The sequence below is a fragment of the Moheibacter sp. genome, from assembly GCF_049672845.1.
Lineage (GTDB): Bacteria > Bacteroidota > Bacteroidia > Flavobacteriales > Weeksellaceae > Moheibacter.
The window spans coordinates 57282-114952 of sequence record NZ_JBATWT010000024.1 but is presented as its reverse complement, the minus strand read 5'-3'; the positions used below and the strand labels follow the sequence as shown (position 1 = coordinate 114952).

General features: G+C 38.2%; 60 protein-coding genes (2 of these 60 cut by a window edge). 44 read left to right on the top strand and 16 right to left on the bottom strand.

The window, feature by feature from the left end:
* Nucleotides 1–1999, bottom strand: partial view of an adenosylcobalamin-dependent ribonucleoside-diphosphate reductase gene (locus tag WBF63_RS11060; RefSeq protein ID WP_424369783.1) — the 5' portion only. The gene continues 545 nt to the left of window position 1, outside the view; the window shows 1999 of its 2544 coding nt (coding positions 1–1999); the start codon lies at nt 1997–1999; the stop codon falls past the left edge of the window.
* A gap of 506 nt (nt 2000–2505) precedes the next feature.
* Nucleotides 2506–2907: a hypothetical protein gene (locus WBF63_RS11055; RefSeq protein WP_424369782.1), complete on the bottom strand. Its 402-nt coding sequence runs from the start codon at nt 2905–2907 to the stop codon at nt 2506–2508.
* A gap of 291 nt (nt 2908–3198) precedes the next feature.
* Between WBF63_RS11055 and WBF63_RS11050 the strand changes: the two genes are divergently transcribed.
* The gene (locus WBF63_RS11050; RefSeq protein ID WP_424369781.1) at nt 3199–4245 is read left to right on the top strand and encodes a DUF4407 domain-containing protein; all 1047 of its coding nucleotides are present in this window, start codon (nt 3199–3201) and stop codon (nt 4243–4245) included.
* Nucleotides 4246–4299: 54 nt separating this feature from the next.
* Nucleotides 4300–4632 (top strand): phosphoribosyl-ATP diphosphatase, encoded by a 333-nt coding sequence (gene hisE, locus WBF63_RS11045; protein ID WP_424369780.1) that lies wholly within the window; start codon nt 4300–4302, stop codon nt 4630–4632.
* Here the strand turns inward: hisE and WBF63_RS11040 are convergent, their stop codons facing one another.
* From WBF63_RS11040 to WBF63_RS11025, 4 genes are all read right to left on the bottom strand, one after another.
* The gene (locus WBF63_RS11040) at nt 4633–5211 is read right to left on the bottom strand and encodes a phosphatase PAP2 family protein (RefSeq protein ID WP_424369779.1); all 579 of its coding nucleotides are present in this window, start codon (nt 5209–5211) and stop codon (nt 4633–4635) included.
* Nucleotides 5211–5540: a Sec-independent protein translocase subunit TatA/TatB gene (locus WBF63_RS11035; protein WP_424369778.1), complete on the bottom strand. Its 330-nt coding sequence runs from the start codon at nt 5538–5540 to the stop codon at nt 5211–5213. Before WBF63_RS11035 ends, WBF63_RS11040 begins: the two co-directional genes overlap by 1 nt.
* Nucleotides 5541–5647: 107 nt before the next feature.
* Nucleotides 5648–6541, bottom strand: coding sequence for a PstS family phosphate ABC transporter substrate-binding protein (locus tag WBF63_RS11030; protein ID WP_424369777.1), 894 nt, complete (start codon nt 6539–6541; stop codon nt 5648–5650).
* Nucleotides 6525–6716, bottom strand: a complete 192-nt coding sequence (locus WBF63_RS11025; protein ID WP_424369776.1) for a C4-dicarboxylate ABC transporter — start codon at nt 6714–6716, stop codon at nt 6525–6527. Before WBF63_RS11025 ends, WBF63_RS11030 begins: the two co-directional genes overlap by 17 nt.
* Before the next feature lie 102 nt (nt 6717–6818).
* Here WBF63_RS11025 and WBF63_RS11020 point away from each other — a divergent pair, with 102 nt between their 5' ends.
* Complete coding sequence (locus WBF63_RS11020) at nt 6819–7283, top strand: 5' nucleotidase, NT5C type (protein WP_424369775.1); 465 nt, start codon at nt 6819–6821, stop codon at nt 7281–7283.
* A complete protein-coding gene (locus WBF63_RS11015) occupies nt 7284–7586 on the top strand; it encodes a hypothetical protein (protein WP_424369774.1) in 303 nt (100 codons plus the stop codon).
* Nucleotides 7587–7635: 49 nt separating this feature from the next.
* Here WBF63_RS11015 and WBF63_RS11010 read toward each other — a convergent pair whose 3' ends face one another.
* Complete coding sequence (locus tag WBF63_RS11010; RefSeq protein WP_424369773.1) at nt 7636–8544, bottom strand: hypothetical protein; 909 nt, start codon at nt 8542–8544, stop codon at nt 7636–7638.
* 204 nt (nt 8545–8748) lie between these two features.
* Here WBF63_RS11010 and dnaB point away from each other — a divergent pair, with 204 nt between their 5' ends.
* From dnaB to WBF63_RS10930, 16 genes are all read left to right on the top strand, one after another.
* On the top strand, nt 8749–10326 hold the full coding sequence (gene dnaB, locus WBF63_RS11005) for a replicative DNA helicase (protein ID WP_424369772.1): 1578 nt from the start codon (nt 8749–8751) through the stop codon (nt 10324–10326).
* A gap of 106 nt (nt 10327–10432) precedes the next feature.
* Nucleotides 10433–11605, top strand: a complete 1173-nt coding sequence (locus WBF63_RS11000) for a proline dehydrogenase family protein (RefSeq protein WP_424369771.1) — start codon at nt 10433–10435, stop codon at nt 11603–11605.
* Nucleotides 11606–11673: 68 nt separating this feature from the next.
* Nucleotides 11674–14133, top strand: coding sequence for a replication restart helicase PriA (priA, locus tag WBF63_RS10995; RefSeq protein ID WP_424369770.1), 2460 nt, complete (start codon nt 11674–11676; stop codon nt 14131–14133).
* Nucleotides 14134–14271: 138 nt separating this feature from the next.
* A complete protein-coding gene (locus WBF63_RS10990) occupies nt 14272–15009 on the top strand; it encodes an ABC transporter ATP-binding protein (protein WP_424369769.1) in 738 nt (245 codons plus the stop codon).
* Nucleotides 15002–16234: an ABC transporter permease gene (locus WBF63_RS10985; RefSeq protein ID WP_424369768.1), complete on the top strand. Its 1233-nt coding sequence runs from the start codon at nt 15002–15004 to the stop codon at nt 16232–16234. Before WBF63_RS10990 ends, WBF63_RS10985 begins: the two co-directional genes overlap by 8 nt.
* A 69-nt stretch (nt 16235–16303) precedes the next feature.
* Nucleotides 16304–17548 (top strand): ABC transporter permease, encoded by a 1245-nt coding sequence (locus WBF63_RS10980; RefSeq protein ID WP_424369767.1) that lies wholly within the window; start codon nt 16304–16306, stop codon nt 17546–17548.
* A 91-nt stretch (nt 17549–17639) separates the two neighbouring features.
* Nucleotides 17640–18782, top strand: coding sequence for an efflux RND transporter periplasmic adaptor subunit (locus WBF63_RS10975; RefSeq protein ID WP_424369766.1), 1143 nt, complete (start codon nt 17640–17642; stop codon nt 18780–18782).
* Nucleotides 18783–18964: 182 nt separating this feature from the next.
* Complete coding sequence (locus WBF63_RS10970; RefSeq protein ID WP_424369765.1) at nt 18965–19333, top strand: hypothetical protein; 369 nt, start codon at nt 18965–18967, stop codon at nt 19331–19333.
* Nucleotides 19334–19341: 8 nt separating this feature from the next.
* Nucleotides 19342–23130, top strand: a complete 3789-nt coding sequence (locus WBF63_RS10965; protein ID WP_424369764.1) for a T9SS type B sorting domain-containing protein — start codon at nt 19342–19344, stop codon at nt 23128–23130.
* A gap of 87 nt (nt 23131–23217) precedes the next feature.
* The gene (locus tag WBF63_RS10960; protein ID WP_424369763.1) at nt 23218–26130 is read left to right on the top strand and encodes a T9SS type B sorting domain-containing protein; all 2913 of its coding nucleotides are present in this window, start codon (nt 23218–23220) and stop codon (nt 26128–26130) included.
* An 8-nt stretch (nt 26131–26138) separates the two neighbouring features.
* Nucleotides 26139–27101 carry a PorP/SprF family type IX secretion system membrane protein gene (locus WBF63_RS10955; RefSeq protein ID WP_424369762.1) on the top strand — a complete coding sequence of 321 codons (963 nt, stop codon included), beginning with the start codon at nt 26139–26141 and terminating at the stop codon, nt 27099–27101.
* A 221-nt stretch (nt 27102–27322) separates the two neighbouring features.
* Nucleotides 27323–27667 carry a PadR family transcriptional regulator gene (locus WBF63_RS10950; RefSeq protein WP_424369761.1) on the top strand — a complete coding sequence of 115 codons (345 nt, stop codon included), beginning with the start codon at nt 27323–27325 and terminating at the stop codon, nt 27665–27667.
* Nucleotides 27660–29369 (top strand): PspC domain-containing protein, encoded by a 1710-nt coding sequence (locus WBF63_RS10945; RefSeq protein ID WP_424369760.1) that lies wholly within the window; start codon nt 27660–27662, stop codon nt 29367–29369. Before WBF63_RS10950 ends, WBF63_RS10945 begins: the two co-directional genes overlap by 8 nt.
* Nucleotides 29370–29500: 131 nt before the next feature.
* Nucleotides 29501–30061: a 1-acyl-sn-glycerol-3-phosphate acyltransferase gene (locus WBF63_RS10940; RefSeq protein WP_424369759.1), complete on the top strand. Its 561-nt coding sequence runs from the start codon at nt 29501–29503 to the stop codon at nt 30059–30061.
* Nucleotides 30061–30483: a PaaI family thioesterase gene (locus tag WBF63_RS10935; RefSeq protein ID WP_424369758.1), complete on the top strand. Its 423-nt coding sequence runs from the start codon at nt 30061–30063 to the stop codon at nt 30481–30483. The genes WBF63_RS10940 and WBF63_RS10935 overlap by 1 nt, the downstream gene beginning before the upstream one ends.
* 92 nt (nt 30484–30575) lie before the next feature.
* Nucleotides 30576–31583 carry a chorismate-binding protein gene (locus WBF63_RS10930; protein WP_424369757.1) on the top strand — a complete coding sequence of 336 codons (1008 nt, stop codon included), beginning with the start codon at nt 30576–30578 and terminating at the stop codon, nt 31581–31583.
* A 14-nt stretch (nt 31584–31597) separates the two neighbouring features.
* Here WBF63_RS10930 and WBF63_RS10925 read toward each other — a convergent pair whose 3' ends face one another.
* The 5 genes from WBF63_RS10925 to WBF63_RS10905 form a co-directional block, all read right to left on the bottom strand.
* Nucleotides 31598–32488: a Ppx/GppA phosphatase family protein gene (locus WBF63_RS10925; RefSeq protein WP_424369756.1), complete on the bottom strand. Its 891-nt coding sequence runs from the start codon at nt 32486–32488 to the stop codon at nt 31598–31600.
* Nucleotides 32489–34585 carry a polyphosphate kinase 1 gene (ppk1, locus tag WBF63_RS10920; RefSeq protein ID WP_424369755.1) on the bottom strand — a complete coding sequence of 699 codons (2097 nt, stop codon included), beginning with the start codon at nt 34583–34585 and terminating at the stop codon, nt 32489–32491.
* Nucleotides 34585–35067 (bottom strand): SixA phosphatase family protein, encoded by a 483-nt coding sequence (locus WBF63_RS10915; RefSeq protein WP_424369754.1) that lies wholly within the window; start codon nt 35065–35067, stop codon nt 34585–34587. The genes ppk1 and WBF63_RS10915 overlap by 1 nt, the downstream gene beginning before the upstream one ends.
* Before the next feature lie 2 nt (nt 35068–35069).
* Nucleotides 35070–36263, bottom strand: a complete 1194-nt coding sequence (locus tag WBF63_RS10910) for a DegT/DnrJ/EryC1/StrS family aminotransferase (protein WP_424369753.1) — start codon at nt 36261–36263, stop codon at nt 35070–35072.
* Between the two features lie 671 nt (nt 36264–36934).
* Nucleotides 36935–38737: a hypothetical protein gene (locus tag WBF63_RS10905; protein ID WP_424369752.1), complete on the bottom strand. Its 1803-nt coding sequence runs from the start codon at nt 38735–38737 to the stop codon at nt 36935–36937.
* A gap of 373 nt (nt 38738–39110) precedes the next feature.
* Between WBF63_RS10905 and rpsL the strand changes: the two genes are divergently transcribed.
* The 19 genes from rpsL to rpsN all read left to right on the top strand — a co-directional run bounded on the left by rpsL (nt 39111) and on the right by rpsN (nt 50024).
* Nucleotides 39111–39494 carry a 30S ribosomal protein S12 gene (gene rpsL, locus WBF63_RS10900; protein WP_182043640.1) on the top strand — a complete coding sequence of 128 codons (384 nt, stop codon included), beginning with the start codon at nt 39111–39113 and terminating at the stop codon, nt 39492–39494.
* Between the two features lie 12 nt (nt 39495–39506).
* Nucleotides 39507–39983 (top strand): 30S ribosomal protein S7, encoded by a 477-nt coding sequence (gene rpsG / locus WBF63_RS10895; protein ID WP_424369751.1) that lies wholly within the window; start codon nt 39507–39509, stop codon nt 39981–39983.
* Nucleotides 39984–39988: 5 nt separating this feature from the next.
* The gene (gene fusA / locus WBF63_RS10890) at nt 39989–42115 is read left to right on the top strand and encodes an elongation factor G (protein WP_424369750.1); all 2127 of its coding nucleotides are present in this window, start codon (nt 39989–39991) and stop codon (nt 42113–42115) included.
* Between the two features lie 11 nt (nt 42116–42126).
* Nucleotides 42127–42432: a 30S ribosomal protein S10 gene (gene rpsJ, locus WBF63_RS10885; protein WP_182043643.1), complete on the top strand. Its 306-nt coding sequence runs from the start codon at nt 42127–42129 to the stop codon at nt 42430–42432.
* Nucleotides 42433–42746: 314 nt separating this feature from the next.
* The gene (locus tag WBF63_RS10880) at nt 42747–43523 is read left to right on the top strand and encodes a hypothetical protein (protein ID WP_424369749.1); all 777 of its coding nucleotides are present in this window, start codon (nt 42747–42749) and stop codon (nt 43521–43523) included.
* A gap of 214 nt (nt 43524–43737) precedes the next feature.
* The gene (gene rplC, locus WBF63_RS10875; protein ID WP_424369748.1) at nt 43738–44364 is read left to right on the top strand and encodes a 50S ribosomal protein L3; all 627 of its coding nucleotides are present in this window, start codon (nt 43738–43740) and stop codon (nt 44362–44364) included.
* A complete protein-coding gene (gene rplD, locus WBF63_RS10870) occupies nt 44355–44984 on the top strand; it encodes a 50S ribosomal protein L4 (protein WP_424369747.1) in 630 nt (209 codons plus the stop codon). Before rplC ends, rplD begins: the two co-directional genes overlap by 10 nt.
* 11 nt (nt 44985–44995) lie before the next feature.
* The gene (gene rplW / locus WBF63_RS10865) at nt 44996–45280 is read left to right on the top strand and encodes a 50S ribosomal protein L23 (protein ID WP_424369746.1); all 285 of its coding nucleotides are present in this window, start codon (nt 44996–44998) and stop codon (nt 45278–45280) included.
* Between the two features lie 25 nt (nt 45281–45305).
* On the top strand, nt 45306–46127 hold the full coding sequence (rplB, locus tag WBF63_RS10860; RefSeq protein ID WP_424369745.1) for a 50S ribosomal protein L2: 822 nt from the start codon (nt 45306–45308) through the stop codon (nt 46125–46127).
* A gap of 3 nt (nt 46128–46130) precedes the next feature.
* On the top strand, nt 46131–46409 hold the full coding sequence (rpsS, locus tag WBF63_RS10855) for a 30S ribosomal protein S19 (protein ID WP_424369744.1): 279 nt from the start codon (nt 46131–46133) through the stop codon (nt 46407–46409).
* A gap of 7 nt (nt 46410–46416) precedes the next feature.
* Nucleotides 46417–46839, top strand: coding sequence for a 50S ribosomal protein L22 (gene rplV / locus WBF63_RS10850; protein WP_424369743.1), 423 nt, complete (start codon nt 46417–46419; stop codon nt 46837–46839).
* Between the two features lies 1 nt (nt 46840).
* Nucleotides 46841–47566: a 30S ribosomal protein S3 gene (rpsC, locus tag WBF63_RS10845; RefSeq protein WP_424369742.1), complete on the top strand. Its 726-nt coding sequence runs from the start codon at nt 46841–46843 to the stop codon at nt 47564–47566.
* 28 nt (nt 47567–47594) lie between these two features.
* Complete coding sequence (rplP, locus tag WBF63_RS10840) at nt 47595–48014, top strand: 50S ribosomal protein L16 (RefSeq protein ID WP_424369741.1); 420 nt, start codon at nt 47595–47597, stop codon at nt 48012–48014.
* A 16-nt stretch (nt 48015–48030) separates the two neighbouring features.
* Complete coding sequence (rpmC, locus tag WBF63_RS10835) at nt 48031–48225, top strand: 50S ribosomal protein L29 (RefSeq protein WP_424369740.1); 195 nt, start codon at nt 48031–48033, stop codon at nt 48223–48225.
* A gap of 12 nt (nt 48226–48237) precedes the next feature.
* Nucleotides 48238–48492, top strand: coding sequence for a 30S ribosomal protein S17 (rpsQ, locus tag WBF63_RS10830; protein ID WP_424369739.1), 255 nt, complete (start codon nt 48238–48240; stop codon nt 48490–48492).
* A 1-nt stretch (nt 48493) separates the two neighbouring features.
* Nucleotides 48494–48862: a 50S ribosomal protein L14 gene (gene rplN, locus WBF63_RS10825; protein ID WP_424369738.1), complete on the top strand. Its 369-nt coding sequence runs from the start codon at nt 48494–48496 to the stop codon at nt 48860–48862.
* Nucleotides 48863–48874: 12 nt separating this feature from the next.
* Nucleotides 48875–49186 carry a 50S ribosomal protein L24 gene (gene rplX / locus WBF63_RS10820; RefSeq protein WP_424369737.1) on the top strand — a complete coding sequence of 104 codons (312 nt, stop codon included), beginning with the start codon at nt 48875–48877 and terminating at the stop codon, nt 49184–49186.
* A gap of 2 nt (nt 49187–49188) precedes the next feature.
* Entirely contained in the window at nt 49189–49755 is a 567-nt protein-coding gene (rplE, locus tag WBF63_RS10815; RefSeq protein ID WP_424369736.1) for a 50S ribosomal protein L5, read from the top strand.
* Nucleotides 49755–50024: a 30S ribosomal protein S14 gene (gene rpsN / locus WBF63_RS10810; protein ID WP_194738719.1), complete on the top strand. Its 270-nt coding sequence runs from the start codon at nt 49755–49757 to the stop codon at nt 50022–50024. The genes rplE and rpsN overlap by 1 nt, the downstream gene beginning before the upstream one ends.
* A gap of 114 nt (nt 50025–50138) precedes the next feature.
* On the opposite strand, the gene WBF63_RS10805 is transcribed toward rpsN, so the two are convergent.
* From WBF63_RS10805 to WBF63_RS10790, 4 genes are all read right to left on the bottom strand, one after another.
* Nucleotides 50139–50990: a hypothetical protein gene (locus WBF63_RS10805; protein ID WP_424369735.1), complete on the bottom strand. Its 852-nt coding sequence runs from the start codon at nt 50988–50990 to the stop codon at nt 50139–50141.
* Complete coding sequence (locus WBF63_RS10800; protein WP_424369734.1) at nt 50991–51686, bottom strand: hypothetical protein; 696 nt, start codon at nt 51684–51686, stop codon at nt 50991–50993.
* Between the two features lie 193 nt (nt 51687–51879).
* Entirely contained in the window at nt 51880–53988 is a 2109-nt protein-coding gene (locus tag WBF63_RS10795; protein ID WP_424369733.1) for a S9 family peptidase, read from the bottom strand.
* 8 nt (nt 53989–53996) lie between these two features.
* Complete coding sequence (locus WBF63_RS10790; RefSeq protein WP_424369732.1) at nt 53997–54770, bottom strand: hypothetical protein; 774 nt, start codon at nt 54768–54770, stop codon at nt 53997–53999.
* Nucleotides 54771–54941: 171 nt separating this feature from the next.
* On the opposite strand from WBF63_RS10790, the gene fsa reads away from it, so the two are divergent.
* The 5 genes from fsa to rpsE form a co-directional block, all read left to right on the top strand.
* Nucleotides 54942–55598: a fructose-6-phosphate aldolase gene (fsa, locus tag WBF63_RS10785; RefSeq protein ID WP_424369731.1), complete on the top strand. Its 657-nt coding sequence runs from the start codon at nt 54942–54944 to the stop codon at nt 55596–55598.
* Between the two features lie 321 nt (nt 55599–55919).
* Nucleotides 55920–56318, top strand: coding sequence for a 30S ribosomal protein S8 (rpsH, locus tag WBF63_RS10780; RefSeq protein WP_424369730.1), 399 nt, complete (start codon nt 55920–55922; stop codon nt 56316–56318).
* 19 nt (nt 56319–56337) lie between these two features.
* Entirely contained in the window at nt 56338–56883 is a 546-nt protein-coding gene (gene rplF / locus WBF63_RS10775) for a 50S ribosomal protein L6 (protein ID WP_424369729.1), read from the top strand.
* A gap of 16 nt (nt 56884–56899) precedes the next feature.
* Nucleotides 56900–57247 carry a 50S ribosomal protein L18 gene (gene rplR, locus WBF63_RS10770; RefSeq protein ID WP_424369728.1) on the top strand — a complete coding sequence of 116 codons (348 nt, stop codon included), beginning with the start codon at nt 56900–56902 and terminating at the stop codon, nt 57245–57247.
* Between the two features lie 12 nt (nt 57248–57259).
* On the top strand, nt 57260–57671 hold the 5' portion of the coding sequence (gene rpsE, locus WBF63_RS10765; protein WP_424369727.1) for a 30S ribosomal protein S5. Its footprint extends 113 nt past the window's final position; the window shows 412 of its 525 coding nt (coding positions 1–412); its start codon is at nt 57260–57262; its stop codon lies beyond the right edge, outside the window.

The window sequence follows — 57671 nt, the reverse complement described above, 5'->3', positions numbered from 1 at the left end:
ATGCCGAAGGCAATAATCCGGTTTTTTCTTCTTTTTTCTCATCATTTGAAATCAAAACACCCGACCGTGAACCGTCCCGATAAACCGTTACGCCTTTGCAACCCACTTCCCATGCTTTGATGTAGAGTTCGTTTACCAATTCTTCGGTTGCTTCATTCGGAATATTGATGGTTACCGAAATCGAATGGTCCACCCATTTCTGAATAGCACCCTGCATTTCTACTTTGCTCAGCCAGTCCACATCGTTGGAAGTGGCTTTGTAGTAAGGCGAGAACTCTATGATTTTATTGATTTCTTCTTGCGAATAATTTTTAGTGGTGTCGATGTCATTGGCTTCCATCCATTGTTTGAATCGATGATGGAAAACCAAATATTCTTCCCAGGAATCCCCAACTTCGTCCACAAAGTCCACACGTACATCTTTGTCGTTTGGATTTACCTTGCGACGTCTTTTATAGACCGGAAGGAATACCGGTTCAATTCCCGAAGTGGTTTGTGACATCAATGAAGTACTTCCGGTAGGAGCAATTGTTAACAAAGCAATATTTCTACGACCAAATTTTTGTAAATCTTCGTAAAGTTCAGGGTCGGCTTCTTTTATTCTTAAAATAAAAGGATTTTTAGCTTCTCTTTTCGCATCAAAAATACTGAATGCATCTCTTTCTTTGGCCATTTCTACAGACGAACGATAAGCTGCAAGCGCCAAAGTTTTATGAACCAAAGTTGAGAATTCATTTCCTTCTTTACTTCCGTATCGAATGTTCAGAGCAGCCAACATATCGCCTTCGGCGGTAATTCCCACGCCGGTTCTTCTGCCTTCGATGGTTTTTTGGCGAATTTTTATCCAAAGATTTCTTTCGGTTGCTTTGACTTCTTCCGTTTCCGGATCGGAATCAATTTTGGCCAGAATTGCATCGATTTTTTCAATTTCCAGGTCGATGATATCGTCCATCATTCGTTGGGCATATCCGACGTGTTCTTTGAATAAATCAAAATTGAATTTTGCTTTTTTGGTAAAAGGATCTTCCACATAGGAAAAAAGATTGACCGCCAAAAGACGGCAGGAATCATAAGGACAAAGCGGAATTTCTCCACAAGGATTGGTGGAAATGGTTTCGTAACCCAAATCGGCATAGCAGTCCGGCAGGGATTCGTTGAGGATTGTGTCCCAAAAAAGCACGCCGGGTTCCGCCGATTTCCAGGCATTGTGAATAATTTTTTGCCATAGATCACGGGCTTTGATTTCCTTTTTATATTTTGGGTTTTCACTGTAAATCGGAAATTTCTGGGTATAAGTTTTATCGTTCCGAACTGCTTTCATGAATTCATCATCAATTCGCACCGAAATATTGGCTCCCGTAATTTTTCCTTGTTCTAATTTAGCGTTCACAAAATCTTCCGAATCGGGATGGTTGATGGAAACTGAGAGCATCAAAGCACCCCGTCTTCCATCCTGAGCCACTTCACGTGTGGAATTGGAATAACGCTCCATAAACGGAACCAATCCGGTGGAAGTGAGGGCAGAATTTTTAACGGCAGAGCCTTTCGGGCGAATGTATGACAAATCATGTCCTACGCCACCTCGTCTTTTCATCAGTTGGACCTGTTCTTCGTCAATTTTCATAATGCTCCCATAGGAATCACTACTTCTACCATTTCCGATGACAAAGCAATTGGAAAGCGAAGCGATCTGGAAATGATTTCCGATTCCGGTCATAGGGCTTCCTTGCGGAATGATATAGCGGAATTTTTTGATGAGGTCAAAAACCTTTTGTTCCGACATCGGATTGGGATATTTTGCTTCAATTCGGGCGATTTCTTTTGCAATTCTTTTGTGCATATCGTCCGGATTTTCTTCATAAATATTTCCGTCAGAATCCTTTAAGGCATATTTACTCACCCAAACTTTAGCAGCAAGATCGTCTCCGTCAAAATAGTTCAATGAAGATTGGTAGGCTTCCTCATACGAGAAAGTCTTATTTTTTGTCAATGTTTCCATTTGTAAGTATAAGATTTTATGAATTGATAAATATACAATGGGTATTTTTATTTTCAAAAAGTTTGCAAATTTATTTTATTAATACAATGATTATCAGTTATTTGTAAATTTTATATTTATAAAAAGTTTGCAAATTTTGAAAATTTAAATTTTATAATTCAATAAATTATTTTCATCCTTTCATAGGATATTTTAATATCTGAATAGATTGATACTTATGGGATTATCTAAGTTTTCCGATAGAAAATTTCAAATGGTTTTGGTTGAAATTATTCTACGAAATGGAAGAATTGTAACCTCGCTGCCGCAGGATTACATCGTGTGGTAAAATTAATTTAAAATTTTATCTAAATATTAAAAATTCCTACTCATTTGATTTTGGTTTAATTGGGAGGTGTTAATTTAAGAAAATTTTAGATGCCACACGATACGCTGATGCTAATCGTGCGGCAGCGGGGGTATAAATGACAAAACCCCGAGCAATGCTCGGGGTTTTGTGTTTTCAATTATGGTAATAACAACCTATATGTATCTTTTTTATCTAACTGATAAATATATACTTTCTCTTTTTTAATACTTTTATTTACAACAACTTCAATAGGTTTTCTTTTCATATTTAACCCTTCTCCTCTAATTCTTTTAGAGTTAGTTAATATTGTTCCCGCAGGATGGTTATACACAACTACATAATCTTTATCATCAGGTAAATCTTCTATCCCTGTTATTCTTAAACCAATAATATCTAAATCTCCTATAACATATCCAAAGCTATCATGTAAATACATCCTCTCAAAATCAGATTGGTTTTCGATCACATAATCAAACTCTCCTATATATTTATAATCGGCTTTTTTGTCGCACGAGAATATTAAAAAATTAACCATTATCAATAAAATTATCTTTTTCATAAGCCAGGTTACATTTCTCCGGGCTTCTTCAATCCCGGATTTGTTTGAGGGTCATACATACCTTTAAACCCCCTCGCTGCCGCACGATTACATCGTGTGTTTTTTTTTGTTTCTTTTGCATCGTATGAATTCAATTTTTAAATTGAATAATTTCTATAAACAATTATGACTTAGTATGAATCATTTTAATTTTTTCATTCATAATGAATCCAATAAATCTAAAATTATTTAATAAATCACTGATATTTGGCATGATATTTTATACTAATTGGCAAAACAAAGTACCTTCTTATGAATTGGTTTGAAAAATTTTTGCTGATTTGTTCCGGGAGTCATATCAAATTACTTGAAAAATCTCCTACTGAAATTAATAAACACACCGGAATTGGCGGTGTGATTTTATTTACGGCTATTCTGGCTTCATTGTCTTCCGGGTATGCCTTGTATTCGGTTTTTGATAACTATTGGGCTGCGATCGGATTCGGTTTGCTTTGGGGGCTGATGATTTTTAATCTCGACCGGTTCATCGTGGCTTCCATGCGAAAATCGGGTAATTTTTTCCGACAGTTTTTTGCGGCTACGCCACGGATCATCCTCGCAGCTTTGCTGGGGGTTGTGATTTCAAAACCTTTGGAATTGAGGATATTTGAAAAGGAAATCGATAAACAATTAAACGTCATCATCAATCGGAATAAAACCGCTTTGCAGGATTCGGTGAACATCCGCTATGCTCAATTAACAGGGAGTTTCTCCAACGAACGAAATGAAATTTATGCAAGAATCAATTCACTCAGGGAAGAATACAATTTGGCCTCTTCCGAATTGGAAAAAGAAGTCGTTGGAACCGCTACGGAAACCACCACAGGTAAAGTAGGTTATGGACCAAACGCCAAACGAAAAGAAGAATTAAAAAATGCAAAAAAGGAAGAATTGGATGCTTACATGGCACAGATGCAACCCCGACTTTCTGAATTAGACAAAGAAATTGATGCGTTGAGTGAAAACAAACAGAAAGAACTTGATGCGGCCAGACCGACAGAAGAAGGTTACACCGGATTTGCCGCGCGAATGCAGGCTTTGAATGAATTGACCAAAAACAATGAGATTTTAGGAATTGCTTCCTTATTTATAATGGGTGTTTTTATTTCACTCGAAATGGCTCCGGTTTTGGTCAAATTGATTTCACCCAAAGGACCTTATGATTATTTGTTGGACAAACATGAATATTCGTTTAAAATATTCGGATGGGAATCAAAAGAAAAAATGAATACATCCTCAAATGAAAGGGTTTTAATCCATAAAAAAAGAAGTGACAGAAGAATTCGGGAAGAAATCTAAAAATTCCTTTTTTCAATTAAATTTTTTGATAAATTTACGATTCAGAAAATATAGATGGAAACACCTAAAAATCCTGAAACCGTAAAAGATTTTCCTTTCTTAAAGAAAATGGAAGATAAACTTGAAAAAGGAAAACGGCCAGATGCTCCTGAAGGAAAAATCAAGCGTTACTATCAGCGCGGAACCTCTCAGATTGCCAAAAAAATGGGGGAAGAATCAGTAGAAATGGTTATCGCTTCAGAGCAGGGGAGTGATGAAAATTTTCTGGAAGAAGCGGCCGATGTTTTCTTTTATTATTTAATGGCGATTCATGCACGTGGTTTCAAACTTAGGGATGTGCTTAAAATCCTAAAAAGACGATACAAGAAAAAGCAGAAAAAACACTGATTATTTTTCGAAATAATTCGCGTAACGAATGATCAGATATTGATACAATCTATAAAAAGTCCAGCCCAGAATTAATCCCATTACTCCACCACAAATCACGTCCAGTGGAAAGTGTACACCCAAATAAATTCGGCTGTAAGCTATCAATACGGCCCATACCAATAAGAGTGGAAGCATCCATTTGTACATCTTTTTAAATACCAGTCCCAACAGCAATGCAATAGCCAAATGATTTGATGCATGGGCTGAAGTAAATCCATATAATCCGCGTCTTTCACAACCAACTCCCCGCATAATTCCTTCAAATTCTGGTGTGAAACAAGGTCGTGGTCTTTGGAAACCATCTTTGAAAAGATTGGTAATCTGATCTGTAAACAGCACCATCAACAATGTGAGAATTAAAATAAGGAACGTTTTTTTTAATCCGAAATTTTTAAACAACAAATAAAGTAAAAAGATATACAAGGGAATCCAATAAGATCTTTCTGAAAGAAATGTCCAAAATCCGTCCCAAGTTGACGAACCAAGGGTATTTAAAAACAAAAATAAGTCTTTATCTAACTGAATGATTTCGTCCACTAATTACGTTTTATTGGACCAATAACATCGTCCAGCGTTTCTTCAATTTCTTTTTTGGGGTCGGGTAAAGCGGTAACAGATTCTGTGATTTCGTCTTTAGATTTTTGTATGGTTTCCTGAATATCTTTTACCGGATTGATGTCATCCATGGGTGTCATGATTTCCCTTTTGATATCGTCTGTGGCTTTTTTCATCGCACGTAATCCTTCTCCGAGCCCTCTTGCAACTTCGGGAATTTTTTTAGGTCCGAAGATGATTACTGACAAAATCAAAATGACTGTCAATTCTTCGAAACTTATGAAAGCAGGTAATACGACCGAAAAACTCATTCGGCAAAGATAATTAACTTCTGTTTAAAATACCTAAAAATGCAGAATTGCATTATGTTTTAACAAATAGTAGAAACAAAAGATGGTGTTTTTTTGATTTTATTAAGTTATTCGACGCTTTCAGAATTGATTTGCACTTCACGGTCATATAGAAAGTTAGGTTGAAGTCCTTCTCTTTTTACAATCAACTGTCCCTGATTGGAACCGGCAAATCTTGAAAATCCACTGCCAATACCAAATCCAGGTTCGCGAACAATAAAGTAAACGCCTTTGAAAAACGGATAATTTAATGCCAAAATATTTGGAACTTCTGGTGCCTGAGCGACACCGTTTTTATCTACAACCTTCAAAATTTTAATTTTTTGAAGCAATGATTTAACTTCCGGATTATCCTTTTCACTGATTTCGTTCATCCCAATTACACCGACCGATTTTGGCGATTTTTGAACGAATTCAATAACTTTTTGCGCGTTTTCTTCCGCCTGAATTGATCTTCCCTGAGGGATTTCGAGTTTCAAAACATTTCGAACCGTATTGAAATTCCCGGAATTTCCATCATCAAAAATTATCTGACTGTTTCCTTCCAGAATTCCGTTTTTGATTTGATCCATTGTAATAGAATCTAGAGGATTTTCAATTGAAGTAATGAAAACCGCCGCGTCGTACGCCAGAAGCGTGGATCTTGGCGTAACATCTGTTTGTTGTGCGATATATTTAGCTTGTTGTTCGCTCAATGGTTGATTTATAAAAGCCGCAGCGGCAATGGTATCTTGCAGGTCTTTCAAAACCTGATTTTCCGGTTTGTAAATAATTTCAAATTTTACTTCCGGATATTTCATTGTATAAATCTGTGTAAGCGCTTCCAGCAAACTTTTATTGGAAGGATCGGCGTAAATGGTCATTTCTCCTCGCTGATGAGAAGCTTCTTCTTTTGGATTTCCACAAGAGAAAAAGAAGAAACTCAGAAACCCAAATAAAATTCCACTAAAGATTTTGCTCACGAATGGCTTTGATTGCCCGATAAATTCTGAAAATACCATAAATTATAAATAAGATACCCAGCGCTTTGGCAGCGAGTGGGCTTAAATCCATTAAAAACCAATTTCTTATGATGACAAATCCGCCTATGACAGCATAGAGGATTCCCATTACGATGTTAATGTAGTTTCTGATCATTTCCCACAAAGGTAATTAAAATATAATTTTTCAAATTGATTTTTTAACGACGCATAATGACGTTTTGAAAGATTAGATTTGTTAAGTAATTAAAACAAAGACATGAATAAAAAGAAAAGATTATTTATTGATTTAGACGGCGTGATTGTCGATCTGATTGCACAAGTTGAAGTAGAATTCGCTCAAATTGAATCTGGAACTTATAAAGAAGCAACCGACCTGATTGACTTTTCAGAAACGGTTTTTCTGGACGCTGAACCTATAAAAGATGCGCTTAAATCCGTTGCCGAACTAGAAAAATATTTTGAAGTTTATATCCTTTCGACTGCGCCCTGGAAAAATACATTGGCTTGGATGCAGAAAAGAATTTGGGTGGAAAAACACCTTCCTTCTATGTACAAACGCTTGATTCTGACTCACAACAAAGAACTATTGAACGGTGATTTCCTGATTGACGACAGACTCCATAACGGTGCCGATGAATTTGAAGGCGAACACCTCCATATTTTTACTCCGAAATTCCCGGACTGGAAATCTGTAACTGATTATTTAATTCAAAACCAATAAATGATGACACGAAATTTTGAAAACATTCCACTTGATGACGATACGCAAATATTGTTGTCTTCCCAAATGAAATTCGGAGAACTTGACTGCGTATTTCAGATTTGGACTTATGATGCTATCCAGGGAAATTCCTTGATTTTCTATGCCGATGACCTTCAGGATAAATCGGATGAAGAATTAAAAACAATGATTCTGACGGAATCTGAAATTGTTTCGAATAAATCTCAAAAACTTACCATTTCCAAAAATGATGAAGAACATCCTTTTGTGTTTGTGAATTTTGATTTTAAAACAATCCGATAAAAAAAGAAGCCCTACATTTGCAGAGCTTCCCTTACAATTAACCAAATTATTATTGCAATTGAAACTGAACTGGAATCGTGAAATTCATATTGACAACGGTTCCGTCACTGAGTTCGGCAGGCTGTAAATATTTTCCTCTTTTTGACAATCGGTCTGAAATTCTTTTCAAAGCTTCTTGTGCTTCTTTGCTGAATTTTTCATTTCCGCCGTTTAGTGCTTTTACATCCACTATTTTCCCGGATTTATCCACAACGAAATGAAGTTTAGCTTTGGCAATTCCGATGTTGTTGGCAGCGGCAGTTTCGCCGAAATCATCCAACTGAATACCAAGTTCTTCCTGTAATTTCATCGCCATACATTGTTCTAAATCTTTTTTCGTTTTACCGGCATTTTCACAACCGGGAAAAACCGCCATTTTGGTCACGTCACGCACCGTGAAAATTTTTTCCGGAGTAGGAGCGCTCGGCGCATCAGTAGTTCCATCGCTGGTATTTACTGTTCCATTTACTTCTCCACCAGATTTGATAGTTCCTTCACTTCCGACCGTTCCAATATTTGGCATTGTAACTTTACCCAAATCACGGTTGATGGTCAAAGGTTGCTCTACGTCAGGTTTTTCAGTCGGATTGGGTGTGATTTGACTGTCCGTTTTATCGGGTGTAGTAGCCGCCGGAATAACTTTGGGGGTCGCAGGTTTTTCTGGCAACGGAGGTTTTTCATCCACAATCTTTTTAAAATGATGTACGGTAGGAATTGGCATTTCATCTTCCACTATCGTTTCGTTGTTTTTATTGGTAAAAGAAAAGATTGCAACTAAAACTCCAATTATAGAAAGTCCGATCAATAAAGACTTCAAAAGGTTTTCACCTTCACCGGTTCTGAGTACATAAGCGCCATAGGCTTTGTTACGATTTTCAAATAGGTAATCGTTCCAAGATAAATGTTGATTTTTTTTCATTTCCATCTTTTTTTATTGTTAAACACAAACCGGTACCGTTGAGGACTAAACACTTTGCTGAATCCATTATCATGATATTTGTCATATTTCAAATTCAATGCCGTGTTAATCAAATCTTAAAAATTTAACAATTTGAGATGTTCAAAACTTTATTTTACCTAAATAAGGTTCAGTTGACTCACAATTTATACCTTAGCAAGTCCTATGGAAAATTTGGATGTAACTACGAAATATAAGGCTAAGCCACAGAGTGTCATAAGTTTAGATCGCGGAAAACTTCCGCCTCAAGCTGTAGATTTGGAAGAAGCAGTCATCGGAGCGATGATGATTGACAAGAAAGGGATCGATGAGGTCATCGATGTACTTTTGCCTGAAATGTTTTATAAAATTCAGCATCAAACCATTTATGCTGCAATTAGAAAACTGTTCAATAATACCCAACCGATTGACTTACTGACTGTTTCGAATGAACTACGGAACGAAGGTAAACTTGATTTGGTAGGTGGAGATTATTATTTGATTCAGCTTACCCAAAAAGTTTCTTCGGCGGCACACATAGAATACCATTCACGTGTAATTATTGAGAAATATATATTACGTCAGCTGATTGAAATTTCATCAAATATCATTGATAAATCTTACGACGAGACGACCGATGTTTTTGATCTGCTTGATTTTTCGGAAAGCAAACTTTTTGAAATCACTGAAGGCGGAATCAAAAGAAGTTTTTCGGATTCCAATACGCTTGTACATGAAGCGATTGAAAAGATCAAAGCCATGTCAGAAAAAGAAGGAATGAGCGGAGTTCCTTCCGGATTTACACAAATTGACAAAATTACTTCCGGATGGCAGGATTCAGATCTAGTGATTCTTGCGGCTCGTCCTGGGATGGGAAAGACTGCTTTTGTGCTTTCCATGGCAAGAAATATGTCGGTGGATATGAAGATCCCAACTGCTATTTTTTCTCTTGAGATGTCTAGTGTTCAATTGATCACACGTATGATTTCCAGTGAAACAGGAATTTCTTCCGAAAAATTGCGAAAAGCCACTTTGGAAAACCACGAATGGAAACAATTATACAATAAAGTAAAAGGACTTGAAGACGCGCCTTTGTTCATTGACGATACGCCGGCTTTGTCCATTTTTGACCTGCGTGCAAAAGCGAGACGACTGGTTTCCCAACACGATGTTAAACTTATCATCATCGACTATTTGCAGTTGATGACATTGGGTGGCGGAAAGTCAACCGGGAATCGTGAACAGGAAATTTCAACAATTTCCCGAAACTTAAAAGCCATCGCAAAAGAACTCAATATTCCGGTGATTGCGCTTTCTCAGCTTTCACGTTCGGTTGAAACCCGTGGCGGAAACAAACGTCCTCTGCTTTCAGACCTTAGGGAATCGGGTGCGATTGAGCAGGATGCGGACATCGTTTCCTTTATTTATCGTCCGGAATACTACAAATTGGATGTTTGGGATGACGAACAGGGAACGCCTTGTGCCGGTCAGGCCGAATTCATTATTGCAAAACATAGAAACGGTGCTTTGGAAAATGTTCGACTGAGATTTGTAAATGAACAAGCAAAATTTACCGATTTGGAAGAAGATTTAGGATTCAGCGGATTTGAATTCCAAAGTTCGATGAACAAAGAAGACTCGGGAAGCATGGAAATCGGAAGCTCCATTAATTTACCAGTCGGAAACCCAGAAGATTCTTTTGGGGCAATGGATGATTTTAGTTCTGATTTTGATGATGAGGACGATGACAATATGCCTTTTTAATCTCCTGCTTCTAATATTTTTAAATCAAAAGACTGCATTCCTTAGTTAAATTACTAATTAAGGAAAGTTTTTATTGCTAAATTTGACGAACCAAAACAATACGTAAATGCCGCTATTTGACGACGCCCAAACAGCTTTTGAGTCCAAATCAGATAAAGATTTGAAAAAAGCGCATATGCTTTTTAAGCTGATTGCAAATCCTACTTTGACCAAAATGGGAACCTGGATGTTCAAAATTCCTTTTGCTACCAATATTCCTTTGGTGAAACCCATCATTCGCAATACCATTTACAAACAGTTTGTAGGTGGCGAAACGACGACGGAATGCTTGAATGTTGCTAAAGAACTTTACAAATACGGCGTAAGTTCCATTATGGATTATTCGGTAGAAGGTCAAGAGTCCGAAGCGGAATTTGACAGTGTGAAAGATGAAATTTTACGTCTGATTAAAATCGCAAAAGACAATCCAAATGAACTTCCTTTTGTGGTTTTTAAGCCAACCGGATTTGGACGAAAAGATATCTATGAAAAAGTCGGGAAAAACCTTCCAATGACCGATGAAGAAAAGCAAAAATGGCAAGCCATACGAAATCGTTTTGATGAAGTCTGCAAATCAGGATTTGAAAAGGATGTGACCATTATGATCGATGCCGAAGAAAGCTGGATGCAGGACGCGGCCGATGATCTTGCCGATGAGATGATGCAGAAATACAACAAAGAAAGATGCATCGTTTGCAATACGCTTCAAATGTACCGCCACGACCGATTGGATTATCTGAAAAGAATGTTTGAAAAAGCCGAAAAGGAAAATTATCTTTTAGGTTTTAAAGTAGTTCGGGGCGCTTATATGGAAAAAGAGCGGGAGAGAGCTGAAGCTGAAAATTACCCTTCACCAATTCAACCCGACAAGGCTTCAACCGATCGGGATTATAATCTGGCACTGGAATTCATCGTGGAAAATAACTATAGAATTTCACTTTTTGCCGGTACTCATAACGAATACAGCAGTGAATTACTGACCGAACTGATGCGCAAATACAATATTCCGAGCAATATCCACAAAATCTGGTTTGGACAATTGTACGGAATGAGCGACAACATCAGTTTCAAACTGGGAAATATGGGCTACAATATCGCCAAATACCTACCGTACGGACCGATCAAAGAAGTAATGCCGTATCTCATTCGTCGTGCGCAGGAAAATACTTCCGTTGCCGGACAAACCGGACGAGAGCTTTCATTGATTGAGAAAGAAATCAAAAGAAGAAAACAAGCTTAATCTTCATTTAGACTATGGGGCAACGACTTTGTACAATTCCACAATTGTACTAACTTGCCCTTTCAATTATGGCAGACCAATTCTTTGCAGAAATCATTCTTCCACTGGCTTTGCCGGGAACTTTCACTTATGAAATTTCGCCCGCCGATTTGCCTTACCTGAAAATCGGGCAAAGGGTATCCGTTCCTTTTGGAACCAATAAACTCTACACCGGAATTGTGTATTCCATTCATCAAAACAAACCCGAATTATTCAAAACCAAAGAAATCGACACGATTCTCGACAGCGAACCTTTGGTGACCCAAATTCAGATTAAATTTTGGGAATGGATGGCGGATTATTACATGAGCTCGTTGGGTGAAGTCTATCGGAATGCTTTTCCCACGGCACTAAAATGGGAAAGTGAAACTTTTGTAAAATTTATCGGAACCATTAACAAGATCGAAGAGAAACTTTCCGAAGAGGAATGGATGGTGGTGAATGCACTCGACAAAAAGGGAATTCTTGCCGTGAGCGAAGTAGCCAAAATTGTCGAAAGAAAATTTGCCATAAAAGTCATCAAATCCCTTTGGGAAAAAGGAATTCTTCAGCTCGATGAAGTCCTGAAAGAAAAATACACACCCAAAGTTGAACTTTTTGTAAAAGTAATTCCGGATTTGAAAACGAATGAGAAATTATTCAATCAATCCATTGATAAACTAAAAAACGCACCCAAACAGCGCGAAACTTTATTGCAATTAATTGTTGAAGAAGCTCAAAACCCCAAACCGATTAAAATATCGGCTTACCTAAAAAAATACGGCGGAAATCATTCCCTGTTTCGTTCGCTGGAAGAAAAAGGATTGGTGGAAATCTACAACCTTGAAATTTCAAGAATTCAGAAAGTAGAGCAGGATATTATAGATTCCGAACAATTAAATTTGGAACAAAATCAAGCGCTGAGATCCATTGAGGAATTCTTCCAAAACGATAAATCTGTTTTACTTCACGGTGTGACTTCCAGTGGGAAAACTGAAATTTATATTAAACTCATCGAACAATTTATAGAAGAAGATAAAACCACTTTGTTTCTATTGCCGGAAATTTCGCTTAGCTCACAGATGGTGCAAAGAATTCGTAAACATTTTGGCGACAAAGTCGGGATTTATCATTCCAAATTCAATCAAAATGAACGCGTAGAATTATGGGAGAAAACTTTAAACGATGACTATAAAATCGTTTTGGGGCCACGTTCTGCTTTGTTTTTGCCGTTTCAGAATTTAGGATTGGTAATTGTAGATGAAGAACATGAAACCGTTTATAAACAAACTGATTTCAAACCTTTTTTCCATGCACGCGACATGGCTTTGGTCTTGGCCAACTTTTTCAAAGCAAAGGTAATTCTCGGTTCGGCAACGCCGTCTTTGGAGTCCTATCACAATGCCCAAACCGGAAAATATGGATACGTGGAACTGACTAAACGTTTTACCGAGGTGAAAATGCCGAAAATTGAACTCGTGGATTTACGCACGGCGATGCGCACCAAAGAAATTACGGGCGATATTTCCCATAGTTTGCGCGATGCGATGGAAGAAACCATTCGTGAAAAAAAGCAAGTACTGATTTTCCAGAACCGACGTGGTTTTGCGCCTGTGATGGAATGTCTTTCATGCGGTCATTCGCCTTTCTGTCCGAACTGCGATGTGCCGCTGACTTTTCATAAATTTTCCAATTCACTCAGGTGTCATTATTGCGGTCATTCACAGGCAAGGCCTTATAAATGTTCCAATTGTCAAAGTCAGGAGTTGACCACAAAAGGAATTGGAACAGAGCAGATTGAAGTGCAATTGCAATGGCTTTTCCCGAAACTCAAAATCGCCAGAATGGACATTGATGCGATGCGGAGAAAAAATGCCTACGAAAAAACTTTGGAAGCTTTTGAAGAACAGGAGATTGACATCTTGGTGGGGACGCAGATGATTGCCAAAGGTTTGGATTTTTCAAATGTGGGATTGGTGGGTGTGATTCGCGCTGACTCTATGTTGAATTTCCCGGATTTTCGGGCGCACGAAAAGGCTTTTCAATTATTGACGCAAGTCGCAGGACGAGCCGGCAGACGAAATGAACAGGGAAAAGTGTTGATTCAGACATTTAATCCCGACCATGAAGTGCTTCAAAATGTGACGCGTTATGATTATGAAAAAACCGCCAGAGATATTTTATACGAACGAAAATCTTTTTATTATCCGCCGTATTTGCGTTTGATTCGGATTACTTTTCGTCATGCAAAAAAAGACAGACTCGATAAGGTTTCGGAAGAATTTGTCAAATTGCTCAAGCCACAATTCGATGAGAAATACTTATTGGGTCCGGAAGAACCTTCGATTGGTCGAATTCGAAATTTATTCATTAAAAATGTATTGATTAAAATTCCTGAAAATGCTTCACCACAAAAGGTTAAAAATTTGATTTCAAAAGCGATCGAATCTTTGCATACGGTGAAGGCATTTCGTTCAGTTCGAATTGAAATTGACGTGGATCCACAATAAAATTGTAGTCCTTTTTTGAATGATTCGAAGAAAATCAAATCTTACTGTAACTTTTGAATTGAATTCTCTACCAATAATAAAGTTATTTTGCATGAATAAAGAATTCCAATTGGAATTCAAATAACACCAAAGTGAACAATGATAAAAATCCGCGGTTTAAACAAATCATATAAAATGGGTGCTAATTCGCTTCATGTTTTGAAGGGAATCGATTTGGATGTCGAAGAAGGCGAATTTGTTGCAATTATGGGTGCTTCAGGCTCAGGGAAATCCACTTTGCTGAACATCATCGGGATGTTGGATACGCACGATACGGGTTTGTATGAACTCGACGGATTTAAAATTGAAAAATTAACCGAAACAAAAGCTGCGAATTATCGGAATAAATTTCTTGGATTTATTTTCCAATCTTATAACCTGATTAATTTCAAAAATGTATTGGAAAACGTTGCTTTGCCACTATATTATCAGAAAGTAAGTCGAAGCAAACGCGCCGAAATAGCGATGAGTTATTTGGAAAGAGTGGGCTTGAAGCCTTGGGCGCATCATTTGCCGAATGAACTTTCGGGCGGACAAAAACAAAGAGTTGCCATTGCGCGGGCTTTGGCTGCCAAACCCAAACTTTTATTGGCCGACGAACCCACCGGAGCTTTGGATTCCAAAACTTCGCAGGAGGTAATGCGTTTGATCCAGGAAATCAATGACGAAGGAAAAACCATTTTGATGGTAACGCACGAAGATGAAATTGCAAATATGTGCAAACGAATTGTGCGCTTGAAAGACGGTGTGATCATCAGCGATGACAGGGTTCAACAAGTCCGAGCTGAGGTGAATTTAGAAAATAATAGGAATAATTCAAATCTGGAAGATGTTTGATCTGGACCGCTGGCGCGAAATATGGGCTTCGATTGCAAGCAACAAACTGCGGACAATCCTTTCGGGATTTACCATTTCGCTGGCATTGTTTGTTTTCATCATATTGTTCGGAATGGGAAATGGTTTGCAGAACGGTTTTCAGAAAGAATTCTTCCAAGCCGGTGCTTTGAATATGTACATCTTTGGAACACAGACTTCAGAATCTTATGCCGGTTATCAGAAAGGTAGAAACATCATCCTGGAAAATGAAGATCTTAATTATATTCTGGAAAATTATTCTGACCGGATTAAATACATAAGTGGAGAATACGACCAGCAGCTGATGGTGAAATTCGGTGGTGAATCTGGTTCTTATTCTGTTAAAGGAGTTAATTCAGATTATATCCACATGGTCAATAATCAGTTGGACAAAGGAAGATTTCTGAGCGATGATGACCTAAAAAGTCAGACAAAATCGGTGGTTTTAGGGCGAATGGTAATTGAGGATTTGATGAAAGGTGCTGATCCAATTGGTAAATACATCAACATAGGAAGCGGAATGTATGAAATCGTCGGTATATTTTCTAGCAAAAGCAATGATGACCGCGAAGAGCGGATGATATTTGTTCCCTTGACGACTTTACAAACTATTTACGGAACCAAAGATTTACCCACTATAACCGTTGCACCCAAAGATGGACTTTCAACTTCTGCTTTGGGCGAATTTGCAGATGATCTGAGAAGTGATTTGAAATCCCGTCACAAAGTCAGTCCGACGGATCCTTCCGGAATCCGCATTTGGGACTCGTCTCAACAAATGAGTGATACCAATGCATTTTTCTTTGTTTTGACCATCATTGTTTTTTTCATTGGTGGCGGAAGTTTGGTTGCTGGCGTGGTAAGTATCGGAAATATCATGGTATTCAGTGTGAAGGAACGAACCAAAGAAATTGGAATCAGAAAAGCACTTGGCGCTACACCCTACAAAATCATTACGTTGATTATGCAGGAAGCCGTTATGATTACCTTGTTGTTTGGCGTCATCGGGATTTTATTGGCAACGCTTTTGGTTGAAAATATCAATGAAGGTTTGGTGGATTATTTTATTTATGATCCGGGTGTAAGTACCGTATCGCTGGTGATGGCATGTGTGATTTTATTTGTTGCCGGATTTTTGGCCGGATTTCTTCCGGCAAGATATGCTGCGAAAATCAAACCAATTGATGCTTTGAGAGATGATAAGTAGGGGTTTAGAGAATAGAGAATAGAACAGATAGATATACAATAATACAAAATACAGTATACAAATTTAAAAATGAAACCCATAATATTTGACAGAGACGCCTGGTCTGAAGTTTATTCGGCGATTCGCAAAAACAAATTGAGGACGATGCTTACCATGATCGGTGTAGCTTGGGGAATGTTTCTGTTTGTTTCACTTTTGGGTTCCTCCAAGGGAGTTCAGAATGGATTTGATAAGATTTTTGCCAATGCAGCGACCAATAGTCTTTTTGTCTGGATGCAACAAACGGCAATTCCTTTTGAAGGTTATCAGAGAGGGCGGATGTTGGAACTGAAGATGGAAGACATTGAAGCGATCAAAGCAAACTTTCCTCAGATTCAAAAGATTGCGCCCAGAAGTCAGGAAGGGAGCGTGACAGTCAAATTTGGAACTAAATACAGTACTTATAGCGTTTCAGGGGATTATCCCGAGCAAAACGAAATGTTTAAAAAACCCATTGTTCAAGGAAGGTTTATAAATCCGGATGACATCACATACGGAAAAAAAGTATGTGTCATTGGGATAGATATTCTCGATGAACTTTTTCCCGAAGGTGTAGATCCAATGGGCAAAATGATTCAAATCGGATCAGGTATGTACACGGTTGTCGGAGTGTATCAGCAAGGTTCGATGGGTTTTGGCCGGAATAATGAAATTCATATTCCGTTTACCACTTTTCAGCGGGTTTACAATCGACAGGGTGTGGTGAATTATGTAATCATCAATGCGAAAGACAATGTGGATATCGTGGCATTTGAAAAACAAATCAAAGATTACCTGAAAGAAAGAAAAATAGTTCATCCTAATGATACACAGGCGATTGGTGGGTTTAATCTTGGAGAGAATATGAACAAAATGTTTTCTTTTATGAACGGACTTCAGCTTTTGGCAATTGTCGTGGGGGCATTGACGTTATTTTCAGGTGTGATTGCGATTGCGAGTATTTTACTGATTACCGTTTCAGAACGAACCAAGGAATTCGGAATTCGGCGGGCTTTGGGAGCTGTTCCCGGGCAAATTCGTTCGCAGATTTTATTGGAATCCATCGTTTTGACGATGATTGCCGGACTTTCGGGAATTGTAGGGGCTAGTTTTGTGCTTTTTCTGATAAATTCGTCTGTGGACAGTGATGCTTTTCCATTTATAAATGCTTCGGTAGATGTAACAACTTTGGGAATTGCACTACTTATTATGATAGTGATGGCGATGCTCGCCGGACTGATTCCTGCTCAGCGTGCGATTTCAATCAAACCTATTGATGCTTTGAGAGACGAGTGATTGGAGTGGGAGAGTTGTAGGGTTGGAGAGTTGGAGAGTGAAATTAGATTTAGAATAAAAAAAATACGAATTTCGTCAAACGAAAATAAGAATGAAAAAAGGTTTAAAAATTTTATTGATTGTTCTGTTTGTGGGAGCGGTAATCGCGGCTTTGTTTTATATGTACAATACGAGTACCAAAGACAATGAAAAATACGAAACAACCGAAGTAACGGTTCGGGATATTTCAACCAAAGCGGTTGCGACGGGAGCGGTTAAACCCAGAGAAGTAATTGAGATCAAACCCAATATTTCGGGAGTGATTTCCGAAATTCATGTGGAAGAAGGGCAAACGGTAGAGAAAGGTGCTTTGATTGCGACGCTTCGTGTAATTCCAAACGTTCAAAGTCTGAATGCGGCGCAACAACAAATTAATTCTGCCAGAATTACTTTGAACAATGAACAGATTCAATTCAACCGAACCAAATCTCTGTATGATCAGGGCGTATTGCCAAAACAAGAGTACGACAATGCACTGGCAACTTATCAGATGGCGCAACAAAACCTGAAAGCTGCTCAAAGCGATTATAAAATTGCCCAAACCGGGATTGCGCCGGGATTGGAGCAATATGCCACAATTCAAATCCGAGCAACGATTTCGGGGATGATTTTATCAATTCCGGTCGAAATCGGGAATACGGTTCAGGAAATCAATAATTTCTCTGTGGGAACAACCATTGCAACCATGGCCGATGTGAACCAAATGATTTTTGAAGGAAATGTGGACGAAGCCGATGTGGGAAAACTAAAAGAAGGAATGAAATTGACCATCACCATCGGGGCTTTGCCTGACGAACAATTTGAAGGTGTTTTGAATTATATTTCGCCTTCGGGTGTGGATACAAGTGGAATTGTGCAGTTTGAAATCAAGGCTGATGTGAATCTGAAACAAGACATTTTCCTTCGTGCCAATTACAGTGCCAATGCAGAAGTGATTTTGTCCGAAGCCAAAAATGTAGTGACTTTGGAATCGGCTCATATTCAGTACGATGATAAAGGACAAGCGTATGTTGAAGTTTTGAAACCGGGGACCGAAAAATATGACCAGCCGGTTTACCAGAAAAAAATATTGGAAACCGGAATTTCAGATGGTGTTTATACCGAAGTCAAAAGCGGATTGAAAAAAGGAGATCAAGTTAAAGTTTTCAACACAGACCTTGAAGAAAGTCCGCAGGGAGGACCGAGAAGAGGTTGATAAATGAAAATAGAATAAATGAAAATCCGGCAATTTTTTGTCGGATTTTTTTATAGTGTTTGTTAAATTTTAAATTAATGAAAAAAAATAGTTACTTTTGAGAGTTTGTAGGAGTTAACCAACATAAATCTTTGAGGCCGGATTTTTAATTTTTACAAATAACAATTAACACAAAAGAGGAAATGAGATTACGTAAATTCATATTACCAATTGCTTTGGTGATATCTTCGATTGCATTCAGTCAACAAAAATCATACAATTTACCCCCGGGTTATTACCTTGATACCCAAAAACATATTTTTGATTTATCTCATAAATTAGAAGGGAATTATGACTACGAAGTTTCAGTTGATAAATTAAAGTTCCTCAAGGAAGTTTCATCAGAAGAATTAAACCAGACCTCTCCTGAATACCAGCAGTATATTAAAGAAATGAATGAATTCGTGAACGGGCTTTCACGAAAGATAAGAGATATATATTCCTTGCCGGAATTGTGGTATGTCTATGCATTTGATCAGGAATTAAAACAACGTTTACAAACAATAAAATAAAAAGATTTATGAAAAAGATTTTAGGACTATTTTTGTTTGTAATTTTTTATCAGGTGGGAGCTCAGACATATCCAATGAGCTCAGCCAATAACGGACAAACCATTGTAACCTGTACAGGAACTTTTACAGATGATGGAGGAGCAGGAGCAAATTATTCCAATAACATCACTAATCGAACATTAACATTTTGTACGGCCAATCCTGGTGAACTGCTCCGTTTTAATTTCACTTCGTTCAATACGGAAGCAAATTATGATATTTTAGAAATCTTCAATGGACCGACCGCTACCGGTATGCCGGCACAGACATTATCAGGTAATTTAGGGGCATTTGTTTTCATATCCAATCAGCCGGGTGGATGTGTGACATTCAGATTTAATTCAGATTATGGAGTCAACCGACCGGGATGGGTTGCAGACATTTCATGTGTAGAACCATGTGTAGCTCCAACAGCAGTTTTAGCCGATACCGCGACAGAGGAGATTTGTGCATCCAGCGCAGTAGCCCCAGGAGATTTAACGGTAAATTTTGACGCTTCAGGTTCATACAGTAATGATAGTTATACAATTTCTTCTTATGAGTGGAACTGGGGAGATGGAACCACATCTGTTACCACAACTCCTGTAACAACTCATACTTTTCCCGATGATCCCGGAATCTATACTGTAACGCTGAAAGTAAGAACCAATAACACAGGAACAGATCCTCTGGGATGTCTGAGTTCCAATACAGCAGTCAAGCTTGTTATGGTTTTGCCACCACCAAATTTCGAAGGCTCTACAGAAGGTCCGATAACTATATCCTGTGGTGATACAGTCGAATTAACCGGAATTGCCGGATCTCAGATAATTACCCAGGAGCCACCACCAAATGTAGGAAGTGAAATTTCTTTACCAGATGGAGACGGTGTAAGTTATTATTCTTATTTGGATCTGACAGGTTATTTTCCACCGGGAGCTACACTTTCCGCATCTTGTTTTCCCGAAATAATGATTGAGCTTGAACATTCATTTGCGGGTGACTTATGGATTGACCTTATTGCCCCCACGGGTGAAGAAGTAAGGCTCTTCAACGGGTATGGACCATTTGGGGGACAAAAATTCGGATGGTGTGTAAATGGTGCGGACAATCTTCAGCCCGGTTGTGTGGCGCCTTATCATATTGTTTCTTCAGGAGGAATAAACTGGGGCGCAGCAGAGGGTTATACAAATACAACTCAAACTTGTGATGTATATCCTGGGCCATGTGAGTCAGGGCAATATTTCCTTCAAGGAGCTACATTCAATTCTTCAGGCTCCTTTAATAGTTTAGTAGGAGCGGAACTTAATGGTGTGTGGGTATTAAAAATTTCTGATGAATGGGCGATTGATGACGGATTTATCAGCAGCTGGTCAATTAGTTTCCCAGGAGATTGTTATTCAGATCTTGAAACAGAAACACCAATTCTTGACGGAGGACTTTGGACTCATACAGGAGCAGGTCCTGCTGTACCTACTTCACAAACAGTAGCAAATGAGCCTATTCTTCCAACAGGTATGGATCCTTGTCCGGGTGAAGCAGACTGTACAGGAAATCAGTTATCAAATACAATTACAGTAGGACCGTTTAATCAGGCAGGAACTTATGTTTATTCATTTAATGTCACTGATGAGTACGGTTGTGAATTTGTACATGAGGTTGAAATAATAGTGGAAGGAGTGGAAACTGAATTTGAAGAAATTCAGACGGAATATTGCCAAAATGCTACGCCCGAGCCACTACCATCTGTGTCTGCCAATGGTGTTCAGGGAACTTGGAGCCCCGCAGTGATCGACACTTCCGTTGTAGGAGGTCCAACCATTTATACTTTTACTCCTGATAGCGATGAATGTGGATCAATCTACGAAATCGAAGTTACAATTACCGAACTGTTGCAGACAGATTTCACAATCAATCAAGAATATTGTCAGGATGATGAGGCCGATACATTACCGTTGATTTCAAATCAAGGGTATGCGGGAACCTGGTTTCCAGCCGAAATCAACACATCGGAATTTGGCGTATTTACTTATACATTTACACCTGATGATGTATGTGTAGAAACTTTCGAAATAGAAATTACTATTAATGAAAGATTGATTCCTGCATTTACAGAAATCGAACCGATTTGTCAAAATACGACACCGCCTGCATTAAATCTTACTTCCAATAATGGAATTCCGGGTACCTGGTTGCCGGCTGTCATTGATACAAATGTTGATCCGGGAGAGTACGAATACGTATTTACACCTGATGAAGGAGAATGTGCCACACCTTTAACCATAATTATTACAATCAGTGAAGAGCAAGCAGTTGATATTAACCTTCCCAACACCTATTGTGAAGGAAGTGCTCCGGACAATCTACCAACTGTTTTAGATAACGGTGTAATCGGCCATTGGATTCCTGCAATTATTGATACCAACACTTTAGGGACTTCGACTTATACTTTTTATCCGGATGATGGGCAATGTGCACTTGAAACTCCTTTTGTGATAGAAATTTATCCGAACCCAGAATTAAATCCAGTCGCGATTCAGGAAATATGTGACGATGATTTCGATGGTGTTTATGAAACGGACCTTACAGATTTGAACGTTGCACTAGGAGGAGGCACCGGAATTACCTATATTTATTATGGTTCACTTGCAGATTTTAACAATGATAACCCGATTCCTGCAGGTCAATTGAACAATTATCAGTTTACGTCACTTCCTGCTACAATTTATGTAGTAGGGCAAAGCGGAGAAGGATGCCGTTCTGCAGAAATTCCAGTTCAGTTCCTGGCTCAGGATATAGTACCGCATAATTCAGGTCCTTTTGGTCCGATCGAATATTGTCCGGAAGACACAGTTGATCTGACACAATTTACAGGTAACATTGGCGGCGGAGGAGCTGATTATAATTATTACAATACTTTGAATGACGCCAGAAATCAGACAAATCAAATCAATAATCCGGCTACTTTTACACCGGGGACAACACAGACATCTGTTTTCGTCAGACTGAATATGGCGGATTATTGTCCGGCATTTGTGGAAATTTTGCTAGAGCGTTTACCAACGCCAACCTTGCAGATTTCAGAATCTTCCATGATTTTATGTGAAGGAGACAGTTTTGAAGCTACGGCCACAAGCGATGATCCCGATGCCACTTTTCAATGGACTTTTGATGACGGGACAGTTATGACAGGTCCGGTTCAGACCATTGACCAGATCGGTACTTACACCATTGTGGCTTTCAGTGCAGACGGATGTATAAGCGAAGAAAGAACATTGACTGTGAGTTTACCATCTACTCCTGTGATTACCGGAATTGAAATGGGTAATAATTTTGTCATTGTCAGTGCTACCAACAACAGTGAAGGACCACTGGAATATTCGTTAGATGGTGTTTTATGGCAGAGTACGCCTCAGTTCAACAATTTGATTCCGGGTGAAACTTATACAATATGGGTAAGATCGCGCGGATGTATGATTGAAAAATATGACCTGACACTCTTGAGCGTTCCGAATCTGATTTCACCAAACAATGACGGTAAAAACGATACCTGGACCATTCGCGGAATCGAGGCAACACCTGGCGCTACCATTAAAATATTTGACCGTTATGGTAAAATATTTGTCGATACCAATTTCGAAGGAAATTATGAATGGAATGGTAAATATTTAGGAAACAATGTACCATCGGGTGATTACTGGTACATCCTGCACATACCCTCGGACGGTATCCTTGCAGAACGAAAATTTGTGGGACATATCTCGGTAAGAAATCAGTAGAATATGGATTGCCAATTAAAATTTTTCCAGAATTATAATTAAATTTGAGGGACTGTCTTGAAAAAGGCAGTCCCTTTTTACTGACACATGAAATATATTGCATTATTAACCGGATTATTTTTTGGGCTAATGGTTTATGCGCAGCAGGATTGTGAAATCAATACCATAAATCCGGATTTTGAAGAGCCGGTGATTGCGCAAAGCGGTTGGCCTACTTTCATGGATGCTTCTCAGGTACCTGGTTGGAGTACCACAGCTCCCGATAATCAGATTGAAATCTGGCCGAATTCCAATAACGGTGGCGGGATTGCTGCTTATTCAGGTAGTCAGTACATAGAGCTCAATGCCAATTATTCTTCAGGCGTTTATCAGGATTTTGCCACACCTATGGCAGGAATTGTTTTCAACTACAGTTTTGCGCACAGTGCCAGAAACCTGGCTACAAGCGGATTTGATGTGGTAGGAGTCTATGCCGGCCCGCCGGGTGGCCCGCTGATTGAACTTGGCCAGTATTCAAGTGAAGTCTGGACAGGCTGGCAGGTTTATACCGGAACTTATACAGTGCCTGCAGGACAGACGGTTACCCGATTTGAATTCCGGGCGGTAAGTACAGCTTCTTTTGATAATACAGTAGGTAATTTTCTGGATGCAATTGAATTTACTTCCAATTTTGGACTTGCTTCGGCACCTGAAATTTCTCTTTCTTGCGAAGACAATGTTGCCACAGGGATTGTTTCGATTGGTTCAGGCAGCTGGACGATTGATCCCGGAAATCCATCTCCGACCATCATTGATGATCCGATTTCCAATACACCGACTATTTCAGGATTTATTTTGTCGGGAGATTATCATTATACATGGTCAAACGGTTTTTGTGAAGCCGAATTAACTGTGCATTACAATAACGAACAGATCCCGGTTCTGGAAGAATTGATTTCAACTGAAGTTTGTGACAATGAAAATATAATTGATTTGACGCAGTACAATACGTTGTTTTCAGATGAATTGGGCGTGAGTTTCTTCTATTATCAAAACCAGGCTGATGCCGATGCGGGTAATAATAATTTTATTCCAAATCCGACCTCATACATTGTCAACGAATCGCAGACTTTGTATGTAAGACTTGTGAAAAATCATTTTTGCGATACTGTGCTGGAACTTGAATTGAACCTTAACACAGCTCCAGTAGCAGAAAATCCTGTAAGCCTCGGACCTGAATGTGATGAAGACGGAGATGGATGGGTAGAATTTAATTTGGAAGATGCCATACCTTTATTAGTGCCCTCTCAACCCGGAAATCTGAATTATACTTTTTATTTAAACCAGTCCGATGCAGAATCAGGGAACAACCCTCAGAATCCTTTAGTAAACATTGCAACGGGTTCTACACAGACTTATTGGGTAGTTATTTCAGATGGAGTTTGTCGTAGTTTTTCCACAATTATTTTAATTGCCAATGAATCTGTGCAGAATGTGACCAATCAGACCGAATTAGAACCTAAAATGCTTTGTGATGAAGACTTTGACGAATTTATTACTGTTGATCTGACGGAGTGGCATGATGAACTGATTCTTTCCGATCTCGGAATTCAATTCAGCTATTTTATGAGCCAGACAGATGCTGAAAACGAAACCAATCCCATTACAAATTATTTGAATTATCCTGTTACAGATAGTCCGACTATTATTTGGGTGGTAATAAAAAATGAGGCAGGATGCCGGGAAATCAGGTATGTGGAATATGAAATAGGCGAAAAAATTCCGGTAAATGCTTCTGAATTCCAATTAGAACCTTTTTGCTCCAATGTATTGGATTTAACTCAACTTGAAACAGAAATCTCAAATGAAACCGGTATACATTTTTATTATTATACCGATATAAATTCAGCTGAGTCCGGTGGAAATGATTTTATAATCAATCCCGCTCAGTTTCCTGTAAATTCAGATGGTATGGTTTACGTGAGACTTGAAAAAGACGGATTTTGTCCGGAAATTGTATTGCTGATTTATCAGCAGGGAGAAGAGGTGCCTCATCAGCCTGAACCCTATGGTTTAAGCGGAATGTGTGAGGATCAGACACTCGATTTGTCAGAAATTATTATACAAATCACATCAGACAGTTCGGTTGTTGTAAATTATTTCGAAACTGAAAATGATGCTGTTCTGAATCAGAATCCGATTGTGAATTATACAGCTTATAATCCTGCTTCAAACTCCGGTACGCTCTATGTGCGTCTGGAGCTTACAGATTTTTGTCCGGTAGTTTTGCCTTTCAGTTTTGAAAGATCATTAATGCCGGTAAATCCCTTTGACAGTTTGCCTACACTTTGTCCGGGAAATGAACTTCTGTTGGATGCAGGTGGGGAATATCCGGATGAAAATTATGAATGGAACTGGGAGGGAGGTTCGACGACCGGTTCTGAACTGAACATTGACCAACCGGGAACTTATCATTTGACTATAACTACAGAGGAAGGTTGTTCTGAAACATTTACTCTTGAAATCTCACAGCCGGAACCACCGGTTATTTTAAATATTCAAATTGGCGATACTTATATAATTGTAGAAACTTCAGGTAACAGTACTGCTCTGGAATTCTCTTTGGACGGTGTTTTCTGGCAAACTAGCCCAAGATTTGACAACCTTATCCCGGGCGAAGAATACACCGTGTTTGTAAGGGAAAGCGGATGCGATCCGGTAAGCAAAACATTCAGTATTTTGTTTATTTCCAATTTCATATCGCCCAATGGAGACGGGAAAAATGATACTTGGATCATAAGGGGTTTGAATAATTCTGCAGAATGTAGTGTTAAAATATTTGACCGGTATGGAAAAATCTTTGTAGATTCGGGATTTCAAATATCCGATAATTTTAATTGGGATGGTAAGTATAAAGGCGAAACAGTTCCTTCCGGTGATTATTGGTACATCATTACAACCCGAGATGAGGATATGGTTGAAATGAAATATATTGGACATATTAGCGTTAGGAACAGATAGGAACACACATGAGAAAAATTTTTTTTACGGCTATTTTTGTAATAATATCCTTTCAGGCAATGGGTCAGGAAGGATTACCTTTTTACAAACATTATTTGGTAAGCGACAAGTATTTGATTAACCCGTCTTATGCGGGAGCAAATCCTGAAGTTTTAAGTGTAGCAGGAACATATAGAAACCAGTGGGCAGATTTGCCTGAAAGTCCCAATACTCAGACATTGAGTGTGCATTCAACGGTTGTGGATCGTCTTGCATTTGGACTTTATGTTTTCAATGACCAGAATGGACTTTCAAGTCTGCGAGGAGTTAATCTTTCGGCAGCTTACCATATTCCGATTAATTCACAAAGAGATTACCGAGACAATGAAACTGAAGATTTATTTTCATTTGGTTTGTCATATAATTTTTTCCAACAGCGTCTGGATCTTGACAAAGTAATTGTCAATGACCCAAGCGATCCAGTTTTAAATGATCCGAATTATAATCTGAATTATTTCAACCTCGGGGTTTCATTTAAATATGCCGGTGCATTTGGAGGCGTGTCGGTTTTGGATATTCCTTTGACGCAAAACGAAGCCATTGCCAACGGAATAGAACCACTGCCTACCTGGTATTATTTCCTTTTGGGTTACCATGTTTATCTTGGTGATGCTTTCCGTTTGGAGCCTTCTGTTGTGATGAATCTTAATTCCAATTCAGAACGTCAGTTTGATTTGAATTTAATGTCGCACATTTCTTTTGGTGATAGAGAACAAGGATTGGATTTAGGGGTTTCTTACCGTCAGGATATTGACAAAAACGGTTCACAAGGATTGAGTATTTCTCCGATTATGAAAATGAAAATAGGTGGATTGAAAATAGGGATGGCGTATGACATAGGTCTTTCTGACATTGCAAAAGAAGCCGGAAACGGAATCCTATTCAGTTTGGGTTATGACTTTGCCAATCCTTTTAATCCGGATTTCAGATAAAATTATTTTTTAATTCTAAATACAAAATCACCTCAATCGGGGTGATTTTTTTGTTTTTAAAAGATTTTCACCAATTTTTTTAAACATCAACAAATCATATAATATACTGATAATTAATTATTTAATAATTAATTAAAAAATAATTTATAAAAATACAGTACTTTGTTTTGCATAATACTATCTTTTGTTTATATATTTGCAATACAAATACAGATTGTGAGATGGATATAGAAAAAACAAAAACGCAAATGAGAAAAGGCATACTCGAGTATTGCATTCTCAGCATCATCAAAAGAGGTGGCGATGCCTATGCGTCCGATATCATTGACGAACTGAAAAAGTCGGAAATGATTATAGTGGAAGGCACGCTTTATCCGCTTTTGACGAGACTAAAGAACGAAAATCTTCTCAATTACCGTTGGGAAGAATCCACATCCGGTCCGCCAAGAAAATATTACACCCTTACCGAAGACGGTATTTCGTTTCTAAGCGAATTGGCAGAAACCTGGAAACAATTACAAGATGCAGTAAATAAAGTAACCTTAGATACAAATCAACATGGATAAGACGATATCAATCAGTTTAGGCGGTTTCTCGTTCATAGTGGACGACCGCGCTTTCTTTAAACTAAAGAATTATTTGGACGACATCAGACGTTCGCTTCAGGGAATGGAAGGAACAGAAGATATCATTGCTGATGTGGAAGTCAGAATTGCCGAAATTTTCAAGGAAAAATTAGGTGCAAGAGAAGTGGTAAACGAGCAGGATGTGGACCACATCATAGAAGTAATGGGAAGACCAGAACAATATGTAGATGAAGATTTGGAAGAAACAACTTCCTATAAATCAGGAAGCAGCTATAAACAAACTGCTTCGGGCGAGAAAGTAAAAAGGAAACTTTACCGCGACCCGAACGACAAAATCATTGCAGGTGTTCTTTCAGGACTGGCACATTATTTAGGAGTTGAAACCTGGGTGACAAGATTACTGTGGATTGTGATTTTCTTTTCAGATGTGTTCATTTCCGGTGCTTCGCTTACCATCATTAGTTACATTGTCCTTTGGATTATTTTGCCAAAGGCAGAAACGGCAACCCAGAAATATGAGATGTATGGTCAGGCAGGTGATTTCGAAACCATAAAAAAAAATGCCAGCCAGGCAGCATCTGAAATGAAAGGCGTGGCTCGCGATGCCTCCTCTACATTGGGAAACCTGTTCAGTGTATTGGGTAAAATCATTCTGATTTTTATAGGAATTATGTTGATTTGTACCGGAATCGGATTGATCATCGGAGCCATCGCCCTTTTGATTACTGCAAGCAGCGAATTACCAGTTCAGTTTTTCGGATATGTAGTGGATTATGAATGGCAGGATTGGGGGGCCAAAGCATTGATCTTAATTCTTATGACAATTCCCGCAATTCTTTTGATCATCTTAGGCGCAAGACTTATATCAAGCCGTGTGAAAACCAATAAAACTTTTGTCTTGAGCGCAGTCGTTCTTTGGTTTATTGCATTAATCGCTTCGGCTGTCCTTGTCGGAACTTTGTTCAAAAACTTTACGCAGGACATTGAATTTACCGATAAAAAAGCTTACACAATTGCTGCTGACACTTTGACGCTTTCGTTTGAAGAATACAAAGATTTTGGAAAGCGGAAAATCAAATGGACAATTGACAACGATATGGGCGGATTTGTTCATTTCGATGGGAAATTGCACAGAAAGATTTATGATGACATCGAAATCAAAACTTCTCCAAATGATCAGGTTTCAGTTGAAATACTTTATTATTCAAAAGGAAGCAGTATGGATGATGCCCGTAAAAATGCCGATATGATTACTTATAATTACAAAGTAAATTCAAAGGGCGAAATCATTTTTGATAATTATCTGTCACTGCCCGAAAATTCCAAATTCCGTGACCAACTGGTTTCAATCGTGGTTTATGTTCCGAAAGGAAAAACGATTTATGCAAAAAATGTTGATGACTTGATTTTTTATGATGAATTTGAAAATGACAGAGATTATGAAGACGGAACCAACAAATTTTATAAATTTGTAAACAATCAGTACGAATGTCTGAATTGCGGATGGAATTCTTCCGAAGATTCAATCCATACCGAATTTGATTCAGACAGTGCGAAAGTGCGCATCACAAAAGATGGCGTGCACATTCAGGACGGTGACGAAAAAGTAATTATTAACAAGAACAAAATAAACATTTCAGATGGTACAGATTCTGTTAACATTGACATCTCTGGTAATTGATTTAATCGTATCATTCATCAGCTGATAAAGACTCAGACCTCACTGAATAAGTGTAAAATTAAAACCGGATGTTATATTCCGGTTTTTTTCTGCCTTAAAATGTATCTTTGCTTAGATTCGAAATTTACTAAATGAAAAAAATTCTTGGCAGAAATATTTTGAAACTGATTGGCTGGAAACTTGATATTTCAGTTCCAGTTCACAATGTTCCCAAATGCGTATTGGTCGCGGCTCCGCATACAACTAACTGGGATTTTTTCTATACAATTATTTCCTTTTGGGCAATGGAAATTCCTATGAAATTCTTCATCAAAGATTCTTGGACCAAACCTTGGTATGGATTCATCATTGAATCCTTGGGCGGAATCGGGATTGACCGATCACAACGCGCCAATAGGGTGGATTATGCTGCAGAACTGCTTAAAAATTCAAATCGTCTTTATATGCTCAATACGCCCGAAGGCTCACGTTCCCGTGCCGAAAAGTGGAAAACCGGATTTTATTATATGGCGCAGAAAGCCGAAGTTCCGATTTTACTGGCTTATTGTGATTATGAAAAGAAAATAGCCGGAATCGGGAAAGTAATTCATTTGGAAAATAAATCCAAAGAAGAAGTGCTGACCGAAATCCAGGATTTTTACTTGAACATCAAAGGAAAACATCCGGAAAACTATAACCCAAAAATATTCTGATGGACAAACAAGCCAAACTCGAAAAACTGAACCAAATGAGTGCTAACACGCTGATGGAAACGCTTGAAATCCAATTTTCCGATTTCGGGGAAGATTTTATGGAAGCTACGATGCCGGTTTCGCCCAAAGTTCATCAGCCTTATGGAATCCTTCACGGCGGCGCAAGCATTGCACTTGCCGAAACCGTGGGAAGCGTTTTATCGGCCACTTCGATTGATACTCAAAAATTTAAATCGGTGGGAATGCAGATGACTTCCAATCATTTACGTCCGAAAAGAGAAGGAGTGGTAACGGCCCGTGCCGAATTCGTACGAAAAGGAAGCAGAGTTCATCTGATAAAAATCGAAATCCGCGACGAAGAAGGACAGATGGTTTGCTATTGCCACCTTACGACTTCCATTGTGCCGAATGATTATGTTTAATTAATAATATTGAGATTACTTTGTCAAAGTTTTCTTCAGTCAAAATGTACTTTGACAAAGTTTACATAATACTTAAATCTTGATACTCAAAAATGAAATCAGAATTTTCAATTAAATTAAAATCCGCTGTAGAAAAGGAAATTCCGTTTGTTTTGTTCAGAAAACCGGGCGAAAAGGAAGTTTTTCTTTATGTGCAGGATCATTCTGATTCCAACCGATTTTTGATGCATTCATTTGATTCCAAAATTAAAAAATCCATTTCCGATGAAAATCCGGTTTTTATTCCTTCGGAAGCATTTGAATTTGATTTCGAATTAAATCTGAATTCTGCACCTCAGTTTCAGCCCAAAACCCAATCGGAATATGAAGAATTAATCCGCCAGACAATTTCTGAAATTAAAAATTCCGAAATCAGAAAAATTGTTATCAGTCGTTTGAAACAAGTTGAAAATCAGAATTATAATTTACTGAAATCCTATAAAAACTTATTGGAAAGCCATCCTTCGGCATGGGTTTATCTCTGGCATAATCCGGGAGCAGAAACCTGGATGGGTGCCACGCCCGAACTTTTATTGCGTTTAGAAGAAAATCAGCTTCAAACGGTTTCCCTTGCGGGAACGAAACAACCTTTGGTGGAATGGACCGAAAAAGAATTTGAAGAACAACAAATCGTAACGGACTTCATAGTGGATAATTTTACAGGAACTCAAAACCTAAGAGTTAATGGTCCCGAAACGATTCAGGCAGGGAAATTCCAACATTTGAAAACTTATATTACAGCCGAAAAAGGGGAGAACTTCGATTTGGAAGAATTGTTGGAGAAGATTCATCCGACACCGGCAGTTTGCGGACTTCCCAAAAAAGAAGCTTTTGACTTTATTCTTAAAAATGAAGGTTACGATCGGGGCTTTTATGCGGGATACTTAGGAATCGAAACCGGAAATTCAAAGGAATATTTCGTCAACCTGCGTTGCGCACAATTCTTCCGTGACAAAGTCTGGATTTATGTAGGCGGCGGAATTACAGCCGACAGCCAACCTGAAAAAGAATGGGAAGAAACCGAACTGAAATCGGGGACGGTTTTGAATGGGTTGAGTTAATTTGTCCGAATAAATCAAGATTTTTTAACATCCTCATACAACGACCGGATCATCCCGTCAGAAATCCCGATTTTCGGAACATAAATCTTTTTGGCACGTGACCATTTCATCACTTTGGTATAAATTTCAAGAGCATATTCCACTACATCGGCGCGGTCGGGTTTCATATTAAGTTCTTGTAATCGATCTTCATACGACATTTCCCGAACTTTTTTATAGCGCGAACGCAAATAAGAACCAGCAAGCGGTTTGCCTAATTTTACACCTGAATATTTATAAACGTGGTTGATGTTTCCACCCGAACCAATCAAATCCACATCGTGTTTACGGATGTTCTCTTCGATCCATTTTTTCATCTCAGGGTAAACGTTCTGTTCTACTTTTCCTTCCAGTAAACGAACGGTTCCCACCGGGAAAGATTGTGAAAATTGCACTTCTCCGTTGGAAATAAATGTAAGTTCAGTGCTTCCACCGCCTACATCCACATAGAGATAATTGTTTCCGTCCAGCACAAAACTCTGAAGTTCGGTTGCAAAAATGAGTTGGGCTTCGGTATTGCCGTCAATGATTTCAATCCCGATTCCGGACTGCTTTTTAATTTTACTGACCACTTCTTTTCCGTTTTCGGATTCGCGCATGGCCGAAGTGGCATAAGCCAAGTAATCTTCCACGCCATAAATATCCATCATCAGTTTGTAGGCTTTCATGGCGTCCACAAGTCGTGCGGTATTTTTCTCCGAAATCTTTTTGTTTGTAAAAACATCTTCTCCAAGCCGAATCGGCATCCGTACGATGCTTGTTTTATTGAAAACCGGTTGTGAACCGGGAATTTCATATACATAATTGATGAGTAATCTCATCGCGTTTGATCCTATATCTATCGCTGCTAATTTTCTGATTTTCATTTAATTCTGATTTTCTGATTCGGATTCATTCAGTTCGTCAAATACTTCTTCGGCAATGTTCATTTCGTAGAGATAATCATAAGTGGCAAACTGTGAACGAATGGCCGGCAGGTGATTTCTTCTGTAAGTCATGCTTTGATGGGCGTCGTGATATCGTGCTTTGACATTGTCGTGAAAGCTGATTTCAAAAGTATCCTGAACCATTTTTTTGAGCTTTTCATCATAAATTGGACAAGCAACTTCTACCCGAAAATCCAAGTTTCTTTCCATAACATCGGCCGATGAAATGAAAACTCTGTCCTCACCACCATTTACAAACCAATAAATCCGTGGATGTTCCAGAAATTTATCTACAATACTTACCGATTCGATATTTTCTGAAAGTCCTTCGATTCCCGGAATCAGACAATGAAGACCTCTTACCACCAGTCGGATTTTTACTCCGGCCGATGAGGCTTCGTAAAGTTTGTCAATTATTTCTTTATCGCTAAGACTGTTTAGCTTTAAATTGATGCCCGACGGCAATCCTTTTTTATGATTTTTAATTTCTTTTTTGATGAATTTAATAAGTTTCTTTCGGGTAGATTGGGGCGAAACCAACAAATGTTTGTAGGATTGAACCAAATAATTGGCATCGAAAAATTTAAAAATCTGAGAGATTTCTTCACAAATCTCTGGGTTGGAAGTTAAAAGCGTATAATCGGTATAAAGTTTTGCTGTGCCGGCGTGGAAATTTCCGGTGCTGATAAAGGCATAACGTGACGCATAACCCTCTTCCTCATTTCTTTCGATATATCCGACTTTTGAATGAACCTTAAGTCCGGGAACGCCAAAAATCACTTTTACACCTGCTTCTTGGAGGCGTTTGGACCATTTTACGTTGTTGGCTTCGTCAAATCTCGCCCGAAGTTCCAGAACGGCCGTCACTTCTTTTCCGTTTCTTGCAGCATTGATCAGTGCGCTCATCACTTGTGATTCGGCTGCAACACGATAAATCGTGATTTTGATTTTTGAAACTTTTGGATCAATAGCTGCTTCTCTTAAAAATCTTAGGAAAACCGAATAATCATGATACGGAACGAAGAGCAGATGATCCTCTTTTGTTATGGCTTCGAAATGATTGTCGAATTTTTGAATGCTGTACGGAATAATTGGACTTATTTTTTCGTAAGTCAAATCCTTTCTTCCCAGATTCGGGAATTTCATCAAATCCCTTTTGTTGTGGTATTTCCCACCGGGATTGATACTGTCATAATCATCAATACTAAGTTTTTTGACGAGGAATTCCAAAGTATCGGGAGCGAGTTCACGGTCGTAAACGATTCGTACCGGTTCGCCTTTCCGACGACCTTCCAGACTTTTTGAAACTTTTTCCAACAGGCTGAACTCAATATCATTGTCAAAATCCAGTTCGGAATCTCTGGTGATTTTAATCGAATGTGCTTCAATGGTTTGATAGCGAAAGACTTTGAAGATATCGTTGAGATGGTAGCGAATGATATCTTCCAGGTACATTACATATTGTTTGTCATCAATTTTAGGAAGTAAAATGAACCTCGGAAAAATATGCGTCGGAAGATCAATCAAGGCATAATTTACATTTTGATGATCGGAAAATTTGACTGCGAGATAAAAAGCGCCGTCACGGATGGCGGGCGAACGAAGGTTGTCCTGCAAAACATAAACCCCGATGGAGTGGCTCAGTTCTGAATTAAAATAATTTGAAACGAAATCCAAATGATCTTCGGGAATGTTTTTATCGTCGATGAAATAAATTCCTTGTTCTTCCAGTTCCATGAGAATGCTGTCGTAAAGTGAATCATAATCTTCGCGCTGAACAGCAACAAGTTCCGTGATTTGCTCGATGAGTTCTTCATCGGTCTGATCTTCCAAAATATTTCGGTAAACTTTATTTTTAAGCTGAATGGAACGTAAAACGGCAGAATATCTCACTGAATAAAACTCGTCCAGATTATTGGAATAAATGCCAAGAAACCGCAGCCGTTCCAGTAAAGGTACCTGCGGGTCTTTCACTTCCTGTAAAACTCTACCGTTGAAATGCAGCCAGCTGATTTCTCTGTTTATATATTTTGTCATTACAATTTTTTGGGTTTGATAATGGTTAATGTCTGACCTCTTTCAATGTCTTTCCAATTATTTGCTACAAATTCAATGATGGCGACGCCCGAAGTAGGAAGGTTGTAGAGATATTCATTTCCCATCCGATTGACAAATTCTGTAAAAGCTTCATTATGGCCAAATATAATGGCGGAATTGATGGCATCATCAAATTTTTTAACTTCTTTCAGCAATTCAAAAAAAGAAAAAGTATATAGATTTTCAATGGATTGAATTTTAGGTTGTTTCTCGAAATGACTTGCCACGAGTCCAGCAGTTCTTTTAGCCCGGACAGCAGGACTTGCATACCAAGCATCGATTTCAAAATCGAGGATGGATTTCAATTTTTTGGCAGACTTGGCGGTGCGTTCGATTCCCACATCTTCCAGATCTCTTTCTCGGTCATTTACACCTAAATCCCACCGGCTTTTAGCGTGCCTGAAAAGTATTAATTTTTTCATAATTAGCTTTTTAGATTGTCAAGTATTTCAAGGGTTTTATGGGCGATTTCAACTGCTTTTTCGTTTGTCCATTTTAAAGAAAGAGGAATTGTAATTGTTTTTTTGAGAACTTCATCAGAATCAGATAAATCAAGTGTATTCCAATCGGGTAGCAGTTTTCTTTGTTCTTCGGAAAGTGAAGTGTCATTTTTTAATTCTTTGAAATGATCCCATTTGCGTGCATAATGCCAGTTGTTGTCAAACCAATAAGCAGAGGGAATTCCTTCGGATTTCAGTTGGGTAGCTAGTTCTCTTGCCTGATTTTCATTTTGTAAAAATAGGGAAAGGAAGGAAGAGTTATCGCCGGTTTCATCGGGAATTCTTCTGAAATTTAGATTTGAGTTTTGATTTAAAATGTTTTTAATCAATGCTTTAATTTCTTTTTGACGATTCAGAATTTCGTCTAGTTTTTGCCATTGTCCGAGGCCAACAGCTGCATGTAATTCCGAAATGCGGAAGTTTAATCCGATGGTCGGGTGTTGTTCTGCGCCACGGTCATTTCCTAAATGATCATGTCCATGGTCTGAAAACTGATGACAGAATTCATAGAGTTGAGAATCATTTGTCAGAATTGCACCACCTTCGCCACAAGTTATTGTTTTGACAAAATCAAAAGAAAAACAGCCAATGTGACCGATTGTCCCTAGATATTTTCCTTTGTATTTTCCACCGATGGCCTGGCAGGCATCTTCAATGAGGAAAAGATTGTTTTCCCTAGCGATTTCCATGAGTGCATCCAAATCGGCCATTGCACCACACATGTGAACGGGCATGATGGCTTTTGTTCGAGGACTGATGGCTTTTTTTACCGCTTCGGGCGAAAGGGTAAGGGTATCGTCTATATCGGCCAAAACAGGAATTGCTCCGGTAAATAAAACCGCTTCGAAACTGGCTACAAAGGTAAATGCCGGCAAAATAATCTCGTCTCCGGCACCGATTCCGAGTGCTTTGATGGCGGTAATCAAGGCGGTGGTTCCACTGCTGACAAGGTGTGTATGTTTTGTCTGTATTTTTGCGGAAATGGCTTCTTCAAATTCCTTTGCTTTCCAGTGTTTGTTGCGCTGATTATCAAAGTTGTAACGCATCAGAATCCCTGATTCCAATACGTCATTTATATGTTTTTTTTCTTCTTCTCCAAAGACTTCAAATCCCGGCATAATCGTTCAGTTAATGTATCAAACAAATATAGGAATTCGGGCGAAGCTGAAGGTTAAAAAAGAATTATTTACCGAAATAAAAAGAGACCGGTTTTTCAATCGGTCTCTCGGGTTTAGGTGGTTTTTACTCTTTACACACTATTCTGTTTAATCTGGTTAGGATTAAAACATCTGGTAATTAAGGTTAGCAAAGACAAGCACTATAGTCAGTTTTTCGAAAGGTTTGGTTTTCTGATTCAGGTGTGTAGACAGAGTAGTTTAGTAAATGAGTGCAAAGAGGTACTTTGTTCAATTTAAAGGTTAGTAATTCATGAGTTCTTAGTTTTTGAGAGAGGGTTCCCTTTTGCAGCTGACTTTTTTTCAAAAAATCAAATTCTATATTAAAAAGGGGGAGAATTATTTGAAAAAGTTTAATTCTAAGAATCAAAGGTTTAAAGTCAGATAATAAATCCGTTAAAAAATTAAAATTACTTTTCAACCCATTACCAAATTCAGATTCAAAAACCATTGATTTTTGAAATTTTGATGTTGGATATGTAATTGAAAAAACCATAGTGCTTTTAATACTTCAAAACAAATGTATTGAATATGCTTTTTTTAGGTGTTAAAATAGAGTTACAAAATCGTTACAATAGATAATGTATTGTTATCTAGCCATTTGTATTTAATTATTAATAATTGAATTGTAACTTTTTTTCAAAATTTCTCAGAAACTCTTCAGGGGAAGATGGGTTTTCTGGTTCCAGTTTTTTTCGCATACGGTGCCATGTGACTCTGATTGAAGAATCTGAAATTCCTAGTGCAGATGCAATTTCATTTTGCCGTAAATTGAGTTTGACCAAACATAAATATCTGATTTCTGCTTGTGAAAGGTGTGGGAAAACTTCTCGCAATGAATAGATATAATTGGGATAAACCTGATTGAATTGTTTCATAAAATTGAGCCAGTCTTCTTTGGTCAGAATGGTTGCGGTCTGCAGTTCGGAATAATTAGGTGTTTTCTTTGTGTCGCTTTTCATGCTTTCCATCAGCAGGTTATTTTGCTGCAGTTTTTTCCTGAAAAGCATCAACTCCTGATTGGCGGCCAGAAGTGTTTGTTGAGTGACTTGATAATTCTTTTCTGCAATTTCCTTTTTTTGATTGAGTTTTATAAATTTTAACTGTTGTTTTTGTCGGTAGCGATAATATAGGATTAAGATTGAACCTAGAATTACAGAACTGCACAAGAGGATAAGATTTCGGGTATTGGTTTGTCGGGTAATCTGATGTTCTGCCTGCTCTAATGTATTCTGCATTTTTTCATGTTGTAACCGGTTTGTTACAGACAGAAATTTACTCTGGTTAATCGCCTGAGACATTTCTTTTTCAAAGAAATGCTTTTTTTCATTGTAGAAGTATGCACTGTCAAAACGCCCCTGTTGTTTGAAGATGTCTTCGAGTCCTCTGGATGCGAAAATGGCTTCGCGAAGCGTATTTTTTTTCAATGCATTCTTCAATGCAGAATGTCTCAATTCCAGAGCTTTTGGTGTATTATTTCTATTAAAATAAATTTCAGCCATAAGATTTTGAGCTTTTGCCACATCGTTGGGTTGATTATACTTTTGACTTTGAACCACATTATATTCCAGATAGGGCAGGGCTTCGTCATACTTTTCCTGCATCACCAGTCCTTTTGCAATTCCGCCCTGAGAAATACCAACCCAAACATTGAAAAAGGGTGAATTATAATTTTGAAATCCTTCTTTGTAGTTTTTATAATTTATATTGTAATCTCTTAATTGGTTGTAAATCTGTCTGTAACAGTACATTCCACTGTCGATTTTGTTTAGTCGGTAATAGGAAGAACCGAGTAAGTCCATATTCAGAACATAAATCCCGAGATTATTTTCGGGTTTTTCGAGATTTTTCAGGCTTTTATTTATGAAATGAATACTTTCTCTGTACATCGAAAGATTGTGATAGCTTGATCCGGCAAAGAACATCCGCATATAGAATTTCGGAAAATATTCTGTGCCGATTTCTTCTTGAATTTCAATGCTTTTAATGATGTAGAAAAGATTGTCTTCAAAAGAGCGTTTGCCGTTTTCTGCATAGAGAGAATAAAGTTCTGAAAGAAGCTGCTGATCTTTAAGGGTAATTGCTTTTTGAAAAAGATTAACTAATTCGGTTTCGGTTTTCGGACTTAATTTTTCTTTGGATTGAAGGGATTTTAAAATCTGATAGATTTTGAAGCGAACTTCCAAACGGGGATTTTTATTTTTCTTCAAATACTCTCCAATTTCTGAAACGACTCTCTGATAAATAACTGAATCATAATTATACTTAAGATCAGAATAGGTTTCTTCCGCTATGATGGTTTGATTGATGCCTTCGGTATTCCATTTATCAATCAATTGTTGTGAAGTGAAATTTTGCGCATTCAGAATCATTATTCCAAATGACAAATACACAATTATTGAAAAGTTAAACGCCATGACATAGTTTTAGTAGAAGGTAAGTCATAGGTCTGGAAGGTATTATCGGTAGTTTATTAGTTTTCAAATATATGAAATCAAATAATAGTTATGTTAAAAAAAGTCAGATTTTATGATTTTGATAATATTTTCATTGTCAATATACAAATTATGCTTGTTTAGTAAAGAGTTTACGGACGGATTTCAATTAAATACTTCGATGAGTTACTTAGAGAATTAAAGTTATTTTTTGTTTGGAATTTGTCTGAAGAGAAGTTGTGAGATTTTAATAAGAAAAATGTATATTCAAAAATAATAGCCATTCGTTTGTTTGTAAATAAATTAATTGTACTTTTGCAATCCCAAAAAATGGGGTTAAACATATTTTTATAGTATGCCAACAATACAACAATTAGTAAGAAAAGGAAGAACAAAACTAGCCAAGAAGAGTAAATCGGCTGCTTTGGAGTCTTGTCCTCAACGTCGCGGTGTATGTACACGTGTGTACACGACTACGCCAAAGAAACCTAACTCAGCGATGCGTAAAGTAGCGCGTGTTAGACTTTCAAACGGTAAAGAAGTCAACGCATACATCGGTGGTGAAGGTCACAACTTGCAGGAGCACTCGATAGTATTGGTTAGAGGAGGAAGGGTAAAAGATTTACCTGGTGTACGTTACCACATCGTTCGTGGTGCGTTGGATACGGCCGGAGTTAACAAGAGAACTCAGCGTAGAAGTAAGTATGGTGCAAAACGCCCAAAAGAAGCTAAAAAATAAAAACTTTGAGAAATGAGAAAGACAAAAGCTAAAAAAAGACCGTTACTTCCAGATCCAAAGTTTAATGATCAATTGGTAACACGTTTTGTGAACAATATGATGTACGATGGGAAGAAAAGTGTTGCTTTCAATATTTTTTATGAAGCAATGGACATCGTTGATAAAAGAAAAGAAGATGCTGAGAAATCTTCATTGGATATATGGAAAGAAGCTTTAACTAACGTTATGCCACACGTAGAGGTTCGTTCCCGTCGTGTAGGTGGTGCTACCTTCCAGATTCCTATGGAAATCCGTCCGGACAGAAAAATTGCAACTGCAATGAAGTGGTTGATTCTTTATGCAAGAAGACGTAATGAAAAATCAATGGCTCAGAAATTAGCCGGTGAAATCATCGCTGCTGCAAAAGAAGAAGGAGCTGCCGTTAAAAAGCGTCAGGATACCCATAAAATGGCAGAAGCCAATAAAGCATTCTCACACTTTAGAGTATAATTAAGATGGCAAGAGATTTAAAATATACAAGAAATATAGGTATTGCTGCTCACATTGACGCAGGTAAGACTACTACAACAGAACGTATTTTGTTCTATTCAGGTAAGAACCACAAATTGGGTGAAACCCACGAAGGTTCAGCTACAACTGACTGGATGGAGCAAGAAGCAGAAAGAGGTATTACCATTACTTCTGCTGCCGTAACTGTTGACTGGAAATTCCCAACTGAACAAGGGAAACCGCTTCCAGATGCAAAAGATTATCATTTCAACATCATCGATACTCCGGGTCACGTGGACTTTACCGTTGAGGTAAACCGTTCACTTCGAGTATTGGATGGATTGGTTTTCTTGTTTTCAGCGGTGGACGGTGTTGAGCCACAATCTGAAACAAACTGGCGTTTGGCGGACAATTACAAAGTTCCACGTATGGGATTTGTAAACAAAATGGACCGTCAAGGTGCGGACTTCCTAAAAGTTTGTCAACAAGTAAAAGATATGTTGGGTTCAAACGCTGTGCCTATCGTATTGCCAATCGGTGATGAAGCAGATTTCAAAGGAGTGGTGGATTTGATTAAAAATAGAGCTATTGTTTGGCATGACGAAAACTACGGTTCTACTTTTGATATTATTGACATTCCGGAATCAATGAAAGACGAAGTGAAGCAATATCGTGGTCAGTTGATCGAAGAAATTGCAGCTTATGACGAAGGTCTTTTGGAAAAATACATGGAAGACGAAGAGTCTTTGACGGAAGAAGAAATCCATACAGCATTACGCGCTGCAACTTTGGATATGAGTATCATCCCAATGACTTGTGGTTCTTCATTCAAAAACAAAGGAGTTCAGTTTATGCTGGACGCTGTATGTCGTTATTTGCCATCTCCAATGGACAAAGAAGCTATTGAAGGAACAAATCCTGATACGGAAGAACCTGTATTGAGAAAACCTTCTGTTTCTGAACCATTTGCAGCTTTGGCATTTAAGATTGCTACAGACCCATTCGTAGGTCGTTTGGCATTCTTCCGTGCTTATTCAGGAGGATTGGATGCAGGATCTTACGTTTTGAATACTCGTTCTGGAAACAAAGAACGTATTTCACGTATTTTCCAGATGCACGCAAATAAACAAGAGCCTATTGAAAGAATTGAAGCAGGAGACATCGGAGCAGCAGTAGGATTTAAAGATATCAAAACAGGAGATACGCTTTGTGATGAAAAACATCCGATCGTATTGGAAAGTATGAACTTCCCTGATCCGGTAATCGGTATCGCTGTTGAGCCTAAAACAAAGGCTGACATGGACAAAATGGGTATGGCTTTGGCTAAATTAGCTGAAGAAGATCCAACTTTCCAAGTTAGAACAGACGAAGCTTCAGGACAAACTATCATTTCCGGAATGGGTGAACTTCACTTGGATATCATCGTTGACCGTATGCGTCGCGAGTTCAAAGTGGAAGTAAACCAGGGGCAACCTCAAGTTGAATACAAAGAAGCATTTACCCTAAATGCAACTCACCGTGAAGTTTATAAGAAACAAACCGGTGGTCGTGGTAAATTTGCCGACATCGTATTTGAAATCGGCCCTGCAGAAGAAGGAAAAGTTGGATTGGAATTCATTTCAGAAATCAAAGGTGGTAACGTTCCAAAAGAATACATCCCTTCGATTGAAAAAGGATTCAAAGCCGCTATGAAAAACGGACCTTTGGCCGGATACGAAATGGATGCAATGAAAGTTGTCTTGAAAGACGGATCTTTCCACCCTGTGGACTCTGACCAGTTGTCGTTCGAATTGGCTGCTAAATTAGGTTACAAAGAAGCTGCACGTGCTGCAAAAGCTGTAATCCTTGAGCCAATCATGAAATTGGAAGTATTAACTCCGGAAGAAAACATGGGTGACGTAGTAGGTGACTTGAACAGAAGAAGAGGTACGGTAACCGGAATGGATGACCGTGCGGGATCCAAAGTTGTAAAAGCTTTTGTTCCGCTTTCAGAAATGTTCGGATACGTGACTTCGTTGCGTACGCTTACTTCAGGTAGAGCAACTTCAACAATGGAATTTGATCACTACGAAGCGGCCCCAACAAACATCGCAGAGGATGTAATTGCAAAAGCAAAAGGTACAACTGTTTAATCTTTAGGAAAATGAGTCAAAAAATCAGAATAAAACTAAAATCATACGATCACAATTTGGTAGATAAATCTGCCGAGAAAATCGTGAAAACTGTAAAATCTACAGGAGCGGTAGTAAATGGACCTATTCCGTTGCCAACCAACAAAAGAATCTTTACAGTATTGAGATCTCCGCACGTAAACAAAAAAGCGCGCGAGCAGTTTCAATTGAGTGCTCACAAAAGATTGTTGGACATTTACAGTTCATCATCCAAAACAGTTGATGCCTTGATGAAATTGGAACTTCCAAGTGGGGTAGAAGTAGAAATCAAAGTCTAATCTAGCCCGCGATTTCAATCGTGGGGTTGAAAAGATTTCAATCGTGGAAATTTAGATTTCAACAAACATTTGAAATTATAGTTTCAAAATATAGAATCCGCCTCAAAAGGGCGGATTTTTTTGTTTGAATTTTTAACCAAGTAAGACCTCCAAGGTTTTGAAAACCTTGGAGGTCTTTTTCCGATTTCATTTTGTAATTTGATCGTTGGGTTGGTCATATATTCAGGAATTATTAATTTTGGATTTAAAGCCACACGATGTAATCGTGCGGAAGCGGGGGGGAGATAATTTGTGGTTTCCAAATACATAAATAAATGAGAATATCTTACTATATTTTAATCTTCTTTTTATCTACTTATAGCTTTGCTCAATTGGATACAGATGGTGATGGGGTATTGGATGATGTAGATGACTGTCCTAATACTTATGGACAGATTGAATATAATGGCTGTGCTTGCTACAGTTATGATGAAAAAGTAAAAAGAATCGCAGAACTTAAAAATCAATTGGAAGAAATGGATTTAAGTCCATTATATGAATTGATCTCTGCAGAAATTAAATTATTCAAAGAAGATAATGTAAATATAATTGTTGGATGGACACCGTTTGGTACAGATTTTAGTTTTGGCCCGGAAGATTGCCCCTATTATATAAATGAAAATTCTCAATCAAATTCTCTTTTTTTGAACAAATTTTATTATCAGCCGGAATTTGTGAATGGCTTGAGTAAAATAGATAAAAATATTTTTCCCGCTTTTAGAGAATTTCAAAATTATAAAGAAGTTGGAATTTTTCATTTAGATTCCATCTATAGAAATTATTTTAAACCACCTTACTATTTATATTTAGGGAAACTAATTATTTCATTACCTGAAACACTAATTAATGGAAAAGAAGTCTATTATTTTTCTCGCAAGAATAAAAAGAAAAAGTTAAACCTAAAAAGTTTTATTAATATTGGTTTTGTTTTTAATAATATTTATTCTAAAAAACAATGGATGATTACTATGGAAATAATAAATGGCAAATCAGTTTATTTTGTATATGATGGGAAGGAATGGGAAACTCATTACACATATCCTTATTTATAATTTTTTAAAAATCAGCTAACTACGTTTTTATTGTACCTCTATAAATAATATACTCAACTCATTCTCTAAAAAATACTTAGATAAAATTTGTGTTGTGTAAATAAATTCCTACATTTGCACACTCTTTTTTAGGGGTGGATTGTGCCTATTTCACAGATAGTTATCAGCAAACCCTTATAAAGACAAGGAAATTTAAAAATCAAATTAGTAAAAAATGTCAGGAATCATTGGAAAGAAAATTGCCATGACGAGCTTGTTCGATGAGAACGGGAAAAACATCCCGTGTACCATCATCCAGGCCGGTCCCTGCGTCGTAACACAGGTCAGAACCGAGGAGAAAGACGGATACAAATCCGTTCAGCTTGGTTTCGATGACGCAAAAGAGAAGAACACTTCTGCTGCTTTGAAAGGTCATTTCAAAAAAGCAGGAACTACACCAAAAAGAAAATTGGTGGAATTTTACGGAGCATTTGTTGACGAATTGGAATTGGGGAAAGAAGTTACCGTAGACATCTTCAAAGAAGGTGAATACGTGGACATTACAGGAGTTTCAAAAGGTAAAGGTTTCCAGGGTGTTGTAAAACGCCACGGATTTGGTGGAGTAGGACAAGCTACCCACGGTCAGCACAACCGTTTGAGAGCGCCGGGATCCATCGGTGCGGGTTCAGACCCTTCAAGAGTATTCAAAGGAATGCGTATGGCGGGAAGAATGGGTGGTAAAAACGTTACCGTTCAGAATTTGAATGTGGTTAAAATAGACAACGAAGAGAACCTTTTGATCGTGAAAGGTGCAGTTCCGGGTCCTAAAAATTCATACGTAATCATCAGAAAATGGAATTAACAGTACTAAATATACAAGGTAAAGAAACCGGAAAGAAAGTTTCTTTAGACGATTCAATTTTTGGAATCGAGCCAAGTGAGCATACTGTTTATTTGGAAGTGAAACAATACCTGGCAGCTCAGCGTCAGGGAACGCATAAAGCAAAAGAACGCGCAGAAATCGCGAAATCTACACGTAAAATCAAAAAACAGAAAGGCACAGGTACTGCTCGTGCAGGTTCTGCTAAATCTCCTGTTTTCAGAGGTGGTGGTAGAGTTTTTGGTCCAAGACCGAGAAACTACGATTTCAAATTGAACAAAGCGCAGAAAAGATTGGCCAAAAAATCAGTTTTGAGCCAGAAATTGAAAGACAACGAAATTAAAGTATTGGAAGACTTCAACTTTGAAGCACCCAAAACAAAAGATTTCATCGAAGTATTGAAAGCCTTGGGTCTTGATACAAAGAAATCGTTGTTTGTGTTAGGTGAAGCAAATGAAAACGTTTATTTGTCTTCCCGTAATTTGCAAAAAACCAAAGTAGTTAACAATTCAGAATTAAATGTATATGATTTGATCAATGCTTCTGAAGTAGTTTTCTTAGAAGGTTCACTTGCAAAAGTTCAAGAAAATTTAAATAAATAAAACGAAAAGATATGTCAGTTTTAATCAGACCCGTAATCTCAGAAAAGGCCACAAACTCAAGTGAAGTTTTGAGCCAGTATTCGTTTTATGTAAATCCGAAAGCCAATAAATTGCAGATCAAAGAAGCAGTTGAAAAAGCTTATGGAGTAACTGTTACAAAAGTGAGTACGCTTATTTCGTCTCCACAAGTGAAAACCCGTTTTACCAAAACAGGAATTCAGGTGGGGAAATCAAACAAAATGAAAAAAGCGATTATCCACGTAGCAGAAGGACAGGAAATAGATTTGTTTAGTTAAATAAATAATTCAAAATTAGAATTAAATGTCAGTTAGAAAATTAAAACCTATCACTCCCGCTCAGCGATTCAGAATTGTGAACAATTTTGATCAGGTTGAGTCAGTGAAACCGGAGAAAACTCTTACGGTTGGAAAGAAAAAGAGCGGTGGTCGTAACCATTCCGGTAAAATGACCATGCGTTACATAGGGGGTGGACACAAGCAAAGCTATCGTATCATCGACTTCAAAAGAGATCGTGATGGAGTTGCAACTGTTGAGTCAATTCAGTATGACCCAAACAGAACAGCTTTCATCGCACTTATCTCTTATGAAGACGGAGAAAAACGATATGTGATTGCTCAGAATGGATTGAAAAAAGGTCAGACTATTGAAGCGGGTGACTCGGTTGCTCCTGAAGTAGGAAACACGATGAAATTGAAAAACATCCCATTGGGTACTGTTATTTCATGCATCGAGTTAAGACCTGGTCAGGGAGCTTTGATGGCGAGAAGTGCCGGTTCTTATGCACAATTGGTTGCAAGAGAAGGTAAATACGTTACCATCAAACTTCCAAGTGGAGAAAGCCGTATGATTTTGACGGAATGTAAAGCGACAATCGGTGTGGTTTCCAACTCAGATCATCAGTTGGAAGTATCCGGTAAAGCTGGTAGAAGCAGATGGAAAGGACGTCGTCCTCGTACAAGACCGATGGTGATGAACCCGGTTGATCACCCGATGGGTGGTGGTGAAGGCCGTGCGACGGGTGGTATTCCTCGTTCTAGAAACGGTATGCCTTCAAAAGGTTACAAAACCCGTTCTAAGAAAAAGGCATCTAACAAATATATTGTTGAAAGAAGAAAGAAATAATCTATGGCACGTTCATTAAAGAAAGGACCTTTTATCCATTATAAATTAGACAGAAAAGTTCAGGCAAACGTAGAGTCAGGAAAGAAAAACGTGATCAAAACCTGGTCAAGAGCTTCCATGATTTCGCCGGACTTCGTAGGACAGACAATTGCGGTTCATAACGGGAAACAATTTATTCCTGTGTATGTAACTGAGAATATGGTAGGACATAAATTGGGCGAATTTGCTCCAACTCGTACATTCAGAGGGCACGCAGGTGCGAAAAACAAAGGTAAAAAATAAGTAGGCGATGGGATCTAGAAAAAGAATCAGCAACGAAAAAATTCAGGAGGCTAACAAAAGCATAGCTTTCGCGAAATTGAACAATGTCCCTACTTCACCTCGTAAAATGAGATTGGTAGCAGACATCATCCGCGGAGAAGAAGTTCAGAAAGCATTGGCGATTTTGAAATATTCAAAACAGCACGCTTCTGACCGTTTGGAGAAACTATTATTGAGTGCCATCGCCAACTGGCAGGTAAAAAACGAAGAAGCCGATGTTGAAGAAGCAGGACTTTTCGTGAAAAGCATCACAGTTGACAGCGCACGTCAGTTAAAAAGAATCCGTACGGCTCCACAAGGTAGAGCGCACAGAATCAGAAAACGTTCCAATCACGTAACAATCGTTTTGGGAACAAAGGAAGATAAAGTTAAAGCAGAAGATAATAAATAATATGGGACAGAAGACTAATCCAATCGGAAATCGTTTAGGGATCATCAGAGGATGGGACTCAAACTGGTACGGAGGAAAAGACTACGGTGATAAAATTGCAGAAGACGCAAAAATCCGTGAGTATTTGAAAGCACGTCTTTCAAAAGCGGGTGTGTCCAGAATTTACATCGAACGTACTTTGAAACTGATTACCGTTACCGTTACGACAGCTCGTCCCGGAATTATTATCGGAAAAGGCGGACAGGAAGTTGATAAATTGAAAGAAGAGTTGAAAAAAATCACCGGAAAGGAGGTTCAGATCAACATCTTTGAAATCAAACGACCTGAGTTAGACGCAGTTTTGGTGGCGGACAGCATAGCACGTCAGATTGAAAATCGTATTTCTTACAGAAGAGCGATTAAAATGGCGATTGCAGCAGCTATGAGAATGAATGCAGAAGGAATCAAAGTTCAGATTTCTGGACGTTTGAACGGAGCTGAGATGGCACGTTCGGAGTCTTACAAAGACGGACGTATTCCTTTGTCAACTTTCAGAGCAGACATTGATTATCACATTGGTGAAGCACATACAACTTATGGTCGTATGGGAATCAAAGTTTGGATTATGAAAGGAGAAGTTTATGGTAAACGCGAATTGTCTCCACTTGTTGGTTTGCAGAAAAAGCAAGGCAAAAAGAAACCGGAAGGTAGAGGTGGCGATAGAGATCGTAAAAGACAACCGCGTTAATTTGGTTTAACTGATTAAAGATTAAAAAATGTTATCACCGAGAAGAGTAAAATTTAGAAAAACCCAGAAAGGCAAAATGAAAGGGAACACCAAACGTGGTGCAGAACTAGCCTATGGGACATTCGGTATCAAATCGTTAGACGAAGCATTCATCACTGCGCGTCAGATAGAAGCTGCCCGTATTGCCGCTACACGTTTTATGAAACGTGAAGGACAATTGTGGATTAAAATATTTCCAGACAAACCTATTACCAAAAAACCTGCAGAGGTTCGTATGGGTAAAGGTAAAGGAGCACCGGAATATTGGGTTGCACCCGTACAGCCTGGAAGAATTATTTTTGAAGTAGGAGGGGTACCTCAGGAAGTTGCAACAGAAGCATTGCGTTTAGCTGCTCAGAAACTTCCGGTTAAGACAAAGTTCATCGTAGCCAGAGATTACTCGGCTTAATTAAAAAAGATTTGTTATGAAAATATCAGATATCAAAGAAATGAGCATAGAAGACATCAAAGTACAGATTGCTGAGCAGAAAGCTGCCTATGCGAAATTGAAGGTGAGCCACAAAGTTTCTCAGTTAGAAAATCCTTTGTCGATCCGTGCGTCTCGCAAAACTATCGCGAGATTGTCAACCGTGTTGAACCAAAAATTAGCTCAACAGTAAAAACGTCTCAAGATGGAAAGAAATTTAAGAAAAGAAAGAATCGGTGTAGTTTCCAGCAACAAAATGGAAAAAACCATTGTAGTTTCTGAAACCTACAAGCAAAAGCACCCGTTCTACGGGAAATTCGTTAAGAAAACGAAGAAATACACTGCACACGATGAAAACAACGAGTGCAATGAAGGTGACACAGTTCGTATCTCTGAGACGCGACCGTTGAGTAAAAACAAGCGTTGGAGATTAGTAGAAATCATAGAAAGAGCTAAGTAATATGTTACAGCAAGAATCAAGATTAAAGGTGGCAGATAACACAGGAGCTCGTGAAGCGCTGGTTATCCGTGTTTTAGGTGGTACTAAAAGACGTTATGCTTCTGTAGGAGACAAGATCGTTGTTTCCATCAAAGAAGCAACTCCTGCAGGAAACGCGAAAAAAGGAACCGTTTCAAAGGCAGTCGTAGTACGTACCAAAAAAGAAGTTAGAAGAAAAGACGGATCTTATATCCGCTTTGATGACAATGCGTGTGTATTACTTAATGCTCAAGGTGAGATGAGAGGAACACGTGTGTTTGGACCTGTTGCGAGAGAACTTCGTGACAAGGAATATATGAAAATCGTATCACTGGCTCCTGAGGTGCTTTAAAATTTAATTACAATGACAAAATTGAAAATTAAAAAAGGCGACAAAGTAGTAGTATTGTCAGGATCTTCAAAAGGAACCAAAGGTTCTGTTTTGAAAGTATTTCCAGACAAAGCAAAAGCTATAGTCGAAGGTGTGAACAAAATTAAGAAACACACTAAACCGAACGCAGAAAACCCTCAAGGAGGAATCGTAGAAACTGAAGCACCTATTTACGTAAGCAAATTGGCTTTGGTGGATTCAAACGGAAACCCGACTCGTGTGGGTTATGAAGTGAAAGATGGTAAAAAAGTGAGAATTGCTAAGAAAACCGGTAAAGAAATTTAATCATGAGTACAAGTACATACAAACCGCGTCCGCAAGTAAAATACAAAGAAGAAATCGTTCCGGCATTGAAAGAAGAATTTTCTTATTCTTCAGTAATGCAGGTGCCTAAATTAGAGAAAATCGTTTTGTCTCAAGGTTTAGGAGCTGCAACGGCTGACAAGAAAATCGTTGACTATGCAGTGGAAGAAATGACTTTGATTACTGGACAAAAAGCAGTAGGAACTATTTCCAAAAAAGACGAAGCAGCTTTCAAATTGCGTAAAGGAATGCCAATCGGGGCAAAAGTTACCCTGAGAGGAACTCAGATGTATGAATTCCTTGACCGTTTGGTTTCTTCCTCATTGCCACGTATTCGTGATTTTAACGGAATCAGCGCAAAAGGTTTTGACGGAAGAGGAAACTATAACTTGGGTATCACAGAACAGATCATTTTCCCAGAAATCAACATTGATAAAGTGAAGAAGATCCAGGGTATGGATATTACCTTTGTAACGTCTGCCAACACAGATAAAGAAGCGAAAGCTTTGTTAGAGAAATTCGGTTTACCATTTAAAAAAGATACAAAATAATGGCTAAAGAATCAATGAAAGCGCGTGAGCGCAAAAGAGAAGCTATGGTCGCTAAATATGCGGAAAAGCGTAAGGCATTGAAAGAAGCAGGTGATTATGAAGCACTTCAGAAATTACCAAAAAATGCTTCACCAGTGCGTCTGCACAACCGTTGTAAGCTGACCGGCCGCCCAAGAGGATATATGAGAACTTTCGGACTTTCACGTGTAACTTTCCGTGAAATGGCCAACCAAGGACTTATCCCGGGTGTGAAGAAAGCAAGCTGGTAAGATATCTCAAAATCCTCAGCTATACGAAGGATTTAAAGATATTCTAAATAATAAATCCAATCTCGAAAGAGGTTGGATTTTTTGTTTTATATAGTGCTATAATCGGATTGTAAACTATTTCTTGCTGATAAAATAACTAAACTCCAAAACTTTCAAATTCCATAAAGTAAGGATTTGCTTTGCACTGATTTTTTCTTCACTAATCTCAAATGATAATTTATTTCGAAATGAACGAACATATTGAGAATGCAAACTTCCTTTTGAGTCCTTTAATACGAAATAAAATCCCGGATCACCGAATTTCCTCCCTGATGCATTTAGGATAAACTGTCCATTCATATCTATTTCAGGTTTCAGAATAACGGTAGCATTTCCATTGGGTAATGGAAAGGAAGCTTTGATACAAGTTTCTCCTGAAGGTAAAATACAGGTCGAATATATCCCTGAAAACATAGTGCTTCCACTAGCAAGAATTGTTCTGTACCAGATAGTATATTTAATTTGATTTGTCTTTTCGTCAGAAAGTGTAATTATTTCACTTTTTAATGGTTGAGGGTTCTTGATGTTTTTAGTGGGTATGTTCAATTGACCAATTCTGGTGCTGAACCAAGTGTTTACTAGTTTCCCTAAAATCTTAAACAAAGGATTCCATTGAATGGTCAAATGCAATTCGTAAAGTTCGGTCCTTTCGTAAAAGTCACTAATTGCTTTGGAAAGTTTACTTTGATCAGACAGGTTTAAATCGTTAAATGATGGAATTAAACCCTCAATCTCTTTCGTTTTATCAATGAATAAATTCTCATCTTTTATAATTTGACCTATAAATTCTTGCCCAGTCATCCCGGGTTTTCCGAAGGGATCTAAAAGCCACTCATTTGATTCCGTGTCAATTCTTCTTCCCCAAAGAATTGCCCATTGTTGAGTAAACCAATCCTGAAAATTTTGTTTTCGGAGAGCGAATTTCATTTAAAAAGGAATTATATTGGTTTTATCGTTCCACGATCCATATTCGGAAAGGGGCTTAAATCTAAGCGTAGTGAATTGGTAATGAAAATCTTTTCTGTTTCGTTCTTTCATTGCAACTGCATGACGTTTGGGTTGTGGTACATTACTTCGTCCATGTACCATATCTGTCATTTCCTTTTGAGATTTCCAAATAGAAAATGTGGATACTGTGCGGGGAAATCGGATGCTTGCGAGCGACATTAAAGTTCCGGGATGATCCCGAACTAACATTTCAGTGGGTCGGCCCCAGCGAATAAAACGAGGAACCTGGGATAAACGCATACGTGCAATTGTAACCGCGACTACGGGTTTATTTGGATCGTAATCATACTCTGTCTTTGGAATATCAAATCCATTAATTTTTCCCCATTGTCTCAAATATTTAAGTCGTAGATGCCAACCTTGTGATAATTGTTTTCCCAAAGAATTTTTCTCTAAAAAAAGATCTAAGGATTCCTCATTTTCCCATTGTGCAAATACAACAACCTTCCGAAATAAAATACGAGAAGGTGAAAAAACAGGTGAGCCCAATGTCATCATTGACATCCATTCCAAATGTATTAGTCCTGGAATGTTTTGTACTTCAGGAGAATTTAAATACAACCCTAATGATGACCTTAAAGACAACTTGACAAGATGATATGAAAAAATACTCATTTGTTAATTAAAGGAATGCATGTTTATTTGAAAACTTCAATATTCAAATATAGTTAATTGTGAATTAGAGCATACTTAAGGCGAAAACCAAAAAGAACTCACATAAATTTACCAAAGTACAAAAGTTTATGAATAAAAAAAGGTTGAAATAAATAGATATTTAATTCAACCTTTATAAGAATATACTAAAATATTATTCCGTAATTCCTTCCAGTTTAAAGATAAACGCATATTCGAGTGCGACTTCTTTCAATGCTTCAAAACGCCCGGAAGCACCTCCGTGTCCGGTTTCCATATCGGTTTTGAGCAACAATAAATTATCGTCGGTTTTCATTTCACGAAGTTTAGCCACCCATTTCGCCGGCTCCCAATATTGAACCTGCGAATCGTGCAATCCGGTTGTAGCCAACATATTCGGATAATTTTTCTTCTCGATATTGTCGTAAGGCGAATAAGATTTGATGTAGTCGTAATACACTTTGTCATTTGGATTTCCCCATTCATCATATTCACCAGTTGTTAATGGAATGGAATCGTCAAGCATCGTCGTCACTACATCCACAAAAGGAACCTGCGCTACCACACCGTTATAAAGTTCCGGTGCCTGATTGATGACAGCGCCCATCAAAAGTCCGCCTGCCGAACCGCCCATTGCGTAAAGATGTTGGGGCGAAGTATAATTGTTTTGAATTAAATATTTAGAAACATCCACAAAATCGTTGAATGTGTTTTTCTTTTTCAACATTTTTCCGTCATCGTACCAAGGACGACCTAATTCCTGTCCGCCGCGAATGTGTGCAATCGCATAAATAAATCCACGATCCAGCAAACTCAATCGGCTCGTACTGAAATAAACGTCCATACTCGCGCCATAAGAACCATAGGCATACAGCAAAAGCGGAGTGTCTGAATTGATTTCGGTGTCTTTTCTGTAAACGATGGAAACCGGGACTTTGACACCATCACGAGCTGTAACCCAAATGCGTTTGGTTTCATAATTTTCCTTTTTGAAATCGCCCAAAACCGTTTGCTCCTTTTTGACTTCAGAAGCTTTGGTTTTCATATTGAAATCGATGGTCGAATTCGGCGTTGTCATCGAAGTATAACCATATCGCAGCACTTCGGAGTCAAATTCAGGATTATATGAAATGTATGCGGTATAAACTTCTTCTTTGAAAGGTAGATGATAATTGACTTTACCGTCCCAGCTACTGATTTTCATTTGGGTCAGTCCGTTGATGCGTTCTTCCAGCACAAGGTAATTATTGAAAATTTCAAAATTCTCCAGATAAACTTCGTTTCTGTGTGGAATGACATCGGTCCAGTTTTCTTTCGAAGTTTTATTGACCGGTGTTTTCATCAGTTTGAAATTTGTCGCTTTGTCTTTATTGGTCAGAATGTAAAAATCGTTTCCATAATGTTCAATGCTGTATTCCAAATCCCGTTCGCGCGGTTGTAAAACTGTCCATTCGGCGTTGGGCTGATCAGCCGGAATGAATCGATATTCGTTTGAAACCGTACTGGAACTTCCGATGATGATGTATTTTCTGGATTTGGTTTTGTAAACATAAGTGCCGAAAGTATCGTCTTTTTCTTCAAAAATCAGAACATCTTCACTTTGCGGCGTTCCCAACGTATGTTTCCAGATTTGATAGGCACGCAAAGTTTCGTCTTTTCTCGTGTAGAAAAGGGTTTTATTGTCCGCTGCCCAAACCGAACCGCCGGTTGTATTTTCCAGTTTATCGGGAAGGATTTCGCCGGTTTTCAGATTTTTTACCTGAATGGTATAAATTCTTCTGGAAAGCGTATCCTGACCAAATGCAGCCAATTCATTGTTTTCCGAAATATTTACGCCGTTTAAATTGTAATAACTATAAGGTTTGGCGAGTTCATTGACATTGAACATAATTTCTTCCGGAGCATCGAGACTTTCTTTTTTTCGCGTGTGAATGGGATACTCTCCGCCTTTTTCAAATCGGGTGATGTACCAGTAACCATTGAATTTAAAAGGAACTGAAGCATCGTCTTCTTTGATTCTTGCTTTGATTTCTTCAAATAAATCCTTCTGAAATTCTTCCGTGTCTTTCAGCATCGCATCGGTATAAGCATTCTCAGCATTGAGATAGCTGATGACTTCCGGATTTTCGCGTTCGTTCAGCCAATAATAATTATCGACGCGTAGGTCACCGTGTTTTTCCAGTGTTTTTTTAATTTTTTTCGCTTGTGGCGCCTGCATAGTTTGTGCATTTAGAAATGCAAATGTACTCAAAGTGCAAAGCACTGCGGGAATGATTGTTTTCATATAATGTGTTAGTTTATCTTTTTAAATTCTGTAAGGATGAATTCATTCGAATTATTTTTGAATTCTATTCCGATTGTTTTCTCATCATAAAATCCGATTGTCGTATAATTTCCATCCGGACTGATGACTGTTGTGTGATAAATTCCTTCGCGTGAAGAAGGTTTAAGCTGTGCCATCACTTCTGAATTTTCTTTGCGAATCAGGATATAAGAACCATTCTTCAGCCCGGTTAGAATTACGGTTTCTGAGCCGTTTTTAAATTCAATTCCGCTTTCAAGCCAACTATTTTCGGATATATTTCCCTGAACTTTCACGGCCTGAATTTCTTGGGTGGTAATGGTTGTGGGTGTATTTTCATAAGATAAATCCTTTGGATGGGAAGCACGTAATAGCTGAAAGCTTTTTTTCAATGCATCGGGATATCCGGTGTTAAGCTCTTTTATGTTAGATTCGCCTTCCAAAACCAAAATCTGTTTTTTGGTACAATCTTTAAATTCAACGGCGACTTTATTTTTCAGCACTTTTCTGACTTTCCGGATGTCGGCGGTCACGGCGAGGCAAGGATTTTGACGTACTTCCTCTGGCCATTCAGTCGGATTTGAATTCAGTACAACGTACTTTTTTGACTCCAAAAATCTTTGCAGATGCGTTTTCATCCGATATTGATTTTCATCAAAATCCGTCAGTTCTTCAGGAATTAATACGTATTTGAAATCGCTTATACTCTGAGCATAGATATTTCCAAAACAAATCAGTGCTAAACTTAAAACCAAGCTTTTCATGTGTTTTCTAAATTAAATCAAATATAATCAATTGAGGTTTAGAAACGGAAAGAGATTTTTTGAATTAAATCTTCAAATAATTGTTGATAATTCAGGCGAATTAATTTTCTGAAGATTTGAAATCAATGTATTTTTACGGCAAAGATAAATTCACTCAAAACAAACAGCGAAATGAAATTTTTTATTGACACTGCCAACCTGAACGAAATCAAAGAAGCGCAGGATTTAGGCGTTTTGGATGGCGTAACAACCAATCCTTCCCTGATGGCCAAGGAAGGCATCACCGGAAAGAAGAATATTTTAAATCACTACAAAGAAATCTGCAAAATTGTAGATGGCGATGTGAGTGCTGAAGTAATTGCCACGGACTTTGACGGAATGATCAAAGAAGGGAAAGAATTAGCAAAACTCAACGATCAGATTGTAGTGAAAATCCCGATGACAAAAGACGGAGTGAAAGCTTGCAAATACTTTACTGAAAACGGAATCCGAACCAATGTCACTTTGGTTTTTTCTGTCGGACAAGCTTTATTGGCTGCAAAGGCCGGAGCAACTTATGTTTCGCCGTTTTTGGGCAGATTGGACGATATTTCTACTGATGGTTTGAACCTGATCGAAGAAATCCGTTTGGTGTATGATAATTATTTGTACGACACGCAAATTCTTGCTGCATCGGTTCGCCACACTATGCACATCGTAAATTGTGCAAAAATCGGTGCCGACGTGATGACCGGGCCATTGTCTTCCATCATGGGTTTATTGAAACATCCATTGACTGACATTGGACTGGCGCAGTTTCTTGCAGATCATGCCAAAGGAAATAAATGAATTCAAATTAGCTACACTGACGATCGTGAGGCCTAATTTGGTTTAGCAGCAAATTATGATTAAAAAAAAATAATAACAAAACGGATGGCTGAAAAGATATCCGTTTTTTATTAAGTTTAATAATATATATACTTCTGATTTACATTTATAATAAATCACAATTAAAAAATAAAAAGAATTCCCCTTTAATTTGTCAAATAAAAAAAACTTCCTACATTTGCACGCCTAAATGTATACCAACGTATTGGTTTCATTTGGGCAAGTTTAAGTTTAAAAGTAGAACGGTCTGTTCCGTTCTATACTGTAAAATAAACAAAATTTATGTTAACAGATCCAATTTCAGATTATCTGACGCGCATTAGAAATGCGATGTCAGCAGGCCACAAAGTAGTGGAGATTCCTGCATCTAACCTTAAAAAAGAGATCACTAAAATCCTTTTTGACCAAGGTTATATTTTGAACTACAAGTTCGAAGACAATTCTCACCAGGGTTCTATCAAAATCGCTTTGAAATATGACAAAGTGACCAAAGAACCGGTAATCAAAAAGCTAAAGAGAGTTTCTCGTCCGGGATTACGTCAGTACAAAGGTTCTGGCGAACTTCCAAGAGTATTGAACGGATTAGGAGTTGCTATTGTTTCAACTTCAAAAGGAGTAATGACCGACAAACAAGCTCGTCAGGAGAAAGTTGGAGGTGAAGTATTGTGTTTGGTTTATTAATGATTAAAAGAAAAAGAAAATGTCTAGAATAGGAAACGCAATCATTACAATTCCAGCCGGAACTACCGTTGAGATAAAAGACGGAGTGGTTACTGTAAAAGGTAAAAACGGGGAAATGACTCAATCTTTAAAAGAAGGATTTGAGTTGAAAATTGAAGACGGACAATTAACTGTGGTGAGACCTTCTGAATCAAAAGAAGATAAAGCACTTCACGGTTTATACAGATCGCTTATCAACAACATGGTAACAGGAGTTACCGAAGGTTTCAAAAAAGAAATGGAACTCGTTGGGGTTGGTTACAGAGCATCAAGTCAAGGACAAAGATTGGATTTATCTTTAGGTTTTTCACACAACATCGTTATGGAACTTCCAAAAGAAGTGAAAGTGGAAACAACCGCAGAAAAAGGTAAAAACCCAACTATAGTTTTAACATCTCACGACAATCAGCTTTTGGGAATGGTAGCGGCAAAAATCCGTTCATTCCGTAAGCCGGAGCCTTACAAAGGAAAAGGTATCAAATTCGTAGGAGAAATCATCAGAAGAAAAGCAGGTAAATCTGCATAATATTTATAATCGAACAATGGCACTATCAAAAACAGAAAAAAGACAAAAGATAAAAAGACGTGTTCGTCGTAATATCTTTGGGACAGCAGAAAGACCACGTCTTTCAGTTTACCGTTCCAACAAAGAAATTTACGCACAATTGGTTGACGATAATTCAGGTGTAACCATTGCTTCAGCATCTTCAAGAGAAGCCAAAGCAAACGGAACAAAAACTGAACAATCAGCTTCAGTAGGAAAATTAATTGCCGAAAAAGCAAAATCAAAAGGAGTAGAAACAGTTGTATTTGACCGAAACGGTTTCGTATACCATGGCAGAATCAAAGCATTGGCAGACGGAGCAAGAGAAGGAGGTTTAAAATTCTAAGAAAGAAAAGATATGTTAGGATATAAAAACATAGAAAAAGTAAAACCAGCCGGTATTGAATTAACTGACCGTTTGGTAGGCGTACAACGTGTGACAAAAGTAACCAAAGGTGGACGTGCATTCGGTTTCTCTGCAATCGTAGTTGTAGGTGATGGAAAAGGCGTTGTGGGTTACGGATTGGGTAAATCAAAAGAAGTTGCTTCTGCGATTGCCAAAGCAGTAGAAGATGCAAAGAAAAATCTTGTAAGAATCCCGTTGGACGGACATACAATCCCACATGAGATTGAAGCGCGATATGGTGGAGGACATGTATTCTTGAGACCTGCTTCTCACGGTACAGGTTTGATCGCTGGTGGTGCTGTTCGTGCGGTACTTGAGTCAGTTGGTATTCATGACGTATTGTCAAAATCCAAAGGTTCTTCCA

Excerpts from the sequence above, each read along its gene's own strand:
- rplN (WP_424369738.1), top strand. The coding sequence starts at position 48,494 with ATGTTACAGCAAGAATCAAGATTAAAGGTGGCAGATAACACAGGAGCT.
- WBF63_RS10930 (WP_424369757.1), top strand. The coding sequence starts at position 30,576 with ATGAAATCAGAATTTTCAATTAAATTAAAATCCGCTGTAGAAAAGGAA.
- rpsH (WP_424369730.1), top strand. The coding sequence starts at position 55,920 with ATGTTAACAGATCCAATTTCAGATTATCTGACGCGCATTAGAAATGCG.
- WBF63_RS10980 (WP_424369767.1), top strand. The coding sequence starts at position 16,304 with ATGAAACCCATAATATTTGACAGAGACGCCTGGTCTGAAGTTTATTCG.
- WBF63_RS10910 (WP_424369753.1), bottom strand. The coding sequence starts at position 36,263 with ATGCCGGGATTTGAAGTCTTTGGAGAAGAAGAAAAAAAACATATAAAT.
- dnaB (WP_424369772.1), top strand. The coding sequence starts at position 8,749 with ATGGAAAATTTGGATGTAACTACGAAATATAAGGCTAAGCCACAGAGT.
- rplC (WP_424369748.1), top strand. The coding sequence starts at position 43,738 with ATGTCAGGAATCATTGGAAAGAAAATTGCCATGACGAGCTTGTTCGAT.
- WBF63_RS10790 (WP_424369732.1), bottom strand. The coding sequence starts at position 54,770 with ATGAAAAGCTTGGTTTTAAGTTTAGCACTGATTTGTTTTGGAAATATC.
- WBF63_RS10970 (WP_424369765.1), top strand. The coding sequence starts at position 18,965 with ATGAGATTACGTAAATTCATATTACCAATTGCTTTGGTGATATCTTCG.
- WBF63_RS10905 (WP_424369752.1), bottom strand. The coding sequence starts at position 38,737 with ATGGCGTTTAACTTTTCAATAATTGTGTATTTGTCATTTGGAATAATG.
- fusA (WP_424369750.1), top strand. The coding sequence starts at position 39,989 with ATGGCAAGAGATTTAAAATATACAAGAAATATAGGTATTGCTGCTCAC.
- WBF63_RS10955 (WP_424369762.1), top strand. The coding sequence starts at position 26,139 with ATGAGAAAAATTTTTTTTACGGCTATTTTTGTAATAATATCCTTTCAG.
- rpsG (WP_424369751.1), top strand. The coding sequence starts at position 39,507 with ATGAGAAAGACAAAAGCTAAAAAAAGACCGTTACTTCCAGATCCAAAG.
- WBF63_RS10915 (WP_424369754.1), bottom strand. The coding sequence starts at position 35,067 with ATGAAAAAATTAATACTTTTCAGGCACGCTAAAAGCCGGTGGGATTTA.
- WBF63_RS10985 (WP_424369768.1), top strand. The coding sequence starts at position 15,002 with ATGTTTGATCTGGACCGCTGGCGCGAAATATGGGCTTCGATTGCAAGC.
- WBF63_RS11035 (WP_424369778.1), bottom strand. The coding sequence starts at position 5,540 with ATGAGTTTTTCGGTCGTATTACCTGCTTTCATAAGTTTCGAAGAATTG.
- rpsC (WP_424369742.1), top strand. The coding sequence starts at position 46,841 with ATGGGACAGAAGACTAATCCAATCGGAAATCGTTTAGGGATCATCAGA.
- rpmC (WP_424369740.1), top strand. The coding sequence starts at position 48,031 with ATGAAAATATCAGATATCAAAGAAATGAGCATAGAAGACATCAAAGTA.
- WBF63_RS11055 (WP_424369782.1), bottom strand. The coding sequence starts at position 2,907 with ATGAAAAAGATAATTTTATTGATAATGGTTAATTTTTTAATATTCTCG.
- hisE (WP_424369780.1), top strand. The coding sequence starts at position 4,300 with ATGGAAACACCTAAAAATCCTGAAACCGTAAAAGATTTTCCTTTCTTA.
- WBF63_RS11000 (WP_424369771.1), top strand. The coding sequence starts at position 10,433 with ATGCCGCTATTTGACGACGCCCAAACAGCTTTTGAGTCCAAATCAGAT.
- fsa (WP_424369731.1), top strand. The coding sequence starts at position 54,942 with ATGAAATTTTTTATTGACACTGCCAACCTGAACGAAATCAAAGAAGCG.
- WBF63_RS10975 (WP_424369766.1), top strand. The coding sequence starts at position 17,640 with ATGAAAAAAGGTTTAAAAATTTTATTGATTGTTCTGTTTGTGGGAGCG.
- WBF63_RS10950 (WP_424369761.1), top strand. The coding sequence starts at position 27,323 with ATGGATATAGAAAAAACAAAAACGCAAATGAGAAAAGGCATACTCGAG.
- rpsS (WP_424369744.1), top strand. The coding sequence starts at position 46,131 with ATGGCACGTTCATTAAAGAAAGGACCTTTTATCCATTATAAATTAGAC.
- WBF63_RS10800 (WP_424369734.1), bottom strand. The coding sequence starts at position 51,686 with ATGAGTATTTTTTCATATCATCTTGTCAAGTTGTCTTTAAGGTCATCA.
- rpsQ (WP_424369739.1), top strand. The coding sequence starts at position 48,238 with ATGGAAAGAAATTTAAGAAAAGAAAGAATCGGTGTAGTTTCCAGCAAC.
- WBF63_RS11025 (WP_424369776.1), bottom strand. The coding sequence starts at position 6,716 with ATGATCAGAAACTACATTAACATCGTAATGGGAATCCTCTATGCTGTC.
- WBF63_RS10940 (WP_424369759.1), top strand. The coding sequence starts at position 29,501 with ATGAAAAAAATTCTTGGCAGAAATATTTTGAAACTGATTGGCTGGAAA.
- WBF63_RS11010 (WP_424369773.1), bottom strand. The coding sequence starts at position 8,544 with ATGAAAAAAAATCAACATTTATCTTGGAACGATTACCTATTTGAAAAT.
- priA (WP_424369770.1), top strand. The coding sequence starts at position 11,674 with ATGGCAGACCAATTCTTTGCAGAAATCATTCTTCCACTGGCTTTGCCG.
- WBF63_RS11020 (WP_424369775.1), top strand. The coding sequence starts at position 6,819 with ATGAATAAAAAGAAAAGATTATTTATTGATTTAGACGGCGTGATTGTC.
- rplV (WP_424369743.1), top strand. The coding sequence starts at position 46,417 with ATGGGATCTAGAAAAAGAATCAGCAACGAAAAAATTCAGGAGGCTAAC.
- rplB (WP_424369745.1), top strand. The coding sequence starts at position 45,306 with ATGTCAGTTAGAAAATTAAAACCTATCACTCCCGCTCAGCGATTCAGA.
- WBF63_RS10960 (WP_424369763.1), top strand. The coding sequence starts at position 23,218 with ATGAAATATATTGCATTATTAACCGGATTATTTTTTGGGCTAATGGTT.
- WBF63_RS10945 (WP_424369760.1), top strand. The coding sequence starts at position 27,660 with ATGGATAAGACGATATCAATCAGTTTAGGCGGTTTCTCGTTCATAGTG.
- WBF63_RS11050 (WP_424369781.1), top strand. The coding sequence starts at position 3,199 with ATGAATTGGTTTGAAAAATTTTTGCTGATTTGTTCCGGGAGTCATATC.
- WBF63_RS11015 (WP_424369774.1), top strand. The coding sequence starts at position 7,284 with ATGATGACACGAAATTTTGAAAACATTCCACTTGATGACGATACGCAA.
- rplP (WP_424369741.1), top strand. The coding sequence starts at position 47,595 with ATGTTATCACCGAGAAGAGTAAAATTTAGAAAAACCCAGAAAGGCAAA.
- rpsJ (WP_182043643.1), top strand. The coding sequence starts at position 42,127 with ATGAGTCAAAAAATCAGAATAAAACTAAAATCATACGATCACAATTTG.
- rplD (WP_424369747.1), top strand. The coding sequence starts at position 44,355 with ATGGAATTAACAGTACTAAATATACAAGGTAAAGAAACCGGAAAGAAA.
- WBF63_RS10935 (WP_424369758.1), top strand. The coding sequence starts at position 30,061 with ATGGACAAACAAGCCAAACTCGAAAAACTGAACCAAATGAGTGCTAAC.
- WBF63_RS10965 (WP_424369764.1), top strand. The coding sequence starts at position 19,342 with ATGAAAAAGATTTTAGGACTATTTTTGTTTGTAATTTTTTATCAGGTG.
- rplR (WP_424369728.1), top strand. The coding sequence starts at position 56,900 with ATGGCACTATCAAAAACAGAAAAAAGACAAAAGATAAAAAGACGTGTT.
- ppk1 (WP_424369755.1), bottom strand. The coding sequence starts at position 34,585 with ATGACAAAATATATAAACAGAGAAATCAGCTGGCTGCATTTCAACGGT.
- rplW (WP_424369746.1), top strand. The coding sequence starts at position 44,996 with ATGTCAGTTTTAATCAGACCCGTAATCTCAGAAAAGGCCACAAACTCA.
- WBF63_RS10990 (WP_424369769.1), top strand. The coding sequence starts at position 14,272 with ATGATAAAAATCCGCGGTTTAAACAAATCATATAAAATGGGTGCTAAT.
- WBF63_RS10805 (WP_424369735.1), bottom strand. The coding sequence starts at position 50,990 with ATGAAATTCGCTCTCCGAAAACAAAATTTTCAGGATTGGTTTACTCAA.
- rpsN (WP_194738719.1), top strand. The coding sequence starts at position 49,755 with ATGGCTAAAGAATCAATGAAAGCGCGTGAGCGCAAAAGAGAAGCTATG.
- rplX (WP_424369737.1), top strand. The coding sequence starts at position 48,875 with ATGACAAAATTGAAAATTAAAAAAGGCGACAAAGTAGTAGTATTGTCA.
- WBF63_RS10795 (WP_424369733.1), bottom strand. The coding sequence starts at position 53,988 with ATGAAAACAATCATTCCCGCAGTGCTTTGCACTTTGAGTACATTTGCA.
- WBF63_RS10880 (WP_424369749.1), top strand. The coding sequence starts at position 42,747 with ATGAGAATATCTTACTATATTTTAATCTTCTTTTTATCTACTTATAGC.
- rpsL (WP_182043640.1), top strand. The coding sequence starts at position 39,111 with ATGCCAACAATACAACAATTAGTAAGAAAAGGAAGAACAAAACTAGCC.
- rplF (WP_424369729.1), top strand. The coding sequence starts at position 56,338 with ATGTCTAGAATAGGAAACGCAATCATTACAATTCCAGCCGGAACTACC.
- WBF63_RS10925 (WP_424369756.1), bottom strand. The coding sequence starts at position 32,488 with ATGAAAATCAGAAAATTAGCAGCGATAGATATAGGATCAAACGCGATG.
- rplE (WP_424369736.1), top strand. The coding sequence starts at position 49,189 with ATGAGTACAAGTACATACAAACCGCGTCCGCAAGTAAAATACAAAGAA.